At 25.5% G+C, this 57,671-nt stretch carries 68 protein-coding genes and 1 pseudogene (1 of these 69 only partly in view); 7 read left to right on the top strand and 62 right to left on the bottom strand.

Going from position 1 to position 57,671, the window contains the following annotated elements; genetic code table 11:
- The 8 genes from I2E83_RS16555 to I2E83_RS16520 form a co-directional block, all read right to left on the bottom strand.
- Window positions 1-250, bottom strand: the 5' portion of a protein-coding gene (locus I2E83_RS16555; RefSeq protein WP_195431121.1) for a DUF4180 domain-containing protein. It extends 119 nt beyond the left edge of the window; 250 of the gene's 369 nt are visible here — the first part of the coding sequence; its start codon is at window positions 248-250; its stop codon lies beyond the left edge, outside the window.
- 11 nt (window positions 251-261) lie between these two features.
- Window positions 262-807, bottom strand: coding sequence for a helix-turn-helix transcriptional regulator (locus I2E83_RS16550; RefSeq protein ID WP_195431118.1), 546 nt, complete (start codon window positions 805-807; stop codon window positions 262-264).
- 333 nt (window positions 808-1,140) lie between these two features.
- Window positions 1,141-3,078: a KUP/HAK/KT family potassium transporter gene (locus tag I2E83_RS16545; protein WP_195431115.1), complete on the bottom strand. Its 1,938-nt coding sequence runs from the start codon at window positions 3,076-3,078 to the stop codon at window positions 1,141-1,143.
- Between the two features lie 343 nt (window positions 3,079-3,421).
- On the bottom strand, window positions 3,422-4,039 hold the full coding sequence (locus I2E83_RS16540) for a nuclease-related domain-containing protein (RefSeq protein WP_195431114.1): 618 nt from the start codon (window positions 4,037-4,039) through the stop codon (window positions 3,422-3,424).
- Window positions 4,040-4,190: 151 nt separating this feature from the next.
- Window positions 4,191-5,906 carry a methyl-accepting chemotaxis protein gene (locus I2E83_RS16535; protein WP_195431113.1) on the bottom strand — a complete coding sequence of 572 codons (1,716 nt, stop codon included), beginning with the start codon at window positions 5,904-5,906 and terminating at the stop codon, window positions 4,191-4,193.
- Between the two features lie 461 nt (window positions 5,907-6,367).
- Complete coding sequence (locus I2E83_RS16530) at window positions 6,368-6,577, bottom strand: alpha/beta-type small acid-soluble spore protein (protein ID WP_195266293.1); 210 nt, start codon at window positions 6,575-6,577, stop codon at window positions 6,368-6,370.
- 269 nt (window positions 6,578-6,846) lie between these two features.
- Window positions 6,847-8,073 carry an amidohydrolase family protein gene (locus I2E83_RS16525; RefSeq protein WP_195431112.1) on the bottom strand — a complete coding sequence of 409 codons (1,227 nt, stop codon included), beginning with the start codon at window positions 8,071-8,073 and terminating at the stop codon, window positions 6,847-6,849.
- Between the two features lie 8 nt (window positions 8,074-8,081).
- Entirely contained in the window at window positions 8,082-9,152 is a 1,071-nt protein-coding gene (locus I2E83_RS16520) for a hypothetical protein (RefSeq protein ID WP_195431111.1), read from the bottom strand.
- 203 nt (window positions 9,153-9,355) lie between these two features.
- On the opposite strand from I2E83_RS16520, the gene I2E83_RS16515 reads away from it, so the two are divergent.
- Together I2E83_RS16515 and I2E83_RS16510 are read left to right on the top strand one after the other, a co-directional pair.
- Entirely contained in the window at window positions 9,356-10,483 is a 1,128-nt protein-coding gene (locus tag I2E83_RS16515; protein WP_195431110.1) for an ABC transporter permease, read from the top strand.
- Window positions 10,483-11,175, top strand: coding sequence for an ABC transporter ATP-binding protein (locus tag I2E83_RS16510; RefSeq protein ID WP_195431109.1), 693 nt, complete (start codon window positions 10,483-10,485; stop codon window positions 11,173-11,175). Before I2E83_RS16515 ends, I2E83_RS16510 begins: the two co-directional genes overlap by 1 nt.
- Before the next feature lie 119 nt (window positions 11,176-11,294).
- Here the strand turns inward: I2E83_RS16510 and I2E83_RS16505 are convergent, their stop codons facing one another.
- From I2E83_RS16505 to I2E83_RS16485, 5 genes are all read right to left on the bottom strand, one after another.
- Window positions 11,295-11,783, bottom strand: a complete 489-nt coding sequence (locus I2E83_RS16505; RefSeq protein WP_195266275.1) for a CarD family transcriptional regulator — start codon at window positions 11,781-11,783, stop codon at window positions 11,295-11,297.
- 485 nt (window positions 11,784-12,268) lie between these two features.
- Window positions 12,269-12,583 (bottom strand): hypothetical protein, encoded by a 315-nt coding sequence (locus tag I2E83_RS16500; RefSeq protein WP_195266273.1) that lies wholly within the window; start codon window positions 12,581-12,583, stop codon window positions 12,269-12,271.
- Window positions 12,584-12,604: 21 nt separating this feature from the next.
- Entirely contained in the window at window positions 12,605-13,162 is a 558-nt protein-coding gene (locus tag I2E83_RS16495; RefSeq protein WP_195266263.1) for a hypothetical protein, read from the bottom strand.
- 65 nt (window positions 13,163-13,227) lie between these two features.
- Window positions 13,228-13,629, bottom strand: a complete 402-nt coding sequence (locus I2E83_RS16490) for a hypothetical protein (protein WP_195266261.1) — start codon at window positions 13,627-13,629, stop codon at window positions 13,228-13,230.
- Between the two features lie 244 nt (window positions 13,630-13,873).
- Window positions 13,874-14,773, bottom strand: coding sequence for a GNAT family N-acetyltransferase (locus tag I2E83_RS16485; RefSeq protein ID WP_195431108.1), 900 nt, complete (start codon window positions 14,771-14,773; stop codon window positions 13,874-13,876).
- A 144-nt stretch (window positions 14,774-14,917) separates the two neighbouring features.
- Here I2E83_RS16485 and I2E83_RS16480 point away from each other — a divergent pair, with 144 nt between their 5' ends.
- On the top strand, window positions 14,918-15,958 hold the full coding sequence (locus tag I2E83_RS16480; protein WP_195431107.1) for an acyltransferase: 1,041 nt from the start codon (window positions 14,918-14,920) through the stop codon (window positions 15,956-15,958).
- 491 nt (window positions 15,959-16,449) lie between these two features.
- Here the strand turns inward: I2E83_RS16480 and I2E83_RS16475 are convergent, their stop codons facing one another.
- From I2E83_RS16475 to I2E83_RS16425, 11 genes are all read right to left on the bottom strand, one after another.
- Window positions 16,450-17,274, bottom strand: a complete 825-nt coding sequence (locus I2E83_RS16475; RefSeq protein WP_195431106.1) for a pentapeptide repeat-containing protein — start codon at window positions 17,272-17,274, stop codon at window positions 16,450-16,452.
- A gap of 83 nt (window positions 17,275-17,357) precedes the next feature.
- Window positions 17,358-18,404 (bottom strand): DUF4179 domain-containing protein, encoded by a 1,047-nt coding sequence (locus I2E83_RS16470; RefSeq protein WP_195431105.1) that lies wholly within the window; start codon window positions 18,402-18,404, stop codon window positions 17,358-17,360.
- Window positions 18,405-18,418: 14 nt separating this feature from the next.
- Window positions 18,419-18,955: a sigma-70 family RNA polymerase sigma factor gene (locus I2E83_RS16465; protein ID WP_195431103.1), complete on the bottom strand. Its 537-nt coding sequence runs from the start codon at window positions 18,953-18,955 to the stop codon at window positions 18,419-18,421.
- 170 nt (window positions 18,956-19,125) lie between these two features.
- Window positions 19,126-19,950, bottom strand: coding sequence for a GNAT family N-acetyltransferase (locus I2E83_RS16460; RefSeq protein WP_195431100.1), 825 nt, complete (start codon window positions 19,948-19,950; stop codon window positions 19,126-19,128).
- A 34-nt stretch (window positions 19,951-19,984) separates the two neighbouring features.
- Window positions 19,985-20,746, bottom strand: a complete 762-nt coding sequence (locus tag I2E83_RS16455; protein ID WP_195431095.1) for an aminoglycoside adenylyltransferase domain-containing protein — start codon at window positions 20,744-20,746, stop codon at window positions 19,985-19,987.
- A 75-nt stretch (window positions 20,747-20,821) separates the two neighbouring features.
- Window positions 20,822-21,337, bottom strand: coding sequence for a GerMN domain-containing protein (locus tag I2E83_RS16450; protein WP_195431092.1), 516 nt, complete (start codon window positions 21,335-21,337; stop codon window positions 20,822-20,824).
- Between the two features lie 39 nt (window positions 21,338-21,376).
- Complete coding sequence (locus tag I2E83_RS16445) at window positions 21,377-21,850, bottom strand: GNAT family N-acetyltransferase (RefSeq protein WP_195431089.1); 474 nt, start codon at window positions 21,848-21,850, stop codon at window positions 21,377-21,379.
- Window positions 21,851-21,928: 78 nt separating this feature from the next.
- On the bottom strand, window positions 21,929-22,327 hold the full coding sequence (locus I2E83_RS16440) for a hypothetical protein (protein WP_195431086.1): 399 nt from the start codon (window positions 22,325-22,327) through the stop codon (window positions 21,929-21,931).
- 135 nt (window positions 22,328-22,462) lie between these two features.
- A complete protein-coding gene (locus I2E83_RS16435) occupies window positions 22,463-22,825 on the bottom strand; it encodes a helix-turn-helix domain-containing protein (protein ID WP_195431082.1) in 363 nt (120 codons plus the stop codon).
- Window positions 22,826-23,427: 602 nt separating this feature from the next.
- Complete coding sequence (locus tag I2E83_RS16430; RefSeq protein WP_195431079.1) at window positions 23,428-24,240, bottom strand: alpha/beta hydrolase; 813 nt, start codon at window positions 24,238-24,240, stop codon at window positions 23,428-23,430.
- 142 nt (window positions 24,241-24,382) lie between these two features.
- Window positions 24,383-24,907, bottom strand: a complete 525-nt coding sequence (locus I2E83_RS16425) for a biotin transporter BioY (RefSeq protein ID WP_195431076.1) — start codon at window positions 24,905-24,907, stop codon at window positions 24,383-24,385.
- Window positions 24,908-25,155: 248 nt separating this feature from the next.
- On the opposite strand from I2E83_RS16425, the gene I2E83_RS16420 reads away from it, so the two are divergent.
- The gene (locus I2E83_RS16420; RefSeq protein WP_195431072.1) at window positions 25,156-26,136 is read left to right on the top strand and encodes a biotin--[acetyl-CoA-carboxylase] ligase; all 981 of its coding nucleotides are present in this window, start codon (window positions 25,156-25,158) and stop codon (window positions 26,134-26,136) included.
- Window positions 26,137-26,348: 212 nt separating this feature from the next.
- Here I2E83_RS16420 and I2E83_RS16415 read toward each other — a convergent pair whose 3' ends face one another.
- The 20 genes from I2E83_RS16415 to I2E83_RS16325 all read right to left on the bottom strand — a co-directional run bounded on the left by I2E83_RS16415 (window position 26,349) and on the right by I2E83_RS16325 (window position 40,349).
- The gene (locus I2E83_RS16415) at window positions 26,349-26,867 is read right to left on the bottom strand and encodes a GNAT family N-acetyltransferase (RefSeq protein ID WP_195431069.1); all 519 of its coding nucleotides are present in this window, start codon (window positions 26,865-26,867) and stop codon (window positions 26,349-26,351) included.
- Between the two features lie 508 nt (window positions 26,868-27,375).
- Window positions 27,376-27,723 (bottom strand): TIGR04076 family protein, encoded by a 348-nt coding sequence (locus I2E83_RS16410; RefSeq protein ID WP_195266915.1) that lies wholly within the window; start codon window positions 27,721-27,723, stop codon window positions 27,376-27,378.
- Between the two features lie 232 nt (window positions 27,724-27,955).
- Window positions 27,956-28,249 (bottom strand): hypothetical protein, encoded by a 294-nt coding sequence (locus I2E83_RS16405; RefSeq protein ID WP_195431066.1) that lies wholly within the window; start codon window positions 28,247-28,249, stop codon window positions 27,956-27,958.
- Between the two features lie 47 nt (window positions 28,250-28,296).
- Window positions 28,297-29,328 carry a serine hydrolase domain-containing protein gene (locus tag I2E83_RS16400; protein WP_195431064.1) on the bottom strand — a complete coding sequence of 344 codons (1,032 nt, stop codon included), beginning with the start codon at window positions 29,326-29,328 and terminating at the stop codon, window positions 28,297-28,299.
- A 71-nt stretch (window positions 29,329-29,399) separates the two neighbouring features.
- Window positions 29,400-29,888, bottom strand: a complete 489-nt coding sequence (locus tag I2E83_RS16395; RefSeq protein WP_195431061.1) for a GNAT family protein — start codon at window positions 29,886-29,888, stop codon at window positions 29,400-29,402.
- 430 nt (window positions 29,889-30,318) lie between these two features.
- Entirely contained in the window at window positions 30,319-30,858 is a 540-nt protein-coding gene (locus tag I2E83_RS16390; RefSeq protein WP_195431058.1) for a GNAT family N-acetyltransferase, read from the bottom strand.
- Window positions 30,859-31,210: 352 nt separating this feature from the next.
- A complete protein-coding gene (locus I2E83_RS16385; RefSeq protein WP_195431055.1) occupies window positions 31,211-31,462 on the bottom strand; it encodes a kinase to dihydroxyacetone kinase in 252 nt (83 codons plus the stop codon).
- Window positions 31,463-31,660: 198 nt separating this feature from the next.
- Window positions 31,661-31,852, bottom strand: coding sequence for a hypothetical protein (locus I2E83_RS16380; RefSeq protein WP_195431052.1), 192 nt, complete (start codon window positions 31,850-31,852; stop codon window positions 31,661-31,663).
- Between the two features lie 147 nt (window positions 31,853-31,999).
- The gene (locus I2E83_RS16375; RefSeq protein ID WP_195431049.1) at window positions 32,000-32,470 is read right to left on the bottom strand and encodes a hypothetical protein; all 471 of its coding nucleotides are present in this window, start codon (window positions 32,468-32,470) and stop codon (window positions 32,000-32,002) included.
- A gap of 172 nt (window positions 32,471-32,642) precedes the next feature.
- On the bottom strand, window positions 32,643-32,879 hold the full coding sequence (locus tag I2E83_RS16370; RefSeq protein WP_195266922.1) for a hypothetical protein: 237 nt from the start codon (window positions 32,877-32,879) through the stop codon (window positions 32,643-32,645).
- A 116-nt stretch (window positions 32,880-32,995) separates the two neighbouring features.
- Entirely contained in the window at window positions 32,996-33,172 is a 177-nt protein-coding gene (locus I2E83_RS18260; protein WP_347708071.1) for a DUF6199 family natural product biosynthesis protein, read from the bottom strand.
- A gap of 124 nt (window positions 33,173-33,296) precedes the next feature.
- Window positions 33,297-33,830, bottom strand: a complete 534-nt coding sequence (locus tag I2E83_RS16365; protein WP_195431046.1) for a GNAT family protein — start codon at window positions 33,828-33,830, stop codon at window positions 33,297-33,299.
- Between the two features lie 64 nt (window positions 33,831-33,894).
- Entirely contained in the window at window positions 33,895-34,857 is a 963-nt protein-coding gene (locus tag I2E83_RS16360) for an alpha/beta hydrolase (RefSeq protein ID WP_195431043.1), read from the bottom strand.
- A 146-nt stretch (window positions 34,858-35,003) separates the two neighbouring features.
- Window positions 35,004-35,504, bottom strand: a complete 501-nt coding sequence (locus I2E83_RS16355; protein ID WP_195431040.1) for an AAA family ATPase — start codon at window positions 35,502-35,504, stop codon at window positions 35,004-35,006.
- A gap of 35 nt (window positions 35,505-35,539) precedes the next feature.
- Window positions 35,540-35,971: a VOC family protein gene (locus I2E83_RS16350; RefSeq protein WP_195431037.1), complete on the bottom strand. Its 432-nt coding sequence runs from the start codon at window positions 35,969-35,971 to the stop codon at window positions 35,540-35,542.
- Window positions 35,972-36,068: 97 nt separating this feature from the next.
- Window positions 36,069-36,995 carry a serine hydrolase gene (locus tag I2E83_RS16345; protein WP_195431035.1) on the bottom strand — a complete coding sequence of 309 codons (927 nt, stop codon included), beginning with the start codon at window positions 36,993-36,995 and terminating at the stop codon, window positions 36,069-36,071.
- A gap of 340 nt (window positions 36,996-37,335) precedes the next feature.
- Window positions 37,336-38,166 (bottom strand): nucleotidyltransferase domain-containing protein, encoded by an 831-nt coding sequence (locus I2E83_RS16340; RefSeq protein ID WP_195431032.1) that lies wholly within the window; start codon window positions 38,164-38,166, stop codon window positions 37,336-37,338.
- A gap of 392 nt (window positions 38,167-38,558) precedes the next feature.
- On the bottom strand, window positions 38,559-39,005 hold the full coding sequence (locus tag I2E83_RS16335) for a hypothetical protein (protein WP_195431029.1): 447 nt from the start codon (window positions 39,003-39,005) through the stop codon (window positions 38,559-38,561).
- A 238-nt stretch (window positions 39,006-39,243) separates the two neighbouring features.
- Window positions 39,244-39,585 carry a hypothetical protein gene (locus I2E83_RS16330; RefSeq protein WP_195431026.1) on the bottom strand — a complete coding sequence of 114 codons (342 nt, stop codon included), beginning with the start codon at window positions 39,583-39,585 and terminating at the stop codon, window positions 39,244-39,246.
- A gap of 263 nt (window positions 39,586-39,848) precedes the next feature.
- Window positions 39,849-40,349, bottom strand: coding sequence for a hypothetical protein (locus I2E83_RS16325; protein ID WP_195431022.1), 501 nt, complete (start codon window positions 40,347-40,349; stop codon window positions 39,849-39,851).
- 160 nt (window positions 40,350-40,509) lie between these two features.
- Between I2E83_RS16325 and I2E83_RS16320 the strand changes: the two genes are divergently transcribed.
- Window positions 40,510-40,806, top strand: a complete 297-nt coding sequence (locus I2E83_RS16320; protein WP_195431019.1) for a YciI family protein — start codon at window positions 40,510-40,512, stop codon at window positions 40,804-40,806.
- A 133-nt stretch (window positions 40,807-40,939) separates the two neighbouring features.
- On the opposite strand, the gene I2E83_RS16315 is transcribed toward I2E83_RS16320, so the two are convergent.
- From I2E83_RS16315 to I2E83_RS16285, 7 genes are all read right to left on the bottom strand, one after another.
- The gene (locus tag I2E83_RS16315) at window positions 40,940-41,371 is read right to left on the bottom strand and encodes a hypothetical protein (RefSeq protein WP_195431016.1); all 432 of its coding nucleotides are present in this window, start codon (window positions 41,369-41,371) and stop codon (window positions 40,940-40,942) included.
- Between the two features lie 344 nt (window positions 41,372-41,715).
- On the bottom strand, window positions 41,716-42,084 hold the full coding sequence (locus tag I2E83_RS16310) for a hypothetical protein (protein ID WP_195431013.1): 369 nt from the start codon (window positions 42,082-42,084) through the stop codon (window positions 41,716-41,718).
- A gap of 225 nt (window positions 42,085-42,309) precedes the next feature.
- Window positions 42,310-43,065 carry a polysaccharide deacetylase family protein gene (locus tag I2E83_RS16305; RefSeq protein WP_195266851.1) on the bottom strand — a complete coding sequence of 252 codons (756 nt, stop codon included), beginning with the start codon at window positions 43,063-43,065 and terminating at the stop codon, window positions 42,310-42,312.
- A gap of 274 nt (window positions 43,066-43,339) precedes the next feature.
- Complete coding sequence (locus I2E83_RS16300) at window positions 43,340-43,927, bottom strand: hypothetical protein (protein WP_195431011.1); 588 nt, start codon at window positions 43,925-43,927, stop codon at window positions 43,340-43,342.
- 310 nt (window positions 43,928-44,237) lie between these two features.
- On the bottom strand, window positions 44,238-44,507 hold the full coding sequence (locus I2E83_RS16295) for a hypothetical protein (protein ID WP_195431009.1): 270 nt from the start codon (window positions 44,505-44,507) through the stop codon (window positions 44,238-44,240).
- Between the two features lie 21 nt (window positions 44,508-44,528).
- Window positions 44,529-44,993: a pyridoxamine 5'-phosphate oxidase family protein gene (locus tag I2E83_RS16290; RefSeq protein ID WP_195431007.1), complete on the bottom strand. Its 465-nt coding sequence runs from the start codon at window positions 44,991-44,993 to the stop codon at window positions 44,529-44,531.
- A gap of 42 nt (window positions 44,994-45,035) precedes the next feature.
- Window positions 45,036-45,650, bottom strand: coding sequence for an NUDIX hydrolase (locus I2E83_RS16285; RefSeq protein WP_195431005.1), 615 nt, complete (start codon window positions 45,648-45,650; stop codon window positions 45,036-45,038).
- A 110-nt stretch (window positions 45,651-45,760) separates the two neighbouring features.
- On the opposite strand from I2E83_RS16285, the gene I2E83_RS16280 reads away from it, so the two are divergent.
- Window positions 45,761-46,525, top strand: a complete 765-nt coding sequence (locus I2E83_RS16280; protein WP_195431004.1) for a stage II sporulation protein P — start codon at window positions 45,761-45,763, stop codon at window positions 46,523-46,525.
- Between the two features lie 90 nt (window positions 46,526-46,615).
- Here the strand turns inward: I2E83_RS16280 and I2E83_RS16275 are convergent, their stop codons facing one another.
- The 4 genes from I2E83_RS16275 to I2E83_RS16260 all read right to left on the bottom strand — a co-directional run bounded on the left by I2E83_RS16275 (window position 46,616) and on the right by I2E83_RS16260 (window position 48,195).
- Window positions 46,616-46,942: a hypothetical protein gene (locus I2E83_RS16275; RefSeq protein ID WP_195431002.1), complete on the bottom strand. Its 327-nt coding sequence runs from the start codon at window positions 46,940-46,942 to the stop codon at window positions 46,616-46,618.
- Window positions 46,943-46,964: 22 nt separating this feature from the next.
- Window positions 46,965-47,348 (bottom strand): VOC family protein, encoded by a 384-nt coding sequence (locus tag I2E83_RS16270; protein WP_195431000.1) that lies wholly within the window; start codon window positions 47,346-47,348, stop codon window positions 46,965-46,967.
- 66 nt (window positions 47,349-47,414) lie between these two features.
- Window positions 47,415-48,008 (bottom strand): GNAT family N-acetyltransferase, encoded by a 594-nt coding sequence (locus tag I2E83_RS16265; RefSeq protein WP_195430995.1) that lies wholly within the window; start codon window positions 48,006-48,008, stop codon window positions 47,415-47,417.
- A 25-nt stretch (window positions 48,009-48,033) separates the two neighbouring features.
- Window positions 48,034-48,195 carry a hypothetical protein gene (locus I2E83_RS16260; protein WP_195266842.1) on the bottom strand — a complete coding sequence of 54 codons (162 nt, stop codon included), beginning with the start codon at window positions 48,193-48,195 and terminating at the stop codon, window positions 48,034-48,036.
- Window positions 48,196-49,023: 828 nt separating this feature from the next.
- Between I2E83_RS16260 and I2E83_RS16255 the strand changes: the two genes are divergently transcribed.
- Window positions 49,024-49,782 (top strand): hypothetical protein, encoded by a 759-nt coding sequence (locus tag I2E83_RS16255; RefSeq protein ID WP_195430992.1) that lies wholly within the window; start codon window positions 49,024-49,026, stop codon window positions 49,780-49,782.
- A gap of 361 nt (window positions 49,783-50,143) precedes the next feature.
- On the opposite strand, the gene I2E83_RS16250 is transcribed toward I2E83_RS16255, so the two are convergent.
- The 7 genes and pseudogenes from I2E83_RS16250 to I2E83_RS16220 form a co-directional block, all read right to left on the bottom strand.
- Entirely contained in the window at window positions 50,144-50,830 is a 687-nt protein-coding gene (locus I2E83_RS16250) for a 5'-methylthioadenosine/adenosylhomocysteine nucleosidase (RefSeq protein ID WP_195430988.1), read from the bottom strand.
- A gap of 163 nt (window positions 50,831-50,993) precedes the next feature.
- On the bottom strand, window positions 50,994-51,260 hold the full coding sequence (locus I2E83_RS16245) for a hypothetical protein (RefSeq protein ID WP_195266840.1): 267 nt from the start codon (window positions 51,258-51,260) through the stop codon (window positions 50,994-50,996).
- 487 nt (window positions 51,261-51,747) lie between these two features.
- Complete coding sequence (locus I2E83_RS16240) at window positions 51,748-54,039, bottom strand: hypothetical protein (RefSeq protein WP_195430985.1); 2,292 nt, start codon at window positions 54,037-54,039, stop codon at window positions 51,748-51,750.
- A gap of 18 nt (window positions 54,040-54,057) precedes the next feature.
- Window positions 54,058-55,278, bottom strand: coding sequence for a leucine-rich repeat domain-containing protein (locus tag I2E83_RS16235; RefSeq protein ID WP_195430982.1), 1,221 nt, complete (start codon window positions 55,276-55,278; stop codon window positions 54,058-54,060).
- Between the two features lie 394 nt (window positions 55,279-55,672).
- The gene (locus tag I2E83_RS16230) at window positions 55,673-56,044 is read right to left on the bottom strand and encodes a hypothetical protein (RefSeq protein ID WP_195430979.1); all 372 of its coding nucleotides are present in this window, start codon (window positions 56,042-56,044) and stop codon (window positions 55,673-55,675) included.
- Between the two features lie 628 nt (window positions 56,045-56,672).
- Complete coding sequence (locus tag I2E83_RS16225) at window positions 56,673-57,062, bottom strand: hypothetical protein (RefSeq protein WP_195430976.1); 390 nt, start codon at window positions 57,060-57,062, stop codon at window positions 56,673-56,675.
- Between the two features lie 8 nt (window positions 57,063-57,070).
- Window positions 57,071-57,671, bottom strand: a pseudogene (locus I2E83_RS16220) (hypothetical protein); the annotation flags it as partial.

Below are 57,671 nucleotides of genomic sequence, written 5' to 3'. Positions count from 1 at the left end.
AATCTCCCCAAACTGCAAATTTAGTTCGGTAATTGCTAAAACGTTGTAAAATATCACCTGCAATCCCGGTACTTAGTTTAAAAAAATCTTCTATAATAGCTTCTTTATTAATAGCAAATCTATCGCACCCAGTTTCATATGATATTGTAGCCATTAGATCTAATGCCGATTGTACATCAGTTAATACTAAATCTTTACTTTCTACAATAGCAATTTCTATTCCATTATTATTAATTTTTGTAATTTTCATTTTAATTCTCCTTATTTAAAATTATTTAATAAACCTTTACGTACTTTCTCAATCCAATTTAATTCATTTTCATAAGACATAATCATATTTTCATAAAGCATTTTCCAAATAAAATATTCTTGATTAGTTCTATCTTTAAAATGCTTTTCTCTTCTTTGCTCCTCTTTATACATAGATATATATTCTTTAACTTCTAATTCATACTTTGATAATAATGTTTCAACTTCATTTAACTCTAAACGCCCTGACCATGCTAGTTGTATCAAAAATTGCTTTTTGAATTCAGGTACTTCTACATTAGTATTGATAATCCAATTTTCTAATTCTTTTACTCCTAATTCTGTAATGGAATATATTTTTTTAGAAGGGGCACCCTCTTGATGTTTAACTTCATTTACTACTAAGTCCTTTTCTAACAATTTAACTAGCGATTTATATATTTGATTATTATTACCTGACCAGTAGAAAAATGGTGACTCTTGAATGATTTTTTTAATATCATAGCCAGTCAATGGCTGCCAGCTTAGCATTCCTAAAATTGCATAATCTATTGTCATTAATATTTCTCCTTTAACCTATGTTATTATTAACATAGGTATACAGTATCATATTAATAAGTTATTAGCAATATATAAATTAATATTTTTACTATATAAATAAGTAATAAGTTTTATAATATATATTTAAAGTCAATTATATAAAAAGAACTAATATTTCACTCAGTCTTTTATAAATATTCACCATTAATAACCGGTAAAGCTTTTCCAGTACATATTTAAAAAGCACATCAATTCGAAGACGAGCATTTCTCATACATTTTATAAATTCAATATAAACTATTAAAGTATAAAAAATAAGATAGACCTATTAAAAGCCTATCTTAATAATCTTTAATTTATTCTTGTCAAACTCACTTTATCTTTACAACCTATTATAATTGGAACTTTCTCTATTTTAACAATGCTAGTATCTATTCCAAACCATTTAGCTGGTGAAACAGTTATTCTTTTAATTAATAATTTTGTACTAGTAATAAAGTTATCCCATCTAGAAAGCTCATTTTCGTTAGAAAGCACTTCTTCTAATAATACAAATTTAAAATCTCCAACTACAAACTTTCCATTTTGACTAATCATATAATCCTTCGGAGTATATTTAATTTCACCACACTTAACTAAATCCTGAATTATTTGATGTAAAAACACATTTACCTTTTGATCTATACGGAAACCAAGATTAAATTGAATACTAAATGCTTCATTTGGTACAATCGTATTTACACTATATTCAGTAGTATATGGTTCATCTGTCACTTTTACATTCACAAACCAGTAGAATTTCGCACGTTTAGGTTGCTTATTAAATATAGAAAATATTATCTTGCTTTCTATTTCTTTATAATTTTGTGACTCAGTTAAATAAACAAGATTAGTCGCATATAAAGGTATTTCCTTATCCTCTTGTAATGACTTAAAATGTTCTTTATAATCTGTTATATCAACATATTGACTAAATCTTTTTCTTATTCTTGTACCATAAATCCAAATATACATTAAGAATATAAGTGCTCCTGAAATTATGATAGTAACATACCCACCATGTATAAATTTAAATAAATTAGCATATAAAAATGCACTTTCTATAACCATGAAAATTGCAAATACTATTACAGACATAACTTTTTTCTTTTTATTAAATTTTAAGTATTGAGATAATAAAACAGTAGTCATAAGCATTGTTATAGTAATTGCCAGTCCATATGCAGCTTCCATATTTTCTGATTTTTGAAATTTTAAAACTAATAATACACAACCAACATATAATAAATAGTTAACAGCTGGTATATAAATTTTCCCCTTATCATCATTAGGATATCTAACTTGAAGTTTTGGGAACATATTTAATTTAATAGCCTCAGAAACTAATGTAAATGAACCTGTTATTAAGGCTTGGCTAGCAATTATTGCTGCAATAGTAGCTATTATAGTTCCTGGTACAATAAACCAACTTGGCATAATTAAAAAGAATGGATTTTCCTTAATTACACTACCTTCTCTTAACATTAACCATGCACCTTGACCTAAATAATTTACTACTAAACATATTTTTACAAATACCCATGTGTAGTGTATATTTTTCTTTCCACAATGTCCAAGGTCAGAATAAAGTGCTTCCGCACCAGTTGTACAAAGAAAAACAGCTCCTAAAATATAAACACTTCTAGGATTTGTTATTAACAAATTAATTCCATAATAAGGGTTTATGGCTTTTATTATTTGAGGATATTGCATTACTTGACTTAATCCTAAAGCAAAAAGCATAAAAAACCATATAACCATCATTGGTCCAAATAATTTTCCTATCACATCAGTTCCAAATCTTTGAAGTAAAAATAATATCGTTAATATACTTATTACAATTATAATTATTCCTTTAGTTTCTATTGAGAAAACTAAGTTTAATCCCTCTATTGCTGATGTTACTGTTACTGGTGGTGTAATCATACCATCTGCAAGCAATGTTGCTCCACCTATAACTGCAGGTATAATTAGCCACTTAGCTTTTTTCCTAACAAGAGTATATAAAGAAAATATACCTCCCTCACCCTTATTATCAGCTTCTAAAGTTATCAGCACATATTTTATTGTTGTTTGAAGCGTTAAAGTCCAAAAAACAAGGGATACTCCTCCCAAAATAAGCTGACTTGATATGTACCCATTGTCCACTCCTAGCATTGATTTCATAACATAGAGAGGTGATGTACCTATATCTCCATATACAATTCCTAATGCTATTAAAAGAGACGCTATGCTAACTTTCTTTTTCATTTTCTTACTTTTTCCTTCCTATGTTAACAAATTAAAAATCTAACCTACTCATTATAATCCTGACTTCTTTTAATGTCCATGTCACTTATATTATATATTTAGGCGTTATTTTTAAATATAGTTATATGTATTTATATAAATCTCTATTCATTATTAGAATTCTTTAAAATACTCAAAAATACTTTAAAATACTCAAAAATAAAAATCAGGAATAGATATACTAATAATATCTTCCTGATTTTAATAATATAAATTTTCTTAATATTTCTCTGTATTTTACATTTCAGCTTAATACAAATTAATTATAAAAATAATTTAAATTTATAATTAGATAAAAGCATTTTTATGATATATTTCTTGTAATCCTTTTAACATGTTTCTTTCTTGCTCTATTACTATGCACGTTACCCTTCTTTATTGAATTATAAATGCAATCAATTTCTTCCTTTGAGAGCCTTATATTTGAAGGATATTTCCTAATAAACTTCTTTAGTTTTTTTAGTTGAATTACAGGGGTCTCTGTTTTTACTTTTTTCAATTTTGATTTGTTTGTAAAAACTATTACTGATATAAATACTCCTTTTCTACCTATATATTCTTCTAAAGCTTTTATATGTCCATAATTTTGTCTAATGGGATTATAAAATTGATTTTTATTTCTATTTATAATTTGAATCCAATATTTTGAATATTGCTCTCCGTATATTGAACCACTATAATCCTTTGTTTCTATTACAAATATTCCTTTTTTACCTATTAAGATATGATCTATTTGACTCGAACCTTTTTCTCTTTTTATTAATATATCACTCAATAGTTTGTATCCTGATAATTTACTTAGAACTTGATTTACTTCTTTTTCTCCTAAGTTTAATTCCCTTTTTGATTTAATCTTTTTAACTACAATTGCAGCTATGACTAATACTAATAAAATTGTTGTAATTATCCTTTGTGTATTCATCTTTTTCTCCTAATTTTTGCTTTTGTATTGTATATAATAAATATTTTTGCTATATTATAGCAACTTTATAAATCTATTTCAAATAAAAATGGAAAGACATATTAAAAAGCTAGACAATCTTAATTTGTCTAGCTCCTTATAACCTTTACCCCTAAATTTTAAATTTTAATATCATTTCATTAAGCTTTTGTGCAAGCTCAGCTTGACTTTGAGCTGTTAGAGCAACTTGCTCTATAGCTCTTGTAGTTTCATCCATGCTTTCTTTTATTATAACTGAATCTTCACTTGACTTTTGTGAAGATTCTGCCATGTTTTGTACTGCTTCACTAACTTGACCGATTGTAGCTGTAATTTCTTCTGACATAGATGCAATTTCATCAGACATTTTACTTACGAAATCTGAATCATTATAGTATTGATTTCCTGTTTCTTTATAAGCTTCAAATTGTTCATTTACATTTTTATTTATAAATTCTAATATTTCATTACCTGTTTCATTACTACTCTTAAAGGCAGCTTGAACATTTTTAATTGTTTCTTGAATTGTCATTGCTGATTCCTTTGATTCTTCTGCAAGTTTTCTTACTTCTTCAGCTACAACTGCAAATCCTTTACCTTGTTCCCCTGCTCTAGCTGCTTCAATAGCTGCATTTAAAGCTAGTAAATTTGTTTGTCCTGCTATGCTTTCTATTGTATCAGCCATTACTTTTATAGTTTCTACTATTTTCCCATCTTCAATTGCTTTTATCATTTTGTTTTGTTTTTCATCATATATTTTTATTGTGTCTTTAATTGCATTTTCACTGTTAGTTTTAACTGTTAATGCTCTTTCTTTTGACTTGATTGCATTATTACTTCCATCCATGGCAGTAGTAGATAGTACATTTATACTTGCATCTACCTCTTGAACGGAAGCACTTATTTCTTCAGATGCAGCACTTGATTCTTCCATTCCTGCCGCAATATTATTAACTGCTTCATCAATAATTTCTACTTTTGATAATAACTCTTCCACAGTTGCTGAAAGTTCCTCTGATGAAGCACTTATATCTTCTGAGTTTTCCATAATCATTTTTATTAAGTTATTTACATTTTCCTGTGCAGTATTTAGGGCTATTCCAGTTTGTCCAAACTCGTCTTTTCTAGTTATGCTGATAGGCATAGAAAAATCATAACTAGCTAATCTATCAGCTAAATTTCTTATTTTATCTAATGGATTTATAATATTTTTAATTAATATATAAGACATAAAGCTAATAATAACATACCCTATTAAAGTAAAAATTAAAACTATATAGAAATATTTATTAAATTCTTGTATATTTTTTAAATTACTGTTTTTAGCTAAATTTTCATTTATTTCAATTGCTTTCATTAACTTGTTAAACATAGAGTCTATGATTTGTACTATCTCTGAATTATGAAGAGCTGATGCTTCATCATATTTGTTTTCTTTTAATAATTCTATGACTTCAGACTTCAATTCTCTATATTTAAATAAATCACTCTTAAAATCTAAGAATACATCTTTTGCTTCCTCTATTGAATCAAGAGATTCAAACTCTTCAATTAATTCTTCATTTTCATAAACTATATTACTAATTATTTTTAATCTTTCTTCTAACTTAGTTTCATCTTTTTCATAGATCACCTTCACTATATTAATATAATCATAATTTAAGTTTGATTTTAAACCTTGTAAATCCTTTATTGATATTAAATTAGTGCTATACATACTATTTGCATTTTTATTTATTGACCAAGAGCTAAATAATCCAATTCCTCCAATTAACAGCATTAAGATACTTATTGGTAAAAATATTGATATAAGTTTATTTTTTACTTTTAAATTTATAAAAAACTTCATTTTATTTTATCCTTTCTTTTTTTCATTTGATTATTATTATTTTCGTTATCTATATTTTCGTATGGTTTTTTAAAAATTTAAAAGTATTACTATGAAAATTTAAAATTTATCATAAATCCATAATTTCATTATATTTTATAACAATATTTATTTTTTAATCCTTTACTTTTTAAATATCAATAATATTATTCAAATAACTATTGTTAATACTTTCATATTATTTAGTATATCTTATTCTATTGATTTAGATAATTTTGTACACTTTTATTTTTTTGTTTTTTTAATTATCATTTACGAGTATATTATTTAAGATTATATTGCCAAAATTTAATTTACTATTAATATTAAAATATGCAATAGTAAAATGTTTTTAAATATATTTCCACACAAAAATAATAAAAGGATTAATGATGAAAATTCATTAATCCTTTTATTATTTTTGTATTAAATTAAACAGTTAATTATTTAATTTGGTTTTCGTATTGTTCTACCATTCTCTTAACCATTTCTCCGCCAACACTTCCGTTTTGTCTTGAAGTAAGATTTCCTTTGTCTGCACTTTCATAGTTGCTTAATCCAACTTCTGATGCAACTTCATTTTTTAATCTGTTTAACCCTGCTTTTGCTTCTGGTACTAAATTTCTGTTACTTCCATTATTATTTGATGCCATATCTTACATCTCCTTTATATATTATTTTTGTTGACACTATTATATTAACCAGTTGGCTAATTAATAATCTATAAAAATAATAGTAATTTTAGTATAAATATCTTTAATTGGATAAGTTTGTACTAGGTACTTTTTATCATCAAAAATTTCTTTATGATTTATTATATAGATAAATAAAAAATCAGCATATACACTAAAGCTTAACTATATGCTGATTTAAAAACTTTAAATTAATTTTAATTTATAAATTTTTTCATTATTTATTATTGTTATTGTCCTTCCTTATCTATTACACACTTTCCTTCATAAAATACTTTAATAATGTCGTTAGTATCTGTAATTTCTAATCCTGGTACTCCTTTGCTTGCAATAAAGTTCGCTTTCATTCCAACTTTTAATGATCCTATTTTTTCTTCTAATCCTAATACTTTGGCTCCATTTAATGTGATTAATGATAAAATTTCATTTTCATCTAATCCCGCATCTTTCAACTTAAGCATACCTTGGTTTGATATTTTCATTAATACTTCTGGTCCTTTTGGGCTATCATCTTCAAAGTTTAACCATGGCAGGTTTATATCTGGAGGTAGATATGAATCTGTTGCTATTGCTATAATTATTCCCTCTTTAACTAATGCTTCAATTTCTTCTGGTGAATTTGGTTTTAAGTGTGTCCCACCTAATGGTGTTACAACAATTATTATATTTTCTTCTTTTGCTTTTTTAATTAATTCATTTGTTATTCCATGTCCATGATGTATAATATCTATTTTAGCTTCTATGGCCATTTTTATTCCTTCTTCTCCAGCAACATGGCATCCTATCTTCTTTCCTTTATTATGAAACATTTTTGATATTTTATTTAATTCTTCTTGTGTATAAATTATTTCTCCTGCCTTTGGAACTAATTCTTCTTTTAAATTAGCAGGAGTGGCATTTATAAATACATTTTCTCCTGGATATTCACTTTCATCAATTATCTTTTCTAATATTTCTTCATTTATAAGTGTGCTTTTATCAACTGAACTTTTTCCTGTAACAGATGTTAAATTGACTAAATTTTCAAAGCCTATTGTTATGCTATTAGTTGAAAATACTATATCTAAAGGCAAAGTTTTTGCTTTTTCTTTGATTTTATCTAAATTCATTTCATACATTGATGATCCACAAACTTGTTCACCAAAAGCTGTTACTCCAGACATTAAGCCATTTAAAATTAAAGCATCTTGTGCAATTTCATAAGTTTTTTCTGTTACTGGATAAACTGTTGATGGTGCATATTCAAATAAATGAGTATGGCAATCTATAAGTGATGGCGTAATTACTAAATCCTTAAAATCTATAATTTCTAAATCTTTATACTTCGATTTGATATCATCGTAATTTCCTATATCAATTATTATTCCATCACTTACTACAATAGCACCATTATATAAAGTCTTAATATCACTTACTGTGATTATTTTGCTTGATTTAACAATATATTTATTATCCATATAAACCTCTAAACAATTAATGGTGTTAAAAGTAATCCAATTATTATGCAACTTGCAAATTTAATTACTGTACCTAATAGAGCTGCTAATAATGCTTCTCTTTCATTTAAATCTGAATTTTCTTTCCAAGTTACAGGTATTTGTCCAAATAAAACTGATAACGGTAAACCTGAATTTGCAAGTACAAACCCACCAACTACAAGTGCAGGTGCAATATTACTCATTTCATTTAACTGAGCCATTGCTAGAGTTGGGCTAGCTAATACAGATACAATACCTGTTGCTGGCTCTATACTTAACCATTGAAGAACTGTTGTCATTCCACTTTGTATAACTTTCCAAATTCCGAAGAAATCTAAAATACCAATTATAGTAAATACTGCCGCCACTGCTGGAATAATCACTAAAAATAAAAGATATGCTCCTTCTTTTGCAGAACTAAAAATAGTATCTAGCAGCTTAGTTTCTGGTGTAAACCTAGGTAATTCTTCTAACTCTACTGCCTTAGTATCTTTATATACTGTTTTAGATAAAATAATTGGAACTAATACTATAGGTAAAAAAATACTAACTAGTACTAAAGGCAATGCTGATATGCCAAACTTAGTTAATACAACTATACCAAGAACCAGTGTTGCAAATGACTGAGGTGATTGTATCATTGTAGCTATAGCAATTTTTTGCTCTGCCTTTGTAGTTTTTGCCTTTTTCAAAACTGGCCCAGCTATTGCCCCTGCTGCATTTATATCACCTAAGACATTATATACACTAGGTATAATAACAGATGGATTTATTTTAAATACTTTCATTATAGGAATAAAAATTCTAATTAATGCATCTGTAAAGCCTAATCTTTCTAAAATTCTGCCTACTATTACACTAATTATAATAGCTACACCAACCTCACTTAATAGAAATACATCAACTACTATAGGGAATACTTGATTTGTAATGCTGTCAAACAATCCAGATATAGATTCTGGGGATACTAAAAGTGTTATGAATGAAACAATAACTAAAACTAAGCCTACTATTTCAATTCCTCTCCACTTTCTCCTTGAATTTTTGTCTAATTCCATTTATATTCTCCTAATATTTCTGTATAATACATAGTATTGCGATACAATGGAAAAGTTTACAAAATGGTAAATTTCTGGACCCAAGGGTTTCTCCTTAAAAATTATTAATTAAGATTGATTTTTTCGTGAACATAGTTCATAATTAATTCATGTTTCTAATATACACTTTAATAAATATTAATCAAAAGAAGGAGAATTAAATTATGTTTTTAGCACTAAAAGAACTAAAGCACAATAAGGCAAGATTTGGTTTAATAATCGGAATCTTAACTCTTATTATATTTCTAGTACTATTTTTATCAGGTATTTCAAAAGGGTTATCTGCAGCTACTGGATCTTTAATTGAAAATTCTAAAGCAAATTATTATATTCTAGATGATTCTGCAGATAAATTAATTACTCGTTCAGTTATTGAGAATGATGAGCTAAAGGAATTAAATAACCTTAATGGATTAATAGATTTAAATGAAAATACTACTCCTATTAATTTATATACAAGTAATTTCACTATGGATTCCTTAGATAAAAAAATCAATTTAGTTTACTTAGCTATTGATCCATCAGCATTTCTTATGCCTGAAGTTATTGAGGGAAATAACTTAAATAATGATAGAGAAATAGTTTTAAACAACTCATTCAAAGAAGATGGTATAGAAATTGGAGATAAAATCAAAGATACATCTTCTAATTTAGAATTAACTGTAGTAGGATTTACTAAAAATCAAATGTATGCACATATTTCTGTAGGGGTAATATCTTTAGATACATATAAGGAAATAATGACTTCTGCTACTGGTAGAGATTATAATAATTTTCAAGCATTAGCAATTAATATGGACAAGTCTTCAGAAAATCTAGATTTACTTACTAACCTTGTTAATGATAATTTAGATAAAAAAGTTTTATTAACTAAAAGTGAAATAATTTCAAATGTACCAGGACATTCACAAGAACAAGCTACTATTATTATGATGTTAGTATTCTTACTTATAATATCTTCATTTATAGTTGGCGTATTCTTCTATATAACAACTATGCAAAAGCTACCTGAATTTGGAGTTTTAAAAGCATTAGGCGCCAAAATGTCAACTTTAGCAGTATCTTTAACATCTCAAGTATTTATACTTTCAGTAATAAGCATGATTATAGGAAATATATTAACATTTTCTTTAGCCAGTGTATTACCAGCAAGTATGCCTTTTGTATTAAGTTATAAAGATGGAGCTTTAGTTTCACTATTATTTATAGCAATAGCACTATTAAGTAGTCTATTTTCTATAAGAAAAGTAAGAAAGGTAGATGCTATATCTGCAATAGGAGGTAATTATTAATGAGAAAATACGCACTTCAATTAAAGAATATAACTAAGACATATATAGATGGAGATAGTGAAAATACCGTTTTAAATAATGTTTCAATTAATGTTAAACCTGGTGAATTTGTTGCTATTGTTGGACCTTCAGGTTCTGGTAAAAGTACATTTTTATCTATAGCTGGAGCATTACTTACAGCAAGTAATGGCGAAATAATAATTGGAGATACAAATCTAAGTTCAAAAGATAAAAATGATTTAGCAGATATAAGAAGAAATCAAATAGGCTTTGTATTTCAATCTCATCAATTAATACCTTATTTAACAGTTATTGATCAGCTAAAATTAATACCAAAGCTTTCTAAAAATAAAGACATAAAAGAAGTTAATGACTATGCTAATAAGCTTTTAAAAGATTTTGGACTAGAACATAGGCTTAATCACTATCCTTCCAAATTATCAGGTGGTGAAAAACAAAGAGTTGCAATAGCAAGAGCATTAATGAATCATCCTGATATAATTTTAGCAGATGAGCCAACAGCAAGTCTTGATGGCAATCGTGGTCGTGAAGTTGTTACTATGATTAAAGATGAGATAAAAAAATATAATAAAGCTGCTTTAATGGTAACACATGATGAGCGTATCCTTGATTTAGTAGATACAATATATAGAATTGAAAATGGAAATATTACTTTAGAAAAGAAAATTTAACTTTAAAATGGCTGCTAATACAAAAAGAACAGTAGTTAGTTTTGTTTTTACACAAAACTAACTACTGTCCTATTTAGAAAATTCACTTATGTAATTTATAATAATGATTATAAGATATTTTAAATATTATTTTTAATATAATCTTGTACTTCATCTACATTAATGTCTAACACTATTGCCATTTCTTGATATAGCTGTTTTCTAGCACTAATCATAATATCTTCATCTGTTTTATTAAGTTTTTTACCTAATGAATTCTTTTCATTTTTTTCTAATCTTATTGAATTTATTACCTTTATAAGTTCTTCCGCATTTCCTCTTTTTATTATAGCCTTATACTCTTCAATTCTTTTTCTTGAATCTTCTATTTCAACAGTTTCATTTTTTGCAATTTCTTTTATTAAATTCGTAATTTCAGCTTTTGTCATAAGCTCTCTCATTAATATCTTTTTATTGTTTACAGGAATTTTAATAGTCATCTTATCATTATAAACTGGAGATAAAATATAATATTCTAACTCTTCATTTCTTAAAGTTACCTGTTCTATATCTGTAACCTTGCAAACTCCATTTGAACCATATACAACATAATCATTTATTTTAAACATAAAATTACCTCCCTATGTGTTTTATTTATAATGAAAAAAAGCAGCTCCTACAGCTAAAAACTTTTAGGAACTACCTGTTGTATACTTATTATACCACAAATGTGCTAAAATTTCTTCAAATCTTTCTAATAATATGAATATTTAAGTATTTTCTTATAATAACTCATTGAATTTTCTATTTCTAATAGAAAATTATATAAATTTAATATAATTATTCATTACACAGTTCACTTAAGTAAGTAATCATCTTAATATTAGAATTTTCAATTTCTTTATAATAATAAGTTCTACTTTATGTTAGTAATGAATATTTTAATCTATGCTTTACTCAACCTCTTTAAGATAATTATAAAATTTAATAATTATAAATACATGTTTAAACTAACTTATAGACTAATATATTTAAGGCATCTATAAGTAATAAAATATTTAATTAAAGTAAAAAAATAATAATTATATAACGTTATGACTTGAGGTTTGATACATTACTTTTCTGATTTTTTATAATATATGAATGTAGTTACTGCATTTAAACTTATAGTAACTACAAGTAAAACTGCTGATACGAATACTAATGCATCAGTTATATCCATAAGAGCAGACCAATCATTGATTTGAACCAAATGATTGTTATAAATAATCTGTAGAAATAAAGAAATTGCACAAGAACTAATACTAATAATTGAAAGAATAATCCAGCTCCTATTTTCATGTTTTTTAAATTGCATAAGGTTAATAATTGGAAGTATCCAAGCAATTAAACCAAGCAATAGACTTGTAGGATTAAGTAAAGTAATCATAGTAACATACTCCTTTTTAATTTAATCAAGATCTATAAATTCAACCTTCCATATTCCTAAACTTCCAAAATCATATTCTAATTTAATAGTATTATTATCTACCCATGTGATTTTATATTGATTATTTGAAAAAGGTCTAAACCCATCGTCAGTAGAAATACCTTCATTTAAAGATTTAATAAATATTCCAAATTTTCTTTCATAAAAGTTACTATATCCTGATAAAAGAAATTCTTTTTCTTCTACTACTAAAGTATTATTTTTATTTGGTGATTTAAATGTAAAATACTTGGTTTCACTATAAAAAAGCATATAAAATAAAATGCTTGATAAAATAAAAATTATAGCAAACATACTATAAGCACCCTTTATCCATTTATGCTTTTTAAAATCAAAAAGTATTATCAAGTATATTAATCCTAAAATCAATATATAACTAAAAAAACTAGGGCTAACTTTGTAGATAAGTATCTTGTATCCTAATGGTCTAAGAATAAAATTTATTATTAAAAATAATATAAGAAATCCTAGCCATAATTTCTTTATACGTGATTTTAACTTAATATTAAATTTTTCCATATCCCTCACTCCATTTTTTATAAGTATAATTTAGTTTTTAGCCCGTATAGTTTGTACTTTATAAATTATTTATAATCTATAAAGTTAAATTCCCATATCCCATCTTCATTTTTTTCTACTGAAACTTTATATACTTTTTCTTTGTTAGTAAAATCAACATTAAATTTTTGACTATAAAATGTGTTGTTATTTTTATCATTAACAGATAAAGAAAATTCATTACTATTCATAAGAAACTTCATATTATCACCTGATTTTATTGAACTATTATCTGCGTATGCTGCTCCCCCTGAAGAATTCCTCTCTTTATATCCAAAACTATTTATTCCTTCTTTACTATTATTAATAACAATTAAATTATATCCTCTTGACTTACTCCTGCCTTGGAAACTTGTACATCCTATAAAAAGAGTACTTTCCAATAATATTAAAATTGAAATTATCAAACTTATCGATTTCTTTTTCATAGCACTACCTTTCACCTTATATACTTATATGATAATTTATTGATTATAGTAAGTCAATAATATTTTATCGTTTTTCAATAAAATATTATTATTAAAAGATATTACACGCATTAAAACATTTATTATTTAAGGTTAAAAGATTATAAAAAAAGTTCTTAAAGATGCTTTTAGCTTTCTTTAAGAACTTTTCATTTTACAATTACAAAAATCATATTTAACATATTAATATTGTATTTATTTAGATTTAAATTTTTACCTCATAATAATTCATTATTGATTTTTCTTTAAATCCGCAAGATTTATATAAATGTAATGCATTATTATTTTTTATCTCTACATCCAAGGCAACTTTATTTATTCCATCATGCTTTAAAATATTTAAAACTTGCATCAAAGTTGCTCTTCCATATCCTTTATTCCTAAATTCAGGAATTATTCCAAACCCACTAATAAATGCTGAATCGAATTCCTTACTTACTTTTATTTTACCAATTACTTCATCATCTGCTTTAATTAGATAAGTAATAATGTTATTTTTTTCTTCATCTTCTGGTAATATCATTTCATTACAGGCTTCTCCAAAGAAAACTTCATTTAAATTATCTATTTGATCTATATCCTTATTTTTTGCATTACTTAAAAAAATGTTTTTATTGTTTTCATATACAATCCAATTAATGCACTCCATTCTACACTCTGAAAATGAATAGCTAGATTTATTTATATTCTTTATAAATTTCATTGCAGAATTTGATTTATCATCACTAAGTAGCAATATTTTATCAAACTCTCTTCTTTTACATTCTTCTATAGCCATATCTGTTAACTTAGTAAAAATCCCTCTTCTTCTAAAATCAGGATGAACAATCCCATTAATTTCAGCAATATTTCCACCAAAGCATGAAATTCCTAAATATCCAACTAACTTATCATTGATGTAATATAAAAACTCATTTATATCATTTGACTCTTTTTTATAGTCTTTATTAATTTGTGTTCTATATTCTAATTCCAGTTTTAAATTTACTTTATCTTCATTTATACAAATATCTTCTAACTCTTTTATCTTCTTATTTTCTTTATCATTTATATATTTTTTTAAAACAATATACTGATTCAACACATCATTATTTACATTCATCATTTATTTTATACACCTCTCCTTGTTCAATGACCGTAATAAAGACTGTTAACTTATCACGGTATTAAGTTTATTTTATTTGAATATTATTATTGAGCATGATATATTATATAGTATTAAAGTATATTTTTTGGGGATGAATATTTTATGCAAAAAGAAAACACTATTAAAGAAATTGAATATATTAAAGGAATAGCTATTATATTAGTTTTTATAGGACATGCTGCTACTCCTTCATTCTTAAAAAGACCTTATACTTATGAATTTTTAGTTCAATTAATTTATTCTATGCATATGCCATTATTTTTTCTAGTGTCGGGATTTTTATCACTTAAAATTTTAGATATGGATTTAAAGAAAGACTACTTTAGTTTCATAAAAAATAAATTTTATAGACTTGGTATTCCGTTTTTAACTTTGTCCATTGCAACCAACCTAATGATTATTGTTTTTAAAATAATACTTAACCAGCCTAATTCTAGTAAAGATTTAATAAATATGATTAAAACAATATTCTTATATCCTGAAAACGGAATCATGGGAGCTCTTTGGTTTTTATATACTTTATTTATAATTAGTATAATCTCACCAATTATTGTTAAATTACCTATGCGATTTATTCTTACATTAGGAGTACTAATAAACATTTTTTTTCCTAAAGAAATTTATTTTCTATCCCTTAATAGAGTTACTTTCTTTTTAGTATATTTTCTTATAGGACTTTATTTTAGAAAATATTGTTTTGCTAATAAAGATATATTTCATAATAAAATTTCTAATTACAAAAAAATTTTTCTATTTATGATTTCTATAGCATGTGTATTTTTCTATTCATATTTAATTACTAATCAAATATTTATAACAAAGTATCTTTTGAACACTTTGAATTTTCTTTGTGGATTATCTGGTATGATATTGGTGCTTATCGTAATAGAAGGATTAAAAAATTCAAGTATGTGTAATATACTATCATTTTTAGGAAGATATTCTATAGATATATATATTTTTTCATGGTTTTTCCAAATAGCATCAATGATTTTAATAACATACATATTAAAAATATCTAACTATAGCATATTTTTAATAAGTAATTTATTTATTGGTTCTTTTTGTCTACCATTTGCTCTTTATATAATTAGGAAATTTAAGATTCTTAAATTTCTATTTTTAGGAGAATTCTCAAAATAGCCTGTCATAGATTAGAATCTATAAATATATAATTAGGAATTTATATTACTATCAGCTAATAATAGTATATTATGAAATATGATTAAATAAATATTAAGGATTAGACCTAGTTTATACTCTCTAGTCCTTTTATTTTTCATATATATTATTCAAAATATATAATTTCTACCATTTTCCCATAATAAGTGTATTATAATAACTACCATCTTTATGAACACGATCATTTACTAGATATATTAAATTTTCACCTCAAATTATTCTATCAGTAATGACCATAAGCTACCTCCGATTATATTTTTAAATATAAGTAATTTAATCAATTGCATCTTTAAAGTTTTGATTTATTGTACTTTCATATAAATTATAAAATATCGTACCTTCATTATGAAAATACGATACTTTCTGTCATTGATTTTCTTATTGCCTTTTATCTTTTATAATCTTATATATTTCATTAGTTATTTCTAAATTATATTTGGAAACTTCATTTTCTACCAGTTGCTTGGTTTAGTAATAGATTTAGGTAATCTTGTATTGCTATCACCTTTTGCACTATTAATTTGAGCTTGAGTTATAAAAATACTATTGCTTAAATTAGCTCCACTTAAATCTGCATCTCTTAAATCTGCTCCAATTAAGTCTGTAAAGCTTAAATCTACTCCTCTTAAATTTGCTGCAATTAGAAAAGCCCCACTTAAATTTACTCCTTTTAAATCCTTTTTTCTAAGATCAGAGCCCATAAGATTTAGACCTCCACTTAGAGCTTTTCTACCTTTTAAAGTGTTTTTTCCGTTATTAACTTTTTTCCTTAAGAATTCACTAGTTTGTAAAAGCAAAGTATTAACTCCTACCTTAATTGATATTAAATCTAACTTTAAGATTGATTTTACTTTTAAATGTGTTAAGGTTTCTATTTCATCTATTTTTTTAATTAGCTTGTCTTTATTGATATTGCTATTATATTGTAGCCTAACAGCTTCATTAAGATACCAAAGCATTTCATGTAGTTGCTTCATAATAATAAAAACATCGAACATTTCTTTTGACGAGTCAGGTTTCTCCTTCCAATCATGTCCTGAATAAGTAACTTGAGCTACCTTTTGCCCTGCACCAATGCAATCATATGCTATGCAACCTTTTAAGCCTTTCTTATTAAGATTTTCATGAACTTTGCATTTAAAATCACCTGTTAAATTAATACAAGGTTTACCGGCATCCTTATTAACTGGGAATCCATCCATAGATGAAAAATATAGTGCAACACAACATAATCCAAAGCACTTTTCACAATCAGACTGTAGTTCTTTATAATTCATTTTTATCCATCTCACATTCATAAAATATATTATATAAATTATACCACATGCACATTAATGTTGAATTTTTAAATTTATTTTTATTAATAATCGTCAAAATCTACGGTTACTGTATTTTTACCTCCAACAACTCTTATAGTAAATTTATTTTGAGGTTTATCCTTCATAATATATTGAGAATATCCACTAAAATCCCTAAAATTATAGTTACTTGTACTTTCCTGTAACTTTTCTCCATCATTATCAACAGCATAAAAATATGAACTACTATAATAATCTTCTTTTTCATTTGTTATTATTTCATATCTAAATTTAAATGAAATATCCGATTTACTTACTTCTGTAATTTTAACAATATCTCCATTTGGCATTTCAATACTATTATTTTCACTTAACTCTACTTTTTTTATTGACTTTTTAATCTCATCTGCACCAATACTAAAATTAAAATTCCAATTACCTTCTATAGGATATACTGTGCCTGAATTTAGCTCCATTTCATTTGGAACAAAATCATAAAACTTATATTTCATTTTTATATCTAAAGGATTATCTAAATTTATATAATTAAAAGAATAGACGCTAATCTTATTAAGAATATCATCAGAAACATTATATAAATCTGAATATGCCTGTTTAGAAATTTTTCCATTTATATTTACTTCAACATCTGTTTCTTGTGATCTTGTATATCTTTCCTTATTTTTAAATAAAAGACCATCTTCTTCAGTTAATTTAGAGTAGTCTAAAGTTTCATTAATAATTATTAGATCTTCATCAACTATAATTTCATTTACTGTTATACTAATGTTTTTATCTGTAACTGTTGTACCTATTGGAGTAATGTACTCACTAAAATTTCTATTGATTTCTTTGCTAAAATACTGCATTAAGTTTTTGGATATATTTTCTATACCTGCACTAACTACATCGTTGTTTAAAAGAATAGAGAAAATAAATATTCCTGCTAATGTAGCTACAAGTGGCTTATAATTATATTTTCTTTTTTTATTAATCTTACTGCTTAATCGTTTTTTAATAATATTAATTTCATCTTCATTCAAGCAAAACTCTTCATATTCATCTAAATTCATTTCAACCTTATTAAATTTATCATAAATATTTTTCATAAATTCACCTCAATTCAATATATCTCTTTTAATATTTTTCTAAGCTTTTTTCTACCTCTTGATAGTTGATTATAAACTTGATGTTTTGCCAAATTCATTTCTTCTGAAATTTCATCTACCTTTTTATTTTCTATATAGTATTTAGTAAAAATATTTTTATCATTTTCTTTCAAATTATTTAATATTGAATGCACCTCTTCCTTAAATTCTTTTAAAATAATATCTTCTACTAAATTACTTTTATCTGAAATAACAATATTATCAATATCCTCAAAACTATTTAGCTTTAAATACTTACGCTTATAATCAATTGCTTTAAATTTTGAAATAACTGCTATCCAATTCTTAAATGAACCTTTGCAATCAAAAGAACTAATATTATCCCAAATTGAAAGTAATATATCATCTATACATTCATCTTCATAGTAGCTTATATTCTTAAGATGCTTATGAACTATCCCCTTGATTAATCCACCGTGCTCTTTTAATAACAATTCCAATCCTTCTTCATTTTTTCTTTTGATATATTTAATTATTAGTGAATCATCCATTAAATCACTCCCTTCTGTAAAGCCTTATACTATATATAACGTATATCAAACAGACTATTTGTCACTTTTCTAATATATAAATAAAAAAGATTGCTAAAGGCAACCTTTTAATTTCTTAATTATATAGCTTATAAATTATTGATATGTCTAATTTTTTTCATTTATTATGTTTACGATATAAATTCAAATAAGTAATCATCTTGCTTAATAAATCCCAAAGACTCGTAAGTCTTTCTTGCAATAATATTTAATGATGAAGTTTGTATTACTGGTGTCTTATTAGCAGTAATAGTATTATCTATCATATATCCCATTAGTTTTTTACCAAAACCTTTTCCTCTATAATTAGGGTCAATATAGACTGTTGTAATATCAATATAATTTTTACTTTCTCCACTATATCTAGACATACCTATTGGTTGTCCCTTATATTCGATAAAATATACTCCTACCTTTATATCTTCAATTAACTTTCTTTTATCAGTTATGTCTGCAATCTCCTGCTCATTTGTAGGTTCAAAAAAGCCAATCATAAATTCACTAATTTTACTCATATCATCTTGTTCACAAGTCGCTTGTCTAAATTTAATATCTGGGATTACAGTCTGTTTAAAATATGTGCTTATATCGAATCTATAATAGATATTTAAAGCAGATATCACATCTTTACCAACATAGGCTAATATTTTAGATACATCTTTACTCTTTCCAGCCAATAGAATTCTTTTATAGTTTAATATTTCAAGTTGCTTTGCAATTTCATTATAACCAGTTTCACTTCTTGTACAAAAGCTTGTAAAATAAGAATTACCATCAAATTTTATATAAAGTATACTATTAATTTCATCATCTGACTCTTCGATATACAGTTCTCCAATATCTTCAATTTGATTTTCTATAATATTAATTAGGAATATATTGAACAATTCATCTTCATATAGAAAATCTAATATTTTCCTCTTAAATTCATCATTTATATGTGTAACATATCTCATTAATTTTACTCCTTTAATTCCTAATTTAATTCTACTAAGCACTATAATGATTTATCTCATTAAGCATATACTCACAAAATGTGTTAGCTTCCTCTTCTTCTACTTTCATTATTTCCTTTGTCTTATAACTATATAAAGCATCATTTATAATTTTATGATAGTCTCTATCTAAATTAGAAATTCCCCATTCTCCACCTTGCTTTTTCGAAAGAATTAAGTTATCTCTAACATAAGCTAATACTCTACATAAGTTTAAAATGATATACATAGGATTATCATAAATTTCAGATTTAGCATCATATATGTCGTTTTTGATACTATCTAAATAATCTTCTTTAGGAACATCTAAAAACACATCATTTATAGGCAATCCATATAAAACTATTCCTGCTTTTTTTATTATAGTAAAATGTGCAGCTAAATCTTTATCAAATCCAATCATTTTCTTACAATAATCTTTTGAATCATTATTATACCAATCAACATGCCTGTTAGAAAAATGTAACTCAAATGGAGTTGGATATATAAAATTAGTACAATACTCTTTTAAAACTATACTCATCTCCAATCCTTTTGGTGGAGCTTGTTTATTTAAATCTATAGTAATATCCATAATTTTCAGCTTTATATCTTCTGTCAATGGCTTATTAACTACAACTATATAGTCAATATCACTTTTATCAAAGTTAAAGCAATTTAATACAATTGATCCGTGTACATAAATACCAACTAAATTATCTCTTAATATATTTTTATACTCTTTAGAAATACACTTTAAAACTTCTTCATAATTCATGCTTTTTACCTTCCATGCAAATATTTTTAAAACAGATGTTTACCTTGCAAAAAATCAAATATAATTTATAGCTATTTACTTGTTTTCTTTAATCAAATCCATATTTAACTCTATTATATTCCTTGTATCAATACCATATAATATATCTCCTATATCACCTTCAAGTTTGACCTTTTTAATACCAAATGTTTCATTTAAAACTAATGTAGCCGTTATTGAATAGATAATATGCCTTGTTACTGTGCTTGATCCATAATTTCCATGTTTAGAAAAAGGAACACTTTCATGTATATTAACATAAGCAACGCCGTCTTTAACTACTATATCTACCACTTCTAATTCTTTTGGTAATAAACTTTTCAGTTCTTTACCTTTAGGACCTTCTATCAAAGCTTGTATTGCTTTTTGTGGAGTAACATCTTCAATGCTTCTTTTTTCTTCAACAAGATATTCTGCATTTTCATCTGAAAAATAAAGCTTTATCAATTCCTCATTTTTAGATATTGTTTCAGCTGCTGTTTTATTTGAGCAAGAAACAAGTAATCCCATACAAAAGACTAGTGAAATAATACATAATACTATTTTTTTCATTTTTAAATCCCTCCACTTTATCTCTAAAAAATCTATATTTTATCTAAACTTTTCCAACCTATAATACCCTTCCCCATCTAGTTCATTTACTCCATTTTTATAGTCATACCCCATCTTTTTGTAAAACTCACATGCAGTAATCGATGCTGGTATTTCTACTCTTATTGCTCTTAAAAAATATTCATCTTTTTCTAATGTTTCAATTATTAATTTGCCTATGCCTTTCCCTTGTAATTCAGGTACAACAAATATAGCCAATAATATACTTTCATCCTCACTTCCCCAAAAACTTGATATAGCTCCACATCCAACAACATTATCATCTATACATGCAACATACATATGAGCATAACTTGCTATATTTAATATCTTTTCACTATTATAAAGCTTAACTAAAGATTCCATTTCTTCTTTGGGATAATCCTTTATATTTACTTCTAAAAAATTTCTACAAATTATCTTTGATACAATATCTGAATCATTATTATCAAATCTTCTTATTTTTAAACTCACATCTTAGTCCTCTTTTTAAATTTATATTTTAAATAATCATTTTTCTTAATATTAAATTTTATGAAAGCCTTAGAAGATTTAATTATCCCATTCTTGATTTAATTCGATAGTTTCTTCATTATTATTCCATTTCATAACTATTGCTAACTTGTCTTTATTTTTGTACTTTGATAGTTTATAATCATGCTCCTTTTCTAAAGAAAACCCACCTACTTTATTTAATACTTCCCCATATTCCATATATCCACCGCTAGTATTGCCTGATAAATCTTCAATAGTAAATTCTACATCCATAGGAGGCTTTTCTATTCCAGTATATTTTATATTAACTTTGCATTTATTATTATCATAATTTATAGTTGCTTCCCAACTTTGACTAGATCCTTGGAATGATAATTCACCTATAGATTTGCTTTCACATCCAATTGTAATAGCACCAAATATTATTGCTATAATAATAAATATAAGCTTTTTCATATTTATCTCCTTTATAATATAAGATTACTAATTTATAACTACTTTCTAATATTACTCTTTGCAAACTGAAATTAGACTAATTCATTATTCAGGAAGCACTTTTTTAGTTACGTAATTTCAATAATATAATTAGTATTACATCTTAAATTTTGATGTTTCAACCCACTTATCTAATGCATTTTTACTAAATATAAAATCATCTCCTATCTTTACATAGGGTATATTGGCTTCCTCTTTATTTATTGCTTGCATTAATCTTTCTTCAGTAATACCTAAATAAGTAGCTGCATCAGATAATCTTAAAACCTCTTTTTTATCTAAATTATTATTTATATTTTCTTCATTAATTACATTACTATAATTAAATAATCCTTGGCTTATCCCCTCTCCAACAAACCTCCCATTATTTTCTATGCTATTAGCTATTATTGAAGTACTAATAATAAGTGAAATCGCTAAGCTAAAAATTGAAATTGGTAGTAATTTTTCTTTTGACATTTTTATACCTCCATTTAATAATAAATAAACTTTAATTATCCAATAAATTCACGCTCTCAATTTTTTCAATTCGTATTATTTTACTTTTATTATCACCACTCTTATTAATAAATGAGAACCGCATCAATTCCAAAGATATCCCCTTGTCTTATTTAATAAACTACTACATTGATTTTTGCTGTGAATGCAGATTTTATATGTCCAATCCTTAATAGCTTAGACCTTAATGCAGTATATAAATTATAATGTAATATAATAATCAAAAAACATGCACTTATTGCAATTAAAGTACCTATAAACACTTTCTTAAGTTTTGCTTAACCTATAATCAACTTTATTTAATTTATAAATATAAAAAAGATTATTAGCCATTATTTGGTTTATATGTAAATGATATCACAATTCCTTTGTGCTTTACTAGTAATTTAAATAAACTTTATTTATGAAATCTTCTATATAGCACAATAAACATATTGATTTAGATTTTTTAGGTAGCATATCTTGATTTTATCATAAAAAAATACCGTATTTTTGAACAATACGGTATCTTAACAATCATTCTCATTCATTATATTTTAATAATAAATTCTATGTTGAAAAATTTATTCTTCTATAAACTTTATTAATTCTTCATTAAACTTATCTCGTTGATCATAAAATGACGCATGACCACTATACTTAAATGGTATTAGCTTTGAATTTTTAATACTTTGATTTTGTACTTCACCCAGTTCAAAGGGAACAACTTTATCATGAATACCATGTATTATTAAAGTTGGAACACTTATTGTTCCTAAATCTGAAAATAGCACTTCATCTATCCATGTATTTGCAATAGCTGCAGTTGCCCACCCTGCTGCCTGTAATCCTAATTGAAAGAACCAATCAGATAATGGTTGTGATATATTTTGAAAGAAAAATATATCTCCAAAGTCTCTCAGCATTTTAGGACGATCAGTATTTGTTCCTTGAATAATTTTGATTATATCTTCTTTTTCTGCTCCATATGGAAAATTGGGACGCTTGATAAGACTCGGTGCTGCTGCTGCAAAAAGTGCAAGCTTGGATACTCCACGTCCTTTATGACGACTCATATATCTAATTGCTATGGCTCCCCCGGTTGAATGTCCTGCCAATGTAAAATCTTTTAATTTTAATGATTCAACCACACATCTAACATCATCTGATAATCTATTGTAGTCATATCCTTCATAAGGCTTACTTGAATCACCAAATCCTCTAGTATCTATTCCGATACATCTATATCCCATTTTAGGTAAATTATCAAATTGATACTCAAATAGTTTATGACTTGCAGGCCAACCATGTAAAAATAATATTGTCTTATTTCCGCATGGATTAATATCCTCTACATAAATTGTTACATTAGGTTCTACTCTAACATAGTACCCCACATATATACCTCCATAAAAATTTTCTTTCTTAAATAGGTTATTCGTATGTACATTAATTTATGAATTGTACATCTAGTTTTTTTGATACCATGTTATTTAATTCTAAAATAATAAGTTTTAATATTTCACAATAATTTCAACTTTAAAACTTTAACATTCTGTTTAATTTTATAGCCAAGTATGAACTTAAAATACATTTAAAAATATCTCCAATTATAAATGGAAATACTGCTAAGGATAATGCAGACATAATACTTATTTTTTGTATTAAACTCATATATATTGATCCAAAACCATACAACACAATCATTCCAATAAATATTGTTACAAAAACATATCTTTTAAAGCTATTGCTTTTACCCTTTAAATAGCTCATCAATGGAGCTATAACTAAAAATCCTAATATAAATCCACCTGTTGGTCCAAATAATCTTCCAAATCCACTTGTTCCTCCTGAAAAAACAGGTAGTCCAAAAGCGCCTAAAAATATATATAATAGAGCAACTATAAATGATTGCTTAGGCGTAAGTATTAATGCTACTAAATTAATTGCAATTGTTTGTGCAGTTATCATTGTAGGTGTAAATGGCAGTGGAAAAGAAATATATGATGATATACAAATTATTGCTATGCAAATTGACATTTTGGTTAATTCTTTTATTTTCATATTAATCCCCCAGTCTTTATTGATTCTATGAAATCACATCCGATATAATATATTGTTTAACTTTTTATTTCTTTTGCTACTTATTTTAGTTAATGATTTTGCAAAATCTTTTATAAAATAATCTAACATATTTTATATAATACTTTTTATTTTTACAACAGTCAACCATTTTAATATTTTAAGGTGACAATAATTGTGTTATAATATATTTATAAGATAACAATACTGAAAATAAAATAGGTGAAAACATGAGTGTAAAAGATAAAACTTTAAGCGTACTTGAAAATAATAAAGGAAATTATATATCTGGTGCTGATCTTGCCAAAGAACTTTCAGTAAGTAGAAATGCCATTTGGAAAGCAATTAAATCATTACAAAATGAAGGTTATAATATTTATGCTGTAACTAATAAAGGCTATTGCCTTTCTACTGATACAGACATTTTATCGTCACAAAGCATTTCTAAATACTTGAATAAAAAAGATAATAATTTTAATATTAATGTTTATAAGACAATTAGTTCAACTAATAGTACAATAAAGGAACTTGCAATTAATGGTGAGAAAGAAGGTACTGTAATTATTTCAGAAGAACAAACTGAAGGACGAGGAAGATTTGGTAGGAAGTTTCACTCTCCTAAAGGTACAGGAATTTATATGAGCATTCTTTTACGACCACAAATGCATGCTTCAAAGGCATTTCTTATTACTGCTGCTACTGCTGTTGCTGTTGCTGAAGCTATAGAAGCTATTTCTGATAAGGAAGCTAAAATAAAATGGGTTAATGATATATATTGTGATAATAAAAAGGTATGTGGAATATTAACAGAAGCATCTTTTGATTTTGAAAGCGGTATAATTGATTATGCGGTTTTAGGTATTGGTATTAATGTAATAATACCAAAAGAAGGCTTCACTGAAGAAATTAAAGATATTGCAACTGGAATTTTTGAAGATAACTCTTCTGCATCTATTGACATTAGAAGTAAACTTATAGCTGAAGTTTTAGAAGGCTTTTGGATCTACTACAAACATATAGAAGATAAATCCTTCCTAGAACCTTATAAAAGAAGATCTATATTAATTAATAAAGAAGTAAGTATACTATCTAGTAAATCTTCAGAAAAAGCTACAGTTCTTGAAATTGATGATGAATGTAGACTTAAAGTTAAAATGGAAGATGGATCTATTAGGTTATTATCTTCTGGTGAGGTAAGCATTAGAATGTAAGGATCTATTGCAGAAAATCATACAATGTAAAATGTAGAATGTATAATTTAAAATTAAGGTGGTATTTCATACTGAAACACTTAAAATTATATTATTTAAAAACTACTTTCAGTAGTTTTCACCTTAATTCTACATTCTAAATTTTACATTTTTAATTATGCAATAGCTCCTTTATAATCATTAAATAATATATCTAATTTAATTAATAATATTTATAATACTAACTTCATTAAATTATCTGTTTGTTCATCATCACCAAGTTTGAAAACATGTGTATCAAATTTTACAAATCCCTGTTTTTCATAAAATTTTATAGCACTTATGTTGTTTTCCCATACACCTAACCAAATATAACTTAAGTTATTCTCTTTTCCAATTTCTATAGCTTTTTGCATTAACATTTTACCTATGCTCTTACCCTTATATCCTTGTAGAACATAAATCCTTTGAACTTCTAATGTATTATCATGACCTTTTTCTGTTTGTGCATTATCAAAATTAACTTTCATATATGCAACTACACCTTTATCATCTTCTACAATATAAAATTTTGAGTAATTATTTTTTACTTCACTCTCTACTTTTTCGTATGAAAAATTTTCTTTTAAATAATTTTCCATATCTTCTTTTGTATTCTCATTAGCAAATGTTTCATAGAATGTTTTTCCACTTATGTTTTTAATTTTTTCTACCTCTTTTAAACTACATTCTTTAACTAAAAATTTTCCCATAAACTGCATTCCTTTCATTTGTAATTCTTTAGATTGTTTAATATAAAATAAAAAACGTTATAACTTCATATCTTCTATGGCCTAATGATATGATGCATAACGTTAATTTATTTACCCGGCGGCAAATTTTATATTTATCTCACTATTTTTGCACAATTATAACACAAAATAATATTATTTTCAACATACCCATAATAAAATATCTTAACACTAAGAAAAACTATTTATTTTTTATAAGCCTTATATTAATTTATTTTTATGCTTTTGTACTATTTTCGTTATTTAACCTTACATTTTATATCATAGCTTTTATAAGCATATTTGGCATTATTTCTAAATTACGCACTAAAAAATACCGCATATCCATTTTGAATTATACGGCATTTTCATTAATTTAATATTTAATTTTATATTAGTAATATTTATAAATTAGTTATTTAATTTAATAGATAAACTGAAATTTATATATTTCAGCCTATTTTCAAACTAAACACAATAAAAACTAAAATCAATCGAAAAACTTCCCCTTGTAAAAATTCTCATTTCCAAGTTTCTTTGCTGTCAATCTGAACATAACGCAACCATCTGGACACACAATATCCTTGGTATATTTTCCATTGCCACCGATGTTCTCTAAATCTCCACCACTTCTGACAGCCTCCATAATTGGAAACATAATAATCATTACTTTGGAGCAAATCCCCTGCCCCTCTGTATTTACAGGACAGCCATAAGTACAGGTATACTTATCTCCGACTTCCTCACCATTTCGGCAATACCGCTCTGTGTGGTCGCTACGAAGAAATCCTGTTACCTCAATCTCAAATTCATATTCCTCATCATACCATTTTTTCATGGTTACCCTCCAAATTCTAATTTATCGAGTAGTTTAATATTCAACTAACTCATATAATTCAATTATATATCAAATAAACAATAATTCTTATATGTTTTAATGCCCAACTATTCAACTTTCAAAGATCAATTTAGTTCGCAATAATCTCAAATTTTTAACTAACTAAAAATCTATTATTTTATATCATGTAATTTAAAATAATAGCGTTTTAGAATAGAAATTTATATTGATTTTAAAATATACTAAAAAATGCACTATTTATAGATAATGTAACTATTAATACTGTAAAACATATAGCTAATCCAACTCCAAGATTAGATCCAAAATTATTTTTAAATTTACGCCCTATAACTATAGATATTAAAAATAATATTATTGAAACTATCATTGTTGGAAATGATACTCCAATTGCATGAAGTATTTCTTCACCTATAGAATTACTTCCTAAATAAGTGAATGAAAAGGCTATTCCAGATATGCTCAATATTAATGATATAGTACCTATACCTACTCTTTTAATACTCATAATTTCATATTCCTTTTAAATATAATTATTTATTTAACTCAATATAATCACTTCTCTGCATTATCAATAATTGATTCAACAAACATTGATATATCATAAGGTCCAAATTCTTTGTTTGATAAAGATGTAACTTCTATTTTAGTATCTGGGTAAAATGACGACATAAAAGCTACACCTGGATCACTACCAGTAATATAATATTTTAGTATCTTATCTTCCCTTTTTATAATCCATACTCCATACCCATAATAAACATCATTATGGACATGTACATGTGGTGTTAATAATTTCTTTGTTGTTTCTTCACTTAAAACATTGAATGATAATAATCCGTCCCATAATTTGCTTATATCCTCTGCCGTTACAAATATTCCTCCATCTCCTCCACCTATAACTGGTATTGAATATATATTAGTTTTATATTTTCCATCCTTATTCTTAATATATCCATATGCACAGTTTTTAGGTAAAATATCAAGAGAATAATAACCTGAATCAACCATATTAAGTGCATCTAAAACATTCTCTTTAATGAATTCTATAAATCTATTTTTAGTTAAATTTTCTATTACTAGAGCCAATACTATAAAGGCTGCATTGTTATAATGAAACTTTTCTCCCGGATTAAACATCATAGCTGAATTTTTAAACATTGGAATAAAATCTTTAGGTTCTCTAAGAAGATACATAGGAGTTTTTTTCCACAGCTCATCAAAATTACTTATTGTATTTTCATCAAAATAATCTGGGATTCCTGAAGTGTGTGTTAGTAAGTGATGTATAGTTACTCCTTTATCGAAATATTGTAGTTCTAAATCTAAGCAATCTTTTAATAATGTATCAAAAGTTATTACTTTACTATCAATTAATTTACATATACCTATTGCTGTAAATAGTTTAGCTCCAGATGCTATTCCAAAGCGTGTATCAATTGTATTTTCAATATTATTACTTATATCAGCAAAACCAAATGATTTTTTTAAAAGTATATTTTTATTTTCTTTAATTGATACAACTCCTGAATAGTCATTAATCTCATTTATTTTTTCTAAAATCCCATTTATATCTTTATCTCTCATTACCTCAACCTCTCAGTTTTACTATATTAGTTATACTATAAATAATAATTAAAACTTAACCACTAAATTTATTACTCATTTAAGATCATAACATCAAATTCAATTGCATTAATATGAGAAATTCTCATAAAAGAATAGACTTTTCTAAATCCTACTCTTTCATATACTTTTATTGCACGTTTATTGAAACTTGCTACTGTTAAACGAAATTCTTTCACATTAAATTCCTCTCTAGCAAAATCTAATCCTATTTTTAAAAATTCTTTTCCAAGTCCTTGTCCACAAAATTCTGGATTTATTCCTAACCCTATATCCATTATACTTTTATTATTGTAAACACCGTATTTATGGCCAATTGGAACTTGAGCAGATCTACCAAAGCAATAGTATCCAACTATACTATTTTTCATATCTACTGCTGAATAATAATCCCCATTAAGAAGTTCCCTTATACAGTTATTATTTCCATCCAAACTATAAATTGAGTAAGGTTCTTTATAAATCCATTTAGAAATTTTTCTTGCTTCATTATCAGTAACCTGCTTTATTATTATATTCATATATAATCACCACTTAAAAATTTTATAAAACCCTCTCTTATATACTCAAATCTTTTTACAATATGAATTTTATTTAATGGTTTTCTTTGCTCATCAAACAAGTCCCATAGCCCCATTAGTTACTCCTACAAATCTACCATTATTATAGTTACTTTAAATAATTATTTAGTAACTACAAAAGTACCCTGATGAAAAATCATCTTCCAAATTCCATCAATATATCTCCATACTGAGCTACGAATTGATGATGTTTCAGCAATTGATTTTCTAGTTTAAAAATTAAATCTTCAATACTATTCATATTATAAATATCCAACTTTCCATTTAATCTTTAATTTTTTATAATAAATTATAGCTATAGATTTAAAAGAAGAAAGTACAATTTAATTTTATTTACTTATTTTTAATGTTTCAAAGATATGATAAAAGGTTAAGCAAAATATTCTGATTTAAAAATACTGTAATAAAGTATATTAACCTCTTTATTATTTAAAAATTTTAATTTTTCTCTTCTAGTGAACCTATATTTAAATCCACACTTTTCATTTACTCTTTTAGAGTTGTTATTAAAATCAAAATGACCACACCAAATTAAATCTAAATTTAATTCGTTAAATCCATAATTAAGCAAACAATTTACAGCTTCAGGTACATAGCCATTCCCCCAATATTTAGGATTCAAAACGTATCCTATTTCTCTTTGTGATAAATTATTCAAATTAATATCAGGCTTTCTCCTATGCAATCCAATGCTACCAATAACTTTATCTTCAGATTTTAAGACTATAGCATAAGTATCATTATTACGTATGAACATTTTTATTTTTTCTTTACTTTCATTTTCATCTTTATGAGGTGACCACCCCGCATTTGGACCTACTAAATTACTTTTTGCGTATTCATATAAATCCTTACTATCACTTTCCTGCCATTGTCTTAATATCAGTCTATTGCTTGTTATTTTTTTCATTTAACATTCCCCTTTTACCAATGCATTAATACAATTATAAACTAATTAACCATATAATTACATATATTTCTTTATAATAACTATTAAATTTTCGATAAACTATTTTAATAATTATCTATAACTAATTTAAAATTATTTTTCTTATATTTAATAGATTTCTTATATATCCTCTTATATTTGATAGATTCTTATATAATTTGAAAATTTATATTTCAATAAAAAATACCGCATATTCACTTTTGAATAATACGGCATTTCATAAAATAATATTTAAATTTACTTCTTAGTTCATTAAAATCAATTATATAAAACTTTATTTTTTTAATTATATAATTTATTGTTTTTTTATCATCTAACCTTGTAATCCATTTTCTTGACGTTCCATATTTTCAATAACAACATCATATATATCCCCTAATGAAGCAGCATATTCAAGTACTTTCCATGGAGTATTAGTATGAAAATGAATCTTTATTAAGTCTTCATCACCAACTGCAAGTAAACAGTCACCTTCAATATTTTTAGTTATATATTCATTTATTTCATCTTCAGAAAGATCATGCCCTTCAATTAATAACTGAGTATCAAATTTATATTCAAGCATATTTTATTCTCCTTTTAAACTTCAAATTCAATTTATATATTAGATAGGTAAAAATTTTACCTTATCCTATTATGGATAGATTATAACATATTTTTCAAAATATATACACTTAAAAGAGTATCAATACTATATTTATTAATTAACCTATAAATATAATTTCAATGAATAAACTAGTTACATTGAATAATTTAAATCATACTACTTTTTTTCATTTAACTTTTTCTCATATTGGATTAGAGTTACTTCAATTACTATTACTAATACCCATAATATAAATTTCAATATACTATGCTCCATATAGAAATTAATTATATATAGTAGAAAAATAGCAAGTACTAAGGCTAATATTGTAATTTTATATTTTTTAAATTTATTAAATAATTTACTCATAAACCTCTCCTAATTTAAATTTTACAATTCTACTACATATGAATTGTAAAATATTTTCCAAACACAATTTATTCAATAAAAAGCTACTTTTATTATTTAATTGCTGATATAATATTAAAGCGAATAATAAGCTGAAATTTCTTTATTCTATTTTATCTCTTTTAAGTGCTGAAGATGTATTCCTATATGACCAATTCCAAGCATTATTACAGATATAATCATCCAAATTACTTTTCCATATATGCCAAGTAGCAAAAATGCAATAACAGGAAGCGTTGCTCCAGGAACAGGAATACCACAAAAACTACGATAGAAAACCATTAAAGTATGCTCTCCTGTGAAATACCTAACCCAATATATTTCATATAGAATCATCAAAATTAATGATATAATCAGCCATAAACTCCACAAAGAAAATGTAGTAATATTGAAATCTGAAAAAATTAAAGCACAACCTGTCACCGCTACTTGTCCAACTCGCTCAAATATTAACAATATTTTATTTTCATTGCTATAATCATAATTTTCTGGCTGATGCTTTGTCCATATAATATTAGGTATAAATAGCATCAACAAATAAATTAATCCTACATATGAAAACCCTAAATGTCCTAACATAGAATTTCCTCCAAAATTCAATTTATATATTCAACCTAATTATACCATTTCATCAAATATATTCCATATACTATTTATATGCTGTAAATAAAATTTACTTATCAGTTTCCATTAATACACAAATCAAACACCCTATATTATTTTAAGTAACATTGATAGTATTTAAAGTAATTTAAATTTGCTTCTTGTTATCAATTGCGTCTTTAACTTCATTTAATTTTTTAATAATTATGCATGTACATACTACAATAACTCCACATAATGTCATTAATCCTGTATATGTAAACATATGATAAGATATAGTAACAGCATCTCCTACAAATATAAATTGTCCTATAATTTGCATTATAAACATATTAAATATATAAAATAATACAACTGCCCCTATTCCTTTTAAAATAGTATTCATTCAAATTCCCCCTTAATTATAAAATATTCAATCTAACTTTATATCTATTATCTTTATACATTACGCTTCATTTTAAAAATTATTTTTTATATTATCAATATTATAGAACTATGTATTTATATCCAATTAGGAACTGTAAACCAAATTATCACCAATATAATTACACTGCTTATTCTATTTACAATAAGATAAGAATCACTTGGTTCTACATCTTTATATTTCCATCCCTCTGACATTTTCCATGATAATCTAGGATTAAATATATTAATTAGTAGCATAATACTAGCAATTATTTTTATAAAAATAATTTTCTCCTTTTTACTTAAAAATCAATTTAAACTTACTTTTCTCATTAAAAATTCTTATATATCCAACACTTATTTTATATTTAACTGTATTACTAATTTTAAAATAATATTATTTTAAATTTCTATATTCATCTTCAATAATACTCATATTAATCAAAGACCAATATTGTCCATTTATTTTTCTACATTCTCTAAAGGTTCCTTCAATGATAAAGCCAGCTTTTTTATAACAAGCTATTGCAGCCTCATTAAAATCAAATACTCCTAAATCTACCCTATGTAAATTTAATTTATTAAAAGCAATGTCCAAAACAGCGTTAATCATTTGAAGTCCTATTCCCTTATTTCTATATTCCTCTTCACCTATAAGAACTCTTCCTATTCTAGCAGACATATTTACTCTATCTATTCCCAATAACTGAATATGACCAACTACTCTATTACTTTCATTTATCTTAGCACTAAACATTAAATTTAAAGGAGTCTCTTTTAACATAATATCTGTATCATTTTTAAGTTGTTTTTCTAATAATTCAAATGAATATGATGGACCTGCCCATTGAAGCAAGAATTCTTTATTAGGAATCCAAGAAATTAACTGAAGAATTTCCTCATATTTAAATCTTTCAAGTTTTATTTTCATATTTCTCACCTTCATTTATATAATCATTATCATTTCAATATTATTGGTGGTATCACTTGATATTTTATTCACTATTTAAGTTCTCAATAAACTTCTTCGATTCCTTTGCTATTTTTTCGTACTCAATATCATGAACGTAATGAGAACAATCTAAATAAATTAATTTGCCCTTTTTAAGATTTCCTATAGTATTTTTGCTAAAACTTTTCCATTCATCTTCATTCCATCCAGTTCCTTGTCCATTAGATACAAATGCTAATATTGGAGTATTAGGTAATGTATTTTTAGATACTTTAATTGCACTTTCCTTTATTTCTTTAGCTTCAGCTATCATTGTATCTGTAGCAGTTCTTCTATAAAAAATAATTTTGTATAATTGTTTTTCATCATCCGTTAATGTTCCATATTTTATAGCATCACTTTCTGATAAACCAGGTATTAATCTTGTAAGTCCAAGTTTAGCTGCAAAATTTCCTAATTTTATCATAGGCATATTAATTTTATATCCATTATAAGAATCTGGAACTGCCATATCTAGTCCTACAATTCCTTTTATTTCATCCAGATATTTTTGAGACCAATGTAACGCTTCAATACCAGACATTGAATGTGGAAATAAAATAAATGGCCCTTTGATTTTAGCCTTAGCCAATGTCTCTCTTGTTTCATTTAATACAGTATCAATATCTCTATTAGTATCAACAACATCACTAAAACCATATCCTGCTTTTTCTACTACTACAATCTTATAATCATCACTTAATAATGAGTATAAAGATTTAAAATCTAGAACTGGAGAGCTTGTACCTCCACCAGACATAAAGACTAATGGAATGTCGCCCTTTCCTTCACTATATACGTGTATTTTATGACCATTTACTTCTATCATACTTCCATTTGGAACAAATAATTTATCCTCTTTTGTTAATTTAATTTTATGATTTATGTAACTAATAATCATAAGTAAAAACACAACCACAACAAAAGCTTTGATTATATGCTTACTAATCTTAAATATACTCTTCATTTATTCTCCTCATAATATATACTTTTTAAGCTAATACACTACTCATAATATAAGAAGTTTTTAAGTAAATAAAGACGATTATTTTTCTTATACACTTTTTATACCTTCTTATCAAACACAAATATGCAAATTTTGCTTCATCCTCACTATATTAAGCTAATGAATTTGCCATCTAATTCTTTAACACTTCTTATCCAAATTAACTTATCTTCATAAGATAATAGTATATTTTCGTATTTATCTCTTTTCATTTCAAAATTCTTTGTCCACATAAACATATTTTTTAACATTTCTAAGGTAGGCTTGTAATTACATTTTTCTATTCCAAGCCTTTGCTTAAAAAAGCGTGTAATTATTCTTACCCTTCTAATATGTAATGGAGTATCTAGGAAAATAATTTTATCTGACATATCAAATAAACATTTTTGACTTTCTCTATAAGTTCCTTCAATTATCCACTGACCTTTTTTGTCAATTTCTAAAATTCTATTTAATTGCTCAGAATCTGAGCGTTTATATCTCTCTTCCCCTTCTCCTCCCCATGCTATGCTATCACCTTCATAACAAGGGATATTGTATTTTAAAGACAATTTTCTTGAAAGTGTTGTTTTTCCACTTGCAACTATACCAAAAATCAATATTTTCATATGTTCTCCAATCACACTAAATCCAAATATATAGCTTATAAAATAAGTAACCCATTTTCATCGTACTTAAAATTAGGTCCCCATGCAACTTCCCAATAATAACCATCAAGATCAGCAAAATACGCATGATATCCACCCCAAAATACATCTTGAGGTTCTTTAGCTATAGTTGCTCCAGCATTCCTAGCTAACTCAATAACTTTATCAACATCTTCCTTAAACTCCACATTATATGCTAATGTAACACCTGAAAACCCATTATTTATTTTAGGAGGATTTTCTTCATTTATATCTTCAGCCAATAAATCTAAAGGATAAAGTTCAAATTTTGTTCCTGCTGTATCAAAGAACACTACTTTTGGATTATTTTCCTTTTCATCAGTTTTAAATCCAAGTCCATCTCTATAGAACTTTATAGATCTTTCCATACTTCTTACCCCTAAACAAATACATGTGATTTTATTCATTCTTAATTCTCCTTTTACACAATATTGTTTATAATTTCACTTAATTAAAGCTTATTCAAAGTTAAATTTACATAACAAGTTTTAAATTTAAAAATAATTATAGTTTATCTATTAAAGTATTCCATGTAAGTTCTAGAACTCCTGTCATATTCTTGGGCTCATTTGAAACATAAGTTACAACTGCATTCTTATCTGGCAAAATCACTACATAATTACCATATAATCCATCCATACGATATGAACCATTATATGAATTCATCCAAATTTGATAACCATACCCCTGAAGATGATCTGCAGTAGCAAAATGTGCATTAAAATCATTCGTTTTTATTTGAACAGATGTTGCCTCTTCTATATAACTTGAAGGAATAAGTTGCTTACCATTCAAAACTCCTTTATCAAGTATTAATTGCCCAAATCTAGATAGCTCATCTGCCGTTAAATATAGTCCAGAGAATCCTTGTGGAATCCCTTTTGGACATTTATCCCACTTAGGTTTTGGTATTTCTAAATATTTAAATACTTTTTCATTTAAATATTCATCTAAGTCACTTCCTGTTGTAAGACTTATAATCTTTGAAAGCATGTAAGTTGCTGAATTATCGTATGTGAAATGGGTGCCTGGCTTAAATAATATAGGTTCATCGAAAAATAATTGAGATATATCCCATTTCCTACCACTATTCCAATCAGCCTGCATTACTGGACACTCTGCATGTCCACTCCCCATACAAAGCAAATCATGAATAGTCATTTCTCTTAAATAATTATTTATACGTATACTTTTAATATCAGGGAAAAAATCTATAACACGATCCGTAATTTCAAAATATCCTTCATTGATTGCAATTCCTACAGCCATTGATGTAAATGTTTTACTTACAGAATATAAAAGGGTTGGTTTTTCTTCTTCAAAATCAAATTTTGCAATTATATTACCATTTTGCCTAACAACAATATTAAGTACATGAAGATTTTGATCTTTCACTGATAATATTAAATCATTCAATATTTCATTACTCATTTCACCTTTCTCCATTCATAATATATTTTTTATTCATTGTATAGCCATCATTAAAAGCACTACGAATACTGATAATCTATCATAACCATATAGAACTATTAGTTAATTATAGCATATTTATCCAAATAAGATTATTCAATTTGTTCTAAAAAATTTATTAATTACTTTGTATAAATTCAAGTTGATTTTATATTTGAATTTATAATTAAAAAATACCGTATATTCTTTTTTCCAATAATACGGCATTTCGATTTAATTCCAAAGAAGAAATTATCTTTAATACGCTTCTTCTAATCTAAACTTACTTTTCATTTATTTATAATTTATATTCTATAACTATCTAACATAAATCTTTTGTTTCATTAACAAGATCTTCAAGTATCTCTAATCCTCTTCTTGTATTATTCTCATTAGAAGAAAGTAAAGTAATAACCTCATCTATTCTTTTCTTATAATCTACTGGTTTAATTTTAAAAGTATCTATCATTTTTACAGCTTTTTTCTCATTGATACAATATTCATTATTTAAAGCAAACAAAACTTGATTTAATGAAGAAATACTTCTAAAACAATGTCCACAAACATATGAAATATCATCCTTATCTATATTTGATTTAGTAAACATCAAAGAAAAAGATGCTTCAAACATATAGCAACCAATTATTGCATTCTTTAAATTTTCTGGATATGGTATAGTTTTTGCTTTTAGTTCTGATATTTTGTTTTTAGGATCATCTAATACTTTGCAAATTGCTACTTCTCCCATATACATAGCATTTAAATAGGCATGTGGATGTCCTGTCTGATAATTTGATGAAATCTTTCCATTTAAACAATCATTAATTACTTTAGATACACGATTTATATCACGAAATATGAAATCTACATGGTATCCTTGAATTATTAACCATCCTCCAGCATTTACCCATGGTCCCCACTCTCCTAATGAACTAACTAAATTTTTTCTATGTTCATCATCTAGTTTTGTAGCAATTTTATCAATTTCATTTACATTAAATCTCTCTGATTCATCATAGTATATTCCAATATCAATATCAGAATCTTGGTGATTTGTACCTCTTGCCCTTGAACCTCCTAGAACTACCCCTACAACACCAGGAATATTTTTTAGCTCGGTAGTTATGTTATTTAGAATTTTTTCGATAACCATATAATCATTTCCCCCCTTATATATGCACATTTAATTATCAAATTAACGAATTTCTATTTATTGATTATGATTCATACAATCATTGGTTAATTATAGTATTATTCAATTTCAAAAACAAATTTAATTAATTTATTTGAACTAAATTCAAGTTACTCTTATATTTTTACTACATTTATCACAAACCCATTTAGCATTAAATGTTTTCCAGCTAAGCAAAAACCACGAAATCATAATATAGAATATTAAACATAAAACTTCTAAAAAGAAATTTTTTATATGAATTAAACCAGACATAATAAATAATGTTATAAAATAAATATACAATCTTATAGAATTACTTATATCCCCCCTTAGCTTTCTATTTTTTATTTTTAATGATTCTAAAAAATATTTTAAAATCCACCAGCAATTATACCAAATCTAAAAATCATAAATGTCATAATTAATATATTAATTACATACCCAATTATTAAAGCTATCCATTTTTTATAATTCATTTTTCCTTCTATACTCCTATATGTAAAAAATCCAATTATAATTATTATTCCAAGCAATATTAAAATATAAAACATATCAAATTTAAAACTCTCTGATGTTATAACATTTAAGAATTCTAAACTTGTAGCTCTATAAATACTATTTATCATGTTATATGTCATATCTGCTATTGGCACAACAATCCCTTGAGTAATAAAAATCATAATAATAATTTTCCATATCTGTTTTTTCTCAATAAAAAATGATAATGCAATTTGAGCAGTCATTGCAATTAAACAATATTTAATATATCCTGAATACATAAAATACCCCAAAAATAACATTGCAAAAACTACTTCCATATGCAAATCCTCCTAAATAGTCTTTACGCTCCTAATTAAAATTCTAATTCACTTATAGTATATTTTGTAAATATCGTATTATTAGATTTTTAAAGAGCAAACTTTCTTAATTAGTTCTTAATTATTATAAATTGCATTATTATATTCAAATTGTACACTAAAAATACCATACACTCTTTTTAATAATACTGTATTTTTCTAATTTATTATTTAGTTTTATCTTCGTAACATATTTTAACTATTCATTTAGCCTTATGCTATTTTTAGTTTTTTTCATTAATATACTAATAATTACGTAATACATAAAGATAACTATTCCAACAATTGAACTAAACCATTTCACATAATCATAATATCCTATAATGCAAAGCAACACAGTTAATACAATTAACGCTCCAAAACCACTTCGTTGTATAAATTTTTTCTTACTAACAATTCCCATTCCTACAATACCTAACAATATTGTAATTGGAATATGTATCATCCAAATCATGCCTGCCACCTTTGAATGTATAGCTAATAACAGTAATAATTCAATCCCTAATGGAATAAATGCTAATATTTTTAATAAAGATTTCATATTATTCCTCCTTCCTTCTTTTTTCACTTGACTAGCTTGACTATACTATTACGAGTTAATTACAAAATATTTTGTAATTACCGTACTTTTCCTTCGTCTACATTATCACTGTAATATTTTATATAATCATTACTAAATACAGGATTAAATTCACGAATATTAATAATGATTCGCTTTTTAGGGTTGTAGATAATTCAACTATATTATAAAAATTCTCTTAATAAGTTACTATACATTTCTCTTTTATACTGATAAGATAACAGCTATTCTACTATTACCCTAAATATACTTGATGTATAATTCCCTTCACTCCAATATCCATTAACTTCATAAATATATTCTCCTTTTTTATCTGGTAAGGTTATATTATTTATTGTTTTTGAAGAATCAAATTTTATAGTTTTAGCATTCATAGAATCGCCAACAACCCATGACCTTAAAATTATTTCAGGAGGAGCTGACTTAAAAGTAACTTCAACTTCGCTATTAGGATTTGCAGAAAACCTTGAAACTTCCATTCCAGCATCATATGATGGACCTACTAAATAACTACTTCCTGCTTTTTGTCCTTTTGGTAAACTTCCAGACCATGTATGTTCTCCAATACTTGTAGGAACAGTTTTCCCATTGTATTTTATAGTTACAGATGGCCTTTTCATAGGTATATCACTTGTTATTTTTGCATAAGCATAGCTAGATATTATCCATACTATAAATATACAAATAAATAATTTTACTAAGAACTTTCTACTTTTTAAATTCAATATGATCACCACTTTTTTTATTTTAAGAGTTATGGATTAAAAATATTTTTATTAATAAATAACCTAATCAAAAATTTATTTTAGTAAATAATAATTCTTTATTAATTACTAATATGATATAATATACTTAATATATTTTATATAAAGGAGGATAATAAAAATGAAATATTTTATTATTGAAGGTAAATTAAACAGTTCCGTTGAAATAGATGAAAGTGTTATGAATAAACATATAGCTTATTCTCAAAAAGCAATAGAAAAAGGTGTAACTTTAATAACAGGACTTAAAGAAGATATGAGTGGCGGAGTTTTAATTATGAAAGCAAATTCACTTGAGGAAATAGAAAATTACTTAAATTCTGATCCACTTAAAACTGCTGGTTCTCAAGAATATCGTATTCTAGAATTTACACCTCATTATACTCTTCCTCAAACTAATGAATGGTTTGAAAGATAATTTTCTTATAAATTTAAATAAACAACTGATAATATTAAGATATTAGTACATTTTTAAGGAAACCTAGGGATTTCCTTAAAAATGTTCATGATTTACAAGTATTATTAATTAAATTACTAAACATTTATATTTATTATAAATCATGACTATCCATATCTATATCAAATATATACATATATGATTCGCCATCATCAATATATTTATCTTCTCCATGTCCAAAGTTATATCCTATTAATGTCAAATTCAACACTTTCTCATTTCCGATATTAGATATTTTAAATTTAAAAATTGCATCACCAGAATATAATTTATCTCCTCTTATTTTATATGAAGAAACTCCATCCTTGCCATCACTTCTATATTCCTTAATTGATGTTTCTGAAATATCCATATAGTCCTTTGAATTTAGTTTTTCTGCTATATTTATCTCTGAACTTATATTACTACCAGTATATAAATGCCATCTTCCTTGTAACTTTGCTGGAGATAAATAACTTCTAAAAAAGTACACTAACACGCAGCATGTTACTAATAAATAAAGGCTTCTTCTTAAATTCTTTACCATATAACTCCCTCTTTTAAAATTTATTCATCATATAATTTCTCTATCTTATTTATATAATTGCTACCTAATCCATTTAAATACCTATCAATAGGTAACCTCTTCATTCTCTAATACATAATATAAAACTATAAACTTCTTTCAAAAAATCTAAGTTTCTTCTCCAAAAAAGAAATCTATCAATTAAAATTATATATATTTTACATTTTAAGTTAATTATAGCATATTTCGTAAGCACATTGTTGATTGATTTCCATTATAATTCTTAAATATTAATTATATTTTGTTATATATTCTTAGTTTTTCGTCTACTTCTCACTTTAATCAACTAACAAGTAAGATAGAGCTTATCTAGTTTGCTTTGAAATTTCGTTTTCTATGAAATCTTTAGAAATATACATTGATTTTATGATAGGTACGAATCGCCTATATTGAGTAGTTCCTTTGTCATACTTGCTTTGAGCTTTTTCTGTTTTATTTATAATCGAAATCACGGGTGGTAATGCTTTTTCTAAATCAAACAAAGTATATTGATCCTTATTACAATCATCTTCTATCAAAGCCTTTGAAATACATAATGCCTTAATTCTATTGGTTAAAAGAGAATGCTGGGACGTACCTTCTGCAAATTTTAACTGCATCTTCTTACAATTACTGATAGTAGAAGATATTAACTTTAAAGCATCCTCTAATTCCTTTTGTAAATAAATTTCCATATATTACTTCACCTCAAATTCTAACTTATATAATTTTAAGTTAATACTATTATAAATAGATTATATCATAATTTAAAATACCTTTTTTATTCAACAAAAAACAAATCTTCTGAACTGGTTCATAATAATTTGAAATCACTCATTATAGTTTAATTGAACACAAAAAATACCGTATATTTTTTTAGAATAGTACGGTATTCTAATGCTTTACTAATATATTTATAATCATGATATTCTAAAATACATTTCTGGTGTATCTTCATTAATAGTTTTAAATTCATATCCTTGATCTTTATAATAATCTATTATATTAGTGAGTGCCTCGCAAGTATTTTTATTCATATCTGTACAATGCATAAGTAAATTTATAGTTTTCAAATCTTTACTTCCTTTAATTGCATTCCTATATAGTGCATCTTTCGATTGTTTTGGATTTAAACCATCAGAGTTGTCTAGATTCCAATCATAAACTTTAAGATTATTTTCATGTAATCTATTTAAAAGATTTTTATTTAAATGTTTGTAACTACCTCCTGGAAATCTAATTATATTAGGTGAAACACCTACTACCCTATTTATCTCATTTCTACAATCAATCATTTCTTTCATAAATCTATCTTCATTACAATAAATACAATTATATTTATGAGTAAATGTATGTAACCCTATGCTATGTCCTTCATCATTCATTCTTTTTAATACATCTTCCCTATCCTGAATTTGATTACCAATTACGAAAAATGTTGCTTTTACCTCTTTTTCTTCTAATACATCTAAAATTTTGCCTGTAACTGTATAACTAGGTCCATCATCAAAAGTTAGATATATAACCTTCTTTTTATTACTAACATCATTTTCATTTACTTCACTTTCTTCTATTAATGAATTTACAGAGATACTTCTCATATCTATTTTAAACATAAAGCTTAAAATAACTGCACTTACTAAGATAGCTAGAAAAATCTTTACTTTATATCTCATATTCATTTTCTCCTTTTTGATTTATTAATTAGTCTATTATAAGACTCATTATATTTTATAATTTACTCTTTCACACTTTTTATTTATGGTAATTTAAAACATCACTGGCAGTTGTTCATTTTTTTAAGTCTTTCAGATAATCATTTTTATACTAAGTGCATAATCTATATAGTCCATTTATAACGTGTTTAATTTATAAATAGAAAATACCGTATATTCATTTTTGAATATACGGTATTTGTATAAATACTACTTTTATATAGATTTTTATTAACTAATTATATCCTTTAAATGGCTTTTGCTCTGCATAGTATGGAGATATATTGCCATCTATATTAGTAACTTCTTTTCCCTCTTCTGAAAGACCAATAATATCAAAATCTGAACCCTCAAATTTATCCATATAAACAAGCCATATTCTTGTACCATTTGCATTAATTATTTTTGCTTCATCTTCTATATTTCTTTTTTTCTCAATAATTTTGACTTTACTTATATCAGGGTTCCCAATTAATCCAAAATATATTGGAATTTCAGTCTTTTTTATAGATGGAAAATAATTGTATGATAAACCAAGTTTTTCTGATGTAAATTTTATATCTCCTTGCACACCACTGTAAACTGTTTTGTACCCACTAATTCCTTTACTTACAATCGCAGTATATAATGTATTACCATCAGAAGTATAGCTAAATACTATACTACCTTTATCATTTTTTTCCTCATGAATGATACTTACTTGTTTTGAGCCTAATACATTTATTGCCTCTTCAATTGTTTTTGCACCACTGTTAAACTTAATAAGTAAAAATAAAGAAACAACTATTAATATAAATGTAATCAAAATTACCTTCTTTTTCATAAATCCCCTTTCAAACATCAATCTAGAACCTTATAAAGTAATCATCTTCTTTAACAATATCTTCTGAATCATCCTTAGATGCTCCTATTGAAATTAAATACTTATAAATTAGAGATACGCCATTTTTCACTAAATCATATACAGCATCCCTAATTTTCCTCTCTCCCCTTACAAGTTATCTTTTATGGTACCATGTATATATAACTTTTTTGCATGGTAAAAGGTGAAAATACAAATTAAAATTTTTATTATTTGTTATTCAATATCGAAGGTATTCTAATTAACTATTTCTAATTGCTGATAATCTTTTTTATGAATATCTCAAACGAGTAACATTATAGCTATAAAATAAATAAATAGTTAATATTAATAAAAAGCTAAAAATAATTATAACTTTTTTCTTTGTAGTTATATCTTCTCCATTATCCATAATCTTTCTGTTTATAACACCAGTAAAGAACGGCATAATATAAATAAATACTAATAATCTTTTATTAATTGAGTAGATTAATAGCAATAATGTAAATAAATTTATTACTATTGCTGACATTACTGGATTTTTATATAGTATTTTATTCATAAATTTATCTCCATATAAGAATTATCTTCTTGCCTTTCCAGATATATAATCTATACTAAGCTTTATTACTTTAGTTTTAGCACTAGCGTTTTTGATGTATCCTTTACCCTTTTCAATATAATCTTTTGAGTATTTATTAATTAATTCTAAAAAAGCTTCATTCTTTTCATCTTGAAAAACTTCTTTTGCTCTTCCAAATATTATTACACTTTCATATTTGGTGCTAAACTTATCTGGTAATAAATCTGTTTGTCCAACTACACAAAATGATACTTTATCATTATTCTTTATATTTTCCAACTTATGTCCTTCTACTGCGCTATGAAAATATATTGCATTATTTGCATAAACATAACTTAATGGAACTCCATATGGATATCCATTTTCATCTACTGTAGATAAAATTCCATATTCGCATTTTTTTAATATATCTATTGCTTCTGAAGTTTCAATTTTTCTATCTTTTCTTCTTATTTCTTTAAACATATTTATTCCTCCATAACCACATTCAATTTATGTAAATAGAATCTAGTCAAATAATGTTTTCCAATTTGAACTTCTATATGCTTCAAAGCACATTTTGATTTGCTCTTCGTTATTTTTTTCTGTTGCTAATAATGGTAAGTTATCTAATGAAAAATAATCACTTTTTATTGTTTCAATATTTTCCTTAAATTCTCCATCTATTAAAGAACATAATACAAAAACTTTGCACACTTTATATGCATATACAGGTAAATTATGCTTTTCTCTATCTTGAACAGCAATTATCGTATCTGCTTTAACATTTAAACCTGCCTCTTCCTTGACTTCTTTTATTGTATTTTCCTTTACTGATAGATCTACATCTACCCAACCACCTGGCAATGACCAAGTACCATTGTTTTCTTGAACTAATAAAATTTTATTATCTTTAAATATTGCTGCTCTTGTATCTAATTTAGGAGTTTGATATCCAATTTCATTACAAAACAAGTCCTTTACTTTTTCTAAAGGTATATCTGATTGTAAACTTATCATTTCTGCTGAAATTTCTCGAATTCTTTCAAAACGTTCTATATCAAACTTATCTTTACTATAATAAAGACCTCCTTGTGCAATACTTTGTAATTCAATAGCCCAATCTAATATCTTATTATTCATTTTTATTCCTCAACCTCTTTATAAATTTATATTTGTTAATTATCTTTAAATTCCTTACATAATATAAATATTTATTTAATATATATCTAAAGAAAGGATGTGTATTTTAAGTGAAGAAAATCTATAAAACCATTATAATATCAATAATACTTTTAACTATATGCACAACATTAGGATATGTATATTCATATATAAGAAAAGAAAGTTCTATATCCAAATTAAGTAAACTAGATAATCTAGAAACCACTAAATCCATTGATGAAAATAATGATGCATCAAATGCAACTCTATTAGATACTATTAAAGATGTAACTAGTGATAATTTATCTACGCCTTTTTCATCTGATATAGTTATATATAATAGTCATCCAGACGAAAATTATGAATCTGGTATTAAAGTAACTGATTTAGGCGCTTTAATTAATCATGAACTTAATACTGAAGGCTTAAACAGTAGTTTTATTAGCTCCCAATCAAATATAGAGTATATAAGTTCATATAAAATTTCAAATGAATCTATAACTGAAAATATACCTGGATATGAAAACACAATCCTTTTAGATATTCATAGAAGTAGTAGTGATTCTTTTGAATCTGATTCTAAAATGATTACTTTTGTCCTTGCAAAAGATAATCCACATTTTGAAGAAAATAATAAATTTGCAGAACAACTAGTAAATGAAATTTTAAAATCTGATAAAGTAAAAGCATCAATATATTATTATGATATTACTACTGAATATTTAAGACGTAATCAAGAATTATCTAACAATTCAGTAATAGTGGAAATAGGCACTGATAAATCAAATGATAATTTTATTCAAGAATGTGTAGATGTACTTGTAGGCTCATTAAAAAATATTAAAAATTCTTAATTTAATTATACTTATAGGCTTACTGCTATCTTATATTTAGTAAGCCATTACCCTTTTCAATAATAATTTATTATATATTTCCATAAAGTTCTAGATATATTTTAGCATTTCCTCTACATCACATCCATTTAATGAGTACCACGTAATTCTTTCCCATATATCACCTATATTATTATCTTTAAACACTTTTGCACTAAAAAAATCCTCTAAGCAATCATAATTATAAGCTTGCGATCCATCCTCAACCAATCCATACCAATAAATTTCTTTATTATTATCCTTGTTTGAAGTTTTACCTAACCAACAATCTTGATATTCTATATCATCATCAATACAAAAATTCATTTCAATACACGTATTATTCTCTAATACATTTACATTAAGAATTCTTATTAAATCCGTTAATTTAATTTTCATCAGACTGTCTCCTTTACTAAATTTAAGATTCTTTTATTCCAAAACCTATCCATCTACCATCAATATCCTCAATAACAAATTCTTTATTATGATAATCAGTCTTTGATAATTGACGAACAACTTTAGCTCCTGATTTTTTAAATTCCTCTTGTAAGATTGCTTGATTATCTGTTATAAAATACGCATCATAACCATATCCATATAACTTTCTATTTGGAATCACTTCTTGTCCATTTGACTTTGTTAAAATAATTTCAGTATAATTGCGATACAAGCAAATATGCGGCTCATTTACATCAAGATATTCTTTCACTGTGAATCCTAATACTTCTTTATAATAAGCTGCTGTCCTTTTTATATCAGGCGTTGGGAAAACACAATGTGACATATATAAAATTTCTTTCATGATATCAACTCCTATATGAAAATACTAATCCAAGCTGCTCTATAATAAATATATTCTAAAGTCATTTTATAATATTATCATCTTGCAGCACTTGTCCATAATTTCATTAACTAAATCTTCATCAATATTTTTAATTGATATTAATGGTTTTGGTTCAAAGTAACTATCATTAATACTCTTTTCATACCAAGTAACATCATGCCACTTTCCAAATTTATATCCAGTATTATGATAAACTCCTAGCTTCTTAAATCCAAAATACTCATGTAACTTCTCACTATTCAAATTATTAGAAGTAACTCCTCCATAAAGATTTTTGATATTTTGTAGTTTAGATATTTCAATTAAAGCTGTATAAAAAGCTTTTCCAAGCCCATAACCTATATATTTATTATCAATATAAACAGATAATTCAACATTCCACATATAAGCTGCTCTTTCCTTATGTCTATATGAATACACATATCCAATTATTTTTTCATTTAAAGTACAAACTAAATAAGGATAATCTTTGGATATCTTTCTAATACGATCTTTGAATTCATCAACTGTTGGTACTTCATATTCAAAAGTTATTACTGTATTCTTTATGTATGGTGTATATATTTCTAATATTTCTTCTGCATCATTTTCATTAGCCATTCTTATTTTTATATCCATTATGTCCTCCTAATGATCTAATAATTTATTTTTCCTCCTCACTTTTTTTATCTATTATTTCCTTTATTTGAATATTTAATTTTTTCACTTCATTTTTAAGTCTTTTTTGAATAATCAATACTCTGAATATAAATATTACTAAAACTATTGGTATAACTAGTTCTAGTAAAGTAACTAACCATTTCATACCTATTCCCCCTTAATAGTTTTTCTATTGTAATTTTTAAAATTCAATTTTTTTATCTATTCTTTTTATAAATATATAAATATTACACTTCTTTTGATAATTATACCACAATTTGGAATATATTATTTATTCCATTTATTTTATTTTTATTATCATTTACGAGTATATTTTTTAAGAGTTAATTTTAAGAACTTTATATAGGTTACATCATTAAAACAAATATTATAAATTTAAATAAAGTATCATTTATAATTTAATAAAATATCTGAAACTATACTAAAAGTACTATTACTTAATATTAATCTCAAAGGGGCTCGCGAAACGCGAGGTCCTTTGAGATTTAGATATCTCTCGTGTTAAAGTTAATCTGATATTGTTAGTTCAATTAAAACTATATTTGAATCATTTAAATACATCTCATGTTAATGTTAATCGTTTTAGTTAATCTATCTAATGTCATTTCAACCATATTTAAATACATCCATGTTAATGTTAATCTACTTTAGCTTTACTATCTGCTAGCAAATTAACATTATTCAAATACATCTAAGGTTAATTTGAATTTAAGTGTTTCTTAAATTATATATTTTAGCAAAATCCATGTAAATACTAGAATTAATAAGACTTTTACCATCCGTATTAAAAGTGAATGAAATTTATTTATATACCATCCTTAATTATAAATATTTAATATTTGTTATTAAACTCTATCTCTATATAAGTTATAACATATTTTGTAAAACTACATTCTATTAATTCTATATGGAATAAACATAATATTTATTATATAATATATTTAAAGTAAATATTTGTAATAAGGTGTTGCAAATGAAATTTTCTAAATTAATCGCACTATGTACATTAAGTATATTTTTAATTGGTTGCAATAAAGTTCAACTTAAAAGTAAATCTGAAGATAACGATTCAATTATAACTGAAGATACTAATGAAGAAACTAATAATACTACTTTGAATAACATTATAGAAGATAAAAATAAAATTGAAATTCCTGATAACAGTAAAAATGTTGATAATCCTGAATTAAGAAATTACACCTTTGTAGATAAATACATACAAGGAATAAATTTAATTAAGGAATTTTGTAAAATTAACTCTTTAGATTTGAAGTATGTTGAGCCTATTCAAGATAGAATCGGTAGATTTGATGCAGAGCATGGTGTAAATCTATTAGAAATTTTATCCTCAAAAGGTTCAGAAACTGTTAATTATTTTACGGAAGATGATGTCTTAAACGTCGATATAAGTATTGACATAACACAAATAGACCAAAACTTAAGAACTCCTGAAAACAATACCTTTTCTCATATAATATATAAAGCTTCAATAGAAAATATAGATGAGCAATTTAATTTTAAGAATTCGAAATTAAATGAATTTAGAAATACTTTAGTTGGAATTAATAATTTAGATTATGAAAAAATAAATAGTTATATAAATGATATGAGTTCTAAGAAAAATAAAGACTATATGGTGTTCTTTAATAAAATTGATGACGATGGATATGAAGTTATTAGAATAGAAAATAATAATTGCTATTATCGGCTTGTTTACGATCCTAATCTTTAGCATTTTCCTTATAATAAAAAGTTTGATTTTGTAACTTTAATATTGTTTATAATAAAAAGCTTGATAACTTCCATAATAAGCGATCAAGCTTTTTATTTTATTCAATGTATTTTTACTCTTAATTTTATAATAATTGATTAACTAACTTATCTTTTAATTATATAATAATATTATTACGATTATAGTTATCATAAATTGTAGCACTGTGACTACAAATATAAATTTAACATACTTATTTACCGACTTAATTTTAATAGTGTTAATAAACTTTATTAAAAGACATACCATCATTGATATAAAAAGATTCTTGCGGATAATACTTTTTATTAATTTTAAGTTCATTTCTCCATTAAGCCATCTTTTATTCTAATAATTCTAATATCTTTTTTACGATATCAACAGAATTTTTAGATGCAATTGAACAATTAGATTCAAAAACATCTACCCCACTTTCATCCTCAGTATCTGTTATTGACCTAATTGCTATAAAAGGAATTTCATTTACATAACAAACATGAGCAATACTTGCTGTTTCCATATCTACACAAAGTGGATTAAATTTTGATATTATTTCACTTCGTCCTTTATTATCTATAAATGCTTCACCAGTTACTATTTTCCCAAATAGTATATTTTGACTAAAAGTATTTTCATTCACTATTATCCTACATAACGATAATAACTTTTTATCACTTTCAAAATATATTGTCTTCATCCATGGATGATACTCTGTTAAAATCTCTTCTGCAACATCATGGTATGCTACTTCTGTTGAAATAACTGTATCTCCAATATTTAAGTTTTTATCTATTGCCCCTGCTACTCCCGTTACAATAATATGATTCACTTGAAACTTGTCTATTAAAATTTGAGCTGCAATTGCTGCATTAACTTTACAAACACCACAATATAATACAACAATATCTATATTCTCATATTTACCAATATAAAACTTTAGCATTGCATGTTCTTCTAATTTCTCGGTTGAAAGTTCATCAATAAAAGGTTTTATTTCATCTTCTGAAGGGCCTATAATTCCTATTTTCATAAATTCATCTCCAATTTCACCATTTATTTCTGTTATCCTATTAATAAACCATTCTAAAATTAACAATATCTATCGTAAATATATTTCTACAAATTCTTTTCATGTCCTTTATACATTTTAATAATTTATTAGGATATATTATTAATATATCTAGGTTATTACTCTAATAGATAGATTCTTCAGCAATTAATGGACGAATAAAAACTTTCTGAAAAACGGTATTTTCATAAATTAATTTATCAGCAATAGAAATACTTATTAAAAAAGTTAAAAATACAAAAATTATATACCCAATTTTATATAAATTAGATACTTTAAGTAATGTTTTACAATTGATACACTCATATGGTTTGTGTTGAAATATATCTATTTCATCAATCATTACAGATTTGCATGCAGGACATTTCATTTTAAATATTTTCTTAAACATTTTTTGTTACCTAATCAAAATTAAAATAATTAATTATTTCTTTTAAGAATCTTCTTCTCTTATTCCTATTTCTATTTTACCGTAAATTTCATAATACTATAATCTTTTGTAAACATCTTATAATTAAAACAATAATTGCCCTAATCTTACGTATATGAGGAAAAATGCAAAACTAAATATATGAAAAATAAAGTTAATAACTTAACTTATACATCATTATCACTTCTATCCTTATAATTAATTAAAAGACATAATAAAAATCCCAAGTACATAAATACTTGAGATTTTCATATCTATTGTAGCTCGAAAGCTCCTGTATAAAGTTGATAGTATTTTCCCTTTTGCTTTAAAATAAAATTATTTCTTACATTTGCCGTCAATTAATCATTAACGTTATAATATAAATAATTATAATCTTACTTATAAAATATTGGACTTTAAATCCTTTATTTATTGCTCTTACTCTACTTGCACATTTACTATCAATTTATCTCACCCTTGTTCTAACTCCACTAAATATATTTCCCTTTACTTCTAGAGATGGATAAACCACTTTTTCTTTACCTTTCTTATATCCGATTACTTCAACATTATAAGTGTTATATTCTACTTCCAAAGGAACATAAAAATCAATATAAAGTTCTTCCTCTTTATCATCTATTGTAATCTCTTTATTTAATGTTTCATCTAATTCACTAAACCTTTCATCAAATGTTATTTTAACTTTTTCTATCCCACCATATAGTCTAACTTTTAAAACCCCTTTTTCTCCTTGTTTAAATATAGGCTCATATGGACTAAAGGCCCTACTTATAAATGCTTCTATCTTGAATAAATATAATTCTTCATCAAGTAAAATACTTGCATTTCCAACATTATCTGTTGCAGTTATTTTTATATCTATTTTATCAAGTTCACCAAAGTTTAAATCCGTTATCTTTTTTGAACATTGGTAAATTCCATTATTATTAACCAAGGTTTGTTTTACTGTTTTTAAACCTGATCTATACTCAAGTGCTATTTCTTTTATTCCCGAACCTTCCTCAATTATATTATATATATTTGTATAAATGTACTCACCATCATTATATATATCTATATCATTTTCTTTATCTACAACTTTAGGTGCAGTACCATCTATATGTAAAAACTTGTTACTATCTACATAATCACCATATTTCATAAAAATATCTTCCTGATATTCAGTTTTATTGTATAATTTGTATGTAGTATCTTCTCCATTAATAATATATTTCTGAGTGTTCTTAACATAATTCTTATTGTCAGTTACATATTTAGTCAATTTAGAATTACCACTAAGGGTAAAAGTGTTTTTAGTTAAATTATTCTCTAATACTGTTCCTATAATATCTGTTTTTTGTTCTAAAATTTCATTATCTTCGCTTTCAAATTTAACATAATTATGAGTTGGATATTTATTAGTATAGCTATCAAAATAACCATCAACATTAATATCAACATCACTATTATTTTTTACATAGTAGTTTTCTTCACTTTTGTAATCATAGTTAAGTATTTCTAGCTTACCATTAAAAGGCTTCAAACTATATATAGTAAGAGTATGCTCTAATCCATCTCCGAAATTTCCGTCACCATTATCTTTCAACATATTAAATGAGAATTTATAATCTCCTTCTAATAAAGGTGGTAAGCTAATTGTCCAACTATAAGATTGTCCTGGTTTAACTTCTACTCCATCATCTAATTCAAATTTTTCATCTATATTTATATCTGAATATATATTTTGTAATTTAATTAAATCTTCCTTTTTCCATGATAGAGTTCCAGTATTTTTGGCATTAATTTTCACATTTATAGATTTATTTTCTTCTAAATATCGTGGTATTGTATGAGTAAAACTAGCATTTAATGTTTTTTCTATTTTCTTTTGAGCTATACCTTTATAAGCTTGTTCCCAAACTCTTGTATCATCTGTATACACATATCCACTATAAATTTGTTTATATACTGTTTTATATACTGTTCCACTTAGTGAATAGTTATAAGTAGTAGTTCTAACAAGTGAACTTTGTCCAGTATATGGCGGTGTGTAACCATTAGAAGGATTAGATTTATATACTTCGCTTGTGCTATTACTACTACCATTATAGCTATAATTAACGCTTCCTTTATAAATTCCATCATTGTAAGAAGCAGAAGTTATACTTGAGTCACTCCAGGAAACAGAAAAATTACTAGAAGATTTAGCATTTCCATATCCAGTTGAGGTTTCTCCTCCCCAAACCGAACCTACTTCCCAATACTCCCACGTGCTTGTATCTGAAGCTTTAAACTTTTCTGCTGTATAATTAGGATTTTCACTTAATGATCCACCGCTTATGCAAGTTCTAATAAACCCTTGTTGCCTTGAAGCACTACCACTAACACTTTTACTTGTAATATCAGATTCATAAGAGCCACTTTTATATATATAACCAGAATATCCACCACTATTATAATAAGTGCTCCCCGAAAAACTACTTGTATCTTGGATTACCGTTATTTCTACATATTTAGGTATTGGAGCAGTACCGCTTATAACATTGGGATTTCCTTCCCTATAATAATACCCTGTATAACCTTCTGTATCATTGTAATATATAGAATTGGAAAAGCTGCTTGAATATGAGGTTTTAGTCGTTGAAATATCTTTATTATATATAATTGAATAATCTAGCATATTGGCAAAAACATTAAGATTTCCTAACAAGCTAAATATTATAATAGTCAGAATAGATATACTAATCTTCCTTTTCATTGAAATCACCAATTCTTACTAATAATCAATTTCACAATTAATTAATATACTTCTTAATTCAGCAACATAATTATCATTATTATTATTGTTGTTTCTTATTAATAAACTTTTTAAATTATTCATTTGTTTTAAATCATTGAACATATCGTCATTTAAATTAACATATAAAAGACCTAATGTTTGTAATTGTTTCATATTTTTTATAGCATTAACATTGCTCAAGTTCTCATTATTACTTAATCCTAAATATGTTAATTGTGTTAAGTTTGACAATCCATTTATATTTGTTATGTTAGTATTTGATAAATTTAATTTTTTCAAATTTGTTAATTTACTCAAATGTCCAACCTCTCTTATATTGTTAAAGCTTAAATCTAAATATGTTAATTTAGTTAAATTTGAAAGTGGTATTATATCTTCTATATTATTATAAATAAATTCACCAATATTAGGATTAAAAACCCCTCCTAGATTAATCCAATTAAGATTAGTACAATATTGTAACCCTTCTAATGATTTAATACCTTTGCCACCTATATCTAATGTCTTCACTTTTAATAGTTCTTGCTTAGTTAGTTCTCCTTCTTGCTTGTTAATAACTCTTCTTATTTCATTTTCTAGAATTTTATCTTCTATTAAAGAAATAGGAACTGGCTCACTTGGAGTTGTTGGAACAACCTTATTTAATCGAAAAATTAAAGAATTTGTCCAATCCTTAATTCCATTACTATCGCTTAATAGCAAGTCATTTAAAACAGTTAATGCTTCATCTATTGTTTTATCTGTCTTTTTACTTTCAGCTATTTTAACTAAGTCTAAAGCTTTTTCCTGTAATCCTTGTTGAATCTTATCTACTGCTAAACTATAAGAATTTTTCCAAGTTTGAGTTAATTCATTAGGAATACTCTTTTTAGCAATATTTATATTTGTTTGATTAGATTCTTTTTCAGCTTTTTTTATAGAATTAACTATATTTACTAATATCGGGTACTGAACAGTATCAACTTGTTTTGAAAATTCTCCTATAGCCCAACCCATATTTTCAGGAAGCTTCTTTATTTCTACTCTCGCATCATTTACTGATACTTGGGTTCTTACTGTTAAAGCATTTTGTGTAGCATTATAAGCATTTTTATAAAGTATATCTGCATTAGCTGTATCTGCTCTAGCTACACTTGTAGAAATTGATTGTATCATAACAATACTCGTAATAATTGAATAGATTTTTCTTTTTCCCATAAATACATCCCCTTAAATATATATTAAAAATACACTTTTCATAATAAATAATAGTATTTATAGCAATTTTTGTCAATAAATTTATATTATAAAAAATTAAGGATGGTAAGTATTTTTTTGATATAACCCTTTATAGTAGATAGTTTAAATAATAAAAACTAATACTATGAATAAATCATATCACTTATTATTCAGCTAGTCTTTTAGTGCTTTTCTTCTTTGTTGATAAAAAATGTTTTCCTTCCTATTTCCCCCTAAAAAATGCAGGCATCAAAATATAGAGCAGCAATATAAACATTGCATGCATTACCTTTAACATATGTTTCAATTCCATTCTTATCAATTGGTATAACTCTGCCCCATCATAAATATCTATGAATGAATTACATTTATATTATGGAATTATATTATCATTCATAGCTTTAGTAAAGCCATTCCCTGTAAATGGTGGTGCATCTGTTATTGTTCCACCTAAATCAACTCCATATTGAATTTCAAATTTTTCTACATGAGGTGCTTTAAAACGGATTTCCCCTAATGAGCTATCTAAATCAATTTTATATGCAATCCCTGGATAATCTAATCTTGAACTTTCATAAATATCATCGTATTTAGTTAAATCTAAAACGTCATCATACTTCGTAACATGCCCTCCAACTTGTGTATAACTACCATCTAAATATTTACTAATATCATCGTTTGGAATTACTTTTTGCATTGTAGTCATATTATCAGGCATTGATAAACTATCTCTAATTGATTTCATAGCTAATTTTTCAGAATCCGTTAATAATGCTACATCTTTAACTCTTAGTTCATTGAACTTATCAACTGTAAATCCATTTTTATTAATTATATCAGTTATATTTTTACCAGCTTCTCTTACCCCCTTGGGGCAGAGTCTGTCTTTTTATTTTTAGTGCCAGAGTTGAGTGTTTTCAACCATTACCACAGTTTTAATGCTACTTTCAAGTACTTATCATTTTTAGTATTATGTAGCTACTTTTTAGCCTTAATTTTCCTTAATCTGTTAACCTTATTCTATCATGATACTTCTTTTGTTCTATACTAGGTATTATACATAAGCAAAAAAATATCGACACTATTGTAGTATCGACATTTCAGTTACAACGATATTTTCTTGTACTTTAGGTTGAAAATGGGCATAGGTGGTAAATATTTTAGAAAATATTTTTAGTTTCATCAACTAGAATTTACTTTTCAATTTTATCTCCCAGTCTGCCCCCTCTGCCCCTATTCACTGCATTATTAATATTATGCAGTATTAAATATTCTTACTGTTACTGATTTAACTATATTCTAGTGTTCTTTCTTTTTATTCAGTTATTTTCTAATATTTTTTGTATTGTGTTTTATATAAAATTAGTGAAATATTATATAGATTCTTTGTTTATTTTAATTATTACGTCTTTTTTTTCTACCCACTTTTGGTATATTCCTTTATCAACAATTTCCATCCCCAATTGTAACCAGTCTTGATAATTACCAGTCATTGCACATATTAATAACATATTATCCCTTTCATCAGTAACTGAAAATTCATATCCACAATATTCAGCCTTAGTAATTTTTCTATATATTTCATTAATTTCTGATTTTAACACATACTTATAGCATTTTACGCCTTTATTAGCTCTATTATTCTTTATAAATCCGTTAATTATATCACTTTCGTCATCTGAACGTAGAATAACACTGCCATCAGCACGAATACCAGCTTGGTATTCTTTCCCTTTATAGATTGCAAAAATATTACTTTTCATTCTTCCTCCTATTTAACTGGCATAAATCTACCATCAATTTCATTAAATACTGCTATTAGTGTTTCAATTCCATTTTTATCAATTTTGTATAACTCTGCACCTTCATAAACATCTAGAAATGAATTGCATTTATATTCTGGAATTATATTATCATTCATGGCTTTAGTAAATCCATTTCCTGTAAATGGCGGAGCATCTGTTATTGTTCCACCTAAATCAACTCCATATGGAATTTCAAATTTTTCTGCATTAGGTGTTTTAAAACGAATTACCCCTAATGAACTATCTGAATCAACTTTATATGCAGTCCCTGGATAATCTAATCTTAAGCTTTCATAGATATCGTTGTATTTAGTTAAACTTGAAACATCATCATACTTAGTAACATAACCGCCAACTTGTGTATAGCTACCATCTAAATATTTGCTAATATCATTGTTTGGAATTACTTTTTGCATTGTAGTCATATTATCAGGCACTGATAAACTATCTCTAATTGATTTCATAGCTAATTTTTCAGAATCCGTTAATAATGCTACATCTTTAACTCTTAGTTCATTGAACTTATCAACTGTAAATCCATTTTTATTAATTATATCAGTTATATCT

Origin of the sequence: Clostridium sp. D46t1_190503_E9 (assembly GCF_015555225.1) — a bacterium.
Classification (GTDB): Bacteria; Bacillota; Clostridia; order Clostridiales; family Clostridiaceae; genus Clostridium.
Note: the sequence above shows the minus strand (reverse complement) of the source record. Positions and strands in the feature narration are given on the sequence as shown.

What these genes read in the sequence shown, in the direction of transcription:
- I2E83_RS16475 (WP_195431106.1), bottom strand. Translation starts at nt 17,274, where the DNA reads ATGAATTATAAAGAACTACAGTCTGATTGTGAAAAGTGCTTTGGATTA.
- I2E83_RS16240 (WP_195430985.1), bottom strand. Translation starts at nt 54,039, where the DNA reads ATGAAAAGGAAGATTAGTATATCTATTCTGACTATTATAATATTTAGC.
- I2E83_RS16295 (WP_195431009.1), bottom strand. Translation starts at nt 44,507, where the DNA reads ATGAATAAAATACTATATAAAAATCCAGTAATGTCAGCAATAGTAATA.
- I2E83_RS16335 (WP_195431029.1), bottom strand. Translation starts at nt 39,005, where the DNA reads ATGGAAGTAGTTTTTGCAATGTTATTTTTGGGGTATTTTATGTATTCA.
- I2E83_RS16515 (WP_195431110.1), top strand. Translation starts at nt 9,356, where the DNA reads ATGTTTTTAGCACTAAAAGAACTAAAGCACAATAAGGCAAGATTTGGT.
- I2E83_RS16360 (WP_195431043.1), bottom strand. Translation starts at nt 34,857, where the DNA reads ATGAAGAGTATATTTAAGATTAGTAAGCATATAATCAAAGCTTTTGTT.
- I2E83_RS16380 (WP_195431052.1), bottom strand. Translation starts at nt 31,852, where the DNA reads ATGAGTAAATTATTTAATAAATTTAAAAAATATAAAATTACAATATTA.
- I2E83_RS16455 (WP_195431095.1), bottom strand. Translation starts at nt 20,746, where the DNA reads ATGAATTATGAAGAAGTTTTAAAGTGTATTTCTAAAGAGTATAAAAAT.
- I2E83_RS16385 (WP_195431055.1), bottom strand. Translation starts at nt 31,462, where the DNA reads ATGCTTGAATATAAATTTGATACTCAGTTATTAATTGAAGGGCATGAT.
- I2E83_RS16505 (WP_195266275.1), bottom strand. Translation starts at nt 11,783, where the DNA reads ATGTTTAAAATAAATGATTATGTTGTATATGGTTCAAATGGAGTTTGC.
- I2E83_RS16305 (WP_195266851.1), bottom strand. Translation starts at nt 43,065, where the DNA reads ATGAGATATAAAGTAAAGATTTTTCTAGCTATCTTAGTAAGTGCAGTT.
- I2E83_RS16315 (WP_195431016.1), bottom strand. Translation starts at nt 41,371, where the DNA reads ATGGTAAAGAATTTAAGAAGAAGCCTTTATTTATTAGTAACATGCTGC.
- I2E83_RS16395 (WP_195431061.1), bottom strand. Translation starts at nt 29,888, where the DNA reads ATGAATATAATAATAAAGCAGGTTACTGATAATGAAGCAAGAAAAATT.
- I2E83_RS16480 (WP_195431107.1), top strand. Translation starts at nt 14,918, where the DNA reads ATGCAAAAAGAAAACACTATTAAAGAAATTGAATATATTAAAGGAATA.
- I2E83_RS16320 (WP_195431019.1), top strand. Translation starts at nt 40,510, where the DNA reads ATGAAATATTTTATTATTGAAGGTAAATTAAACAGTTCCGTTGAAATA.
- I2E83_RS16345 (WP_195431035.1), bottom strand. Translation starts at nt 36,995, where the DNA reads ATGAGTAATGAAATATTGAATGATTTAATATTATCAGTGAAAGATCAA.
- I2E83_RS16230 (WP_195430979.1), bottom strand. Translation starts at nt 56,044, where the DNA reads ATGAAATCAATTAGAGATAGTTTATCAATGCCTGATAATATGACTACA.
- I2E83_RS16530 (WP_195266293.1), bottom strand. Translation starts at nt 6,577, where the DNA reads ATGGCATCAAATAATAATGGAAGTAACAGAAATTTAGTACCAGAAGCA.
- I2E83_RS16300 (WP_195431011.1), bottom strand. Translation starts at nt 43,927, where the DNA reads ATGAAAAAGAAGGTAATTTTGATTACATTTATATTAATAGTTGTTTCT.
- I2E83_RS16495 (WP_195266263.1), bottom strand. Translation starts at nt 13,162, where the DNA reads ATGGAAAAATTTAATATTAAGTTAAAATCACGTATAAAGAAATTATGG.
- I2E83_RS16485 (WP_195431108.1), bottom strand. Translation starts at nt 14,773, where the DNA reads ATGATGAATGTAAATAATGATGTGTTGAATCAGTATATTGTTTTAAAA.
- I2E83_RS16390 (WP_195431058.1), bottom strand. Translation starts at nt 30,858, where the DNA reads ATGAAAAAAATAACAAGCAATAGACTGATATTAAGACAATGGCAGGAA.
- I2E83_RS16235 (WP_195430982.1), bottom strand. Translation starts at nt 55,278, where the DNA reads ATGGGAAAAAGAAAAATCTATTCAATTATTACGAGTATTGTTATGATA.
- I2E83_RS16260 (WP_195266842.1), bottom strand. Translation starts at nt 48,195, where the DNA reads ATGAAATGGTTAGTTACTTTACTAGAACTAGTTATACCAATAGTTTTA.
- I2E83_RS16375 (WP_195431049.1), bottom strand. Translation starts at nt 32,470, where the DNA reads ATGTTAGGACATTTAGGGTTTTCATATGTAGGATTAATTTATTTGTTG.
- I2E83_RS16425 (WP_195431076.1), bottom strand. Translation starts at nt 24,907, where the DNA reads ATGAAAATAAAAGAATTAACCAAAATGTCAATTTGCATAGCAATAATT.
- I2E83_RS16470 (WP_195431105.1), bottom strand. Translation starts at nt 18,404, where the DNA reads ATGAAAAATATTTATGATAAATTTAATAAGGTTGAAATGAATTTAGAT.
- I2E83_RS16550 (WP_195431118.1), bottom strand. Translation starts at nt 807, where the DNA reads ATGACAATAGATTATGCAATTTTAGGAATGCTAAGCTGGCAGCCATTG.
- I2E83_RS16435 (WP_195431082.1), bottom strand. Translation starts at nt 22,825, where the DNA reads ATGTCAAAAGAAAAATTACTACCAATTTCAATTTTTAGCTTAGCGATT.
- I2E83_RS16365 (WP_195431046.1), bottom strand. Translation starts at nt 33,830, where the DNA reads ATGAAAATAAAACTTGAAAGATTTAAATATGAGGAAATTCTTCAGTTA.
- I2E83_RS16350 (WP_195431037.1), bottom strand. Translation starts at nt 35,971, where the DNA reads ATGAATAAAATCACATGTATTTGTTTAGGGGTAAGAAGTATGGAAAGA.
- I2E83_RS16545 (WP_195431115.1), bottom strand. Translation starts at nt 3,078, where the DNA reads ATGAAAAAGAAAGTTAGCATAGCGTCTCTTTTAATAGCATTAGGAATT.
- I2E83_RS16460 (WP_195431100.1), bottom strand. Translation starts at nt 19,950, where the DNA reads ATGAGATATGTTACACATATAAATGATGAATTTAAGAGGAAAATATTA.
- I2E83_RS16270 (WP_195431000.1), bottom strand. Translation starts at nt 47,348, where the DNA reads ATGAAAGAAATTTTATATATGTCACATTGTGTTTTCCCAACGCCTGAT.
- I2E83_RS16225 (WP_195430976.1), bottom strand. Translation starts at nt 57,062, where the DNA reads ATGAAAAGTAATATTTTTGCAATCTATAAAGGGAAAGAATACCAAGCT.
- I2E83_RS16265 (WP_195430995.1), bottom strand. Translation starts at nt 48,008, where the DNA reads ATGGATATAAAAATAAGAATGGCTAATGAAAATGATGCAGAAGAAATA.
- I2E83_RS16525 (WP_195431112.1), bottom strand. Translation starts at nt 8,073, where the DNA reads ATGGATAATAAATATATTGTTAAATCAAGCAAAATAATCACAGTAAGT.
- I2E83_RS16275 (WP_195431002.1), bottom strand. Translation starts at nt 46,942, where the DNA reads ATGAAAATTAAATTAACGGATTTAATAAGAATTCTTAATGTAAATGTA.
- I2E83_RS16330 (WP_195431026.1), bottom strand. Translation starts at nt 39,585, where the DNA reads ATGAAATCTTTATTAAAAATATTAGCATTTATTCCATTAGGGATTGAA.
- I2E83_RS16500 (WP_195266273.1), bottom strand. Translation starts at nt 12,583, where the DNA reads ATGATTACTTTACTTAATCCTACAAGTCTATTGCTTGGTTTAATTGCT.
- I2E83_RS16420 (WP_195431072.1), top strand. Translation starts at nt 25,156, where the DNA reads ATGAGTGTAAAAGATAAAACTTTAAGCGTACTTGAAAATAATAAAGGA.
- I2E83_RS16450 (WP_195431092.1), bottom strand. Translation starts at nt 21,337, where the DNA reads ATGAAAAAAATAGTATTATGTATTATTTCACTAGTCTTTTGTATGGGA.
- I2E83_RS16520 (WP_195431111.1), bottom strand. Translation starts at nt 9,152, where the DNA reads ATGGAATTAGACAAAAATTCAAGGAGAAAGTGGAGAGGAATTGAAATA.
- I2E83_RS16535 (WP_195431113.1), bottom strand. Translation starts at nt 5,906, where the DNA reads ATGAAGTTTTTTATAAATTTAAAAGTAAAAAATAAACTTATATCAATA.
- I2E83_RS16405 (WP_195431066.1), bottom strand. Translation starts at nt 28,249, where the DNA reads ATGAGTATTAAAAGAGTAGGTATAGGTACTATATCATTAATATTGAGC.
- I2E83_RS16410 (WP_195266915.1), bottom strand. Translation starts at nt 27,723, where the DNA reads ATGAAAAAATGGTATGATGAGGAATATGAATTTGAGATTGAGGTAACA.
- I2E83_RS16510 (WP_195431109.1), top strand. Translation starts at nt 10,483, where the DNA reads ATGAGAAAATACGCACTTCAATTAAAGAATATAACTAAGACATATATA.
- I2E83_RS16250 (WP_195430988.1), bottom strand. Translation starts at nt 50,830, where the DNA reads ATGAAAATAGGAATTATAGGCCCTTCAGAAGATGAAATAAAACCTTTT.
- I2E83_RS16540 (WP_195431114.1), bottom strand. Translation starts at nt 4,039, where the DNA reads ATGAATACACAAAGGATAATTACAACAATTTTATTAGTATTAGTCATA.
- I2E83_RS16465 (WP_195431103.1), bottom strand. Translation starts at nt 18,955, where the DNA reads ATGGATGATTCACTAATAATTAAATATATCAAAAGAAAAAATGAAGAA.
- I2E83_RS16285 (WP_195431005.1), bottom strand. Translation starts at nt 45,650, where the DNA reads ATGAATAATAAGATATTAGATTGGGCTATTGAATTACAAAGTATTGCA.
- I2E83_RS16370 (WP_195266922.1), bottom strand. Translation starts at nt 32,879, where the DNA reads ATGAATACTATTTTAAAAGGAATAGGGGCAGTTGTATTATTTTATATA.
- I2E83_RS16245 (WP_195266840.1), bottom strand. Translation starts at nt 51,260, where the DNA reads ATGTTTAAGAAAATATTTAAAATGAAATGTCCTGCATGCAAATCTGTA.
- I2E83_RS16255 (WP_195430992.1), top strand. Translation starts at nt 49,024, where the DNA reads ATGAAATTTTCTAAATTAATCGCACTATGTACATTAAGTATATTTTTA.
- I2E83_RS16310 (WP_195431013.1), bottom strand. Translation starts at nt 42,084, where the DNA reads ATGGAAATTTATTTACAAAAGGAATTAGAGGATGCTTTAAAGTTAATA.
- I2E83_RS16400 (WP_195431064.1), bottom strand. Translation starts at nt 29,328, where the DNA reads ATGAGAGATAAAGATATAAATGGGATTTTAGAAAAAATAAATGAGATT.
- I2E83_RS16440 (WP_195431086.1), bottom strand. Translation starts at nt 22,327, where the DNA reads ATGAAAAAGCTTATATTTATTATTATAGCAATAATATTTGGTGCTATT.
- I2E83_RS16415 (WP_195431069.1), bottom strand. Translation starts at nt 26,867, where the DNA reads ATGGGAAAATTTTTAGTTAAAGAATGTAGTTTAAAAGAGGTAGAAAAA.
- I2E83_RS16355 (WP_195431040.1), bottom strand. Translation starts at nt 35,504, where the DNA reads ATGAAAATATTGATTTTTGGTATAGTTGCAAGTGGAAAAACAACACTT.
- I2E83_RS16290 (WP_195431007.1), bottom strand. Translation starts at nt 44,993, where the DNA reads ATGTTTAAAGAAATAAGAAGAAAAGATAGAAAAATTGAAACTTCAGAA.
- I2E83_RS16340 (WP_195431032.1), bottom strand. Translation starts at nt 38,166, where the DNA reads ATGGTTATCGAAAAAATTCTAAATAACATAACTACCGAGCTAAAAAAT.
- I2E83_RS16490 (WP_195266261.1), bottom strand. Translation starts at nt 13,629, where the DNA reads ATGAAAAAGAAATCGATAAGTTTGATAATTTCAATTTTAATATTATTG.